The organism is Methylobacterium sp. WL64, assembly GCF_008039945.1.
Classification (GTDB): Bacteria; Pseudomonadota; Alphaproteobacteria; order Rhizobiales; family Beijerinckiaceae; genus Methylobacterium.
This window is the reverse complement of sequence record NZ_VRVA01000003.1, coordinates 57482-115152: the sequence shown is the minus strand read 5'-3', so window position 1 is coordinate 115152 and position 57671 is coordinate 57482. Positions and strand designations below refer to the sequence as shown.

At 69.4% G+C, this 57671-nt stretch carries 50 protein-coding genes (1 of these 50 cut by a window edge); 27 read left to right on the top strand and 23 right to left on the bottom strand.

Annotated elements, in window-relative coordinates:
* The 8 genes from FV242_RS02740 to FV242_RS02705 form a co-directional block, all read left to right on the top strand.
* Window positions 1–865: the 3' portion of a beta-ribofuranosylaminobenzene 5'-phosphate synthase family protein gene (locus FV242_RS02740; RefSeq protein ID WP_187278318.1), read on the top strand. It extends 122 nt beyond the left edge of the window; the window shows 865 of its 987 coding nt (coding positions 123–987); its start codon lies beyond the left edge, outside the window; the stop codon is at window positions 863–865.
* A gap of 91 nt (window positions 866–956) precedes the next feature.
* Entirely contained in the window at window positions 957–1850 is an 894-nt protein-coding gene (locus FV242_RS02735; RefSeq protein ID WP_147937861.1) for an NAD(P)-dependent methylenetetrahydromethanopterin dehydrogenase, read from the top strand.
* Window positions 1851–1872: 22 nt separating this feature from the next.
* Window positions 1873–3027, top strand: coding sequence for an ATP-grasp domain-containing protein (locus tag FV242_RS02730; protein ID WP_147937860.1), 1155 nt, complete (start codon window positions 1873–1875; stop codon window positions 3025–3027).
* Window positions 3024–3998, top strand: a complete 975-nt coding sequence (gene mch, locus FV242_RS02725) for a methenyltetrahydromethanopterin cyclohydrolase (RefSeq protein WP_147906616.1) — start codon at window positions 3024–3026, stop codon at window positions 3996–3998. Before FV242_RS02730 ends, mch begins: the two co-directional genes overlap by 4 nt.
* 200 nt (window positions 3999–4198) lie before the next feature.
* On the top strand, window positions 4199–5107 hold the full coding sequence (locus tag FV242_RS02720; RefSeq protein ID WP_147906617.1) for a RimK family alpha-L-glutamate ligase: 909 nt from the start codon (window positions 4199–4201) through the stop codon (window positions 5105–5107).
* The gene (locus FV242_RS02715; protein ID WP_147937859.1) at window positions 5104–5937 is read left to right on the top strand and encodes a triphosphoribosyl-dephospho-CoA synthase; all 834 of its coding nucleotides are present in this window, start codon (window positions 5104–5106) and stop codon (window positions 5935–5937) included. Before FV242_RS02720 ends, FV242_RS02715 begins: the two co-directional genes overlap by 4 nt.
* Before the next feature lie 239 nt (window positions 5938–6176).
* Window positions 6177–6686 (top strand): 5,6,7,8-tetrahydromethanopterin hydro-lyase, encoded by a 510-nt coding sequence (gene fae / locus FV242_RS02710; RefSeq protein ID WP_007568574.1) that lies wholly within the window; start codon window positions 6177–6179, stop codon window positions 6684–6686.
* A 426-nt stretch (window positions 6687–7112) separates the two neighbouring features.
* Complete coding sequence (locus tag FV242_RS02705) at window positions 7113–7934, top strand: prephenate dehydrogenase (RefSeq protein ID WP_147937858.1); 822 nt, start codon at window positions 7113–7115, stop codon at window positions 7932–7934.
* Between the two features lie 77 nt (window positions 7935–8011).
* On the opposite strand, the gene groL is transcribed toward FV242_RS02705, so the two are convergent.
* Both groL and groES read right to left on the bottom strand, forming a co-directional pair.
* Complete coding sequence (gene groL / locus FV242_RS02700; RefSeq protein WP_147906620.1) at window positions 8012–9655, bottom strand: chaperonin GroEL; 1644 nt, start codon at window positions 9653–9655, stop codon at window positions 8012–8014.
* 72 nt (window positions 9656–9727) lie between these two features.
* Entirely contained in the window at window positions 9728–10018 is a 291-nt protein-coding gene (gene groES, locus FV242_RS02695; protein WP_147906621.1) for a co-chaperone GroES, read from the bottom strand.
* A gap of 210 nt (window positions 10019–10228) precedes the next feature.
* On the opposite strand from groES, the gene FV242_RS02690 reads away from it, so the two are divergent.
* The 3 genes from FV242_RS02690 (at window position 10229) to FV242_RS02680 (ending at window position 13478) form a co-directional block, all read left to right on the top strand.
* Window positions 10229–11215, top strand: coding sequence for a CorA family divalent cation transporter (locus FV242_RS02690; protein WP_147937857.1), 987 nt, complete (start codon window positions 10229–10231; stop codon window positions 11213–11215).
* Window positions 11216–11411: 196 nt separating this feature from the next.
* Complete coding sequence (locus FV242_RS02685; RefSeq protein WP_147937914.1) at window positions 11412–12872, top strand: PAS domain-containing methyl-accepting chemotaxis protein; 1461 nt, start codon at window positions 11412–11414, stop codon at window positions 12870–12872.
* A 177-nt stretch (window positions 12873–13049) separates the two neighbouring features.
* Window positions 13050–13478, top strand: a complete 429-nt coding sequence (locus FV242_RS02680) for a DUF3455 domain-containing protein (protein ID WP_187278313.1) — start codon at window positions 13050–13052, stop codon at window positions 13476–13478.
* A 72-nt stretch (window positions 13479–13550) separates the two neighbouring features.
* On the opposite strand, the gene pdeM is transcribed toward FV242_RS02680, so the two are convergent.
* The 3 genes from pdeM to FV242_RS02665 are packed head-to-tail and all read right to left on the bottom strand — an operon-like array spanning window position 13551 to window position 17940.
* Window positions 13551–14264 (bottom strand): ligase-associated DNA damage response endonuclease PdeM, encoded by a 714-nt coding sequence (gene pdeM, locus FV242_RS02675; protein ID WP_147937855.1) that lies wholly within the window; start codon window positions 14262–14264, stop codon window positions 13551–13553.
* A 41-nt stretch (window positions 14265–14305) separates the two neighbouring features.
* Complete coding sequence (locus tag FV242_RS02670; RefSeq protein ID WP_246692579.1) at window positions 14306–16987, bottom strand: ligase-associated DNA damage response DEXH box helicase; 2682 nt, start codon at window positions 16985–16987, stop codon at window positions 14306–14308.
* A complete protein-coding gene (locus FV242_RS02665; protein ID WP_147906625.1) occupies window positions 16984–17940 on the bottom strand; it encodes an alpha/beta hydrolase in 957 nt (318 codons plus the stop codon). Before FV242_RS02665 ends, FV242_RS02670 begins: the two co-directional genes overlap by 4 nt.
* Before the next feature lie 201 nt (window positions 17941–18141).
* Between FV242_RS02665 and FV242_RS02660 the strand changes: the two genes are divergently transcribed.
* Complete coding sequence (locus FV242_RS02660) at window positions 18142–18486, top strand: DUF6460 domain-containing protein (protein ID WP_147937854.1); 345 nt, start codon at window positions 18142–18144, stop codon at window positions 18484–18486.
* Window positions 18487–18524: 38 nt separating this feature from the next.
* The gene (locus tag FV242_RS02655) at window positions 18525–19901 is read left to right on the top strand and encodes an MATE family efflux transporter (RefSeq protein ID WP_147937853.1); all 1377 of its coding nucleotides are present in this window, start codon (window positions 18525–18527) and stop codon (window positions 19899–19901) included.
* Between the two features lie 76 nt (window positions 19902–19977).
* Here FV242_RS02655 and FV242_RS02650 read toward each other — a convergent pair whose 3' ends face one another.
* On the bottom strand, window positions 19978–20316 hold the full coding sequence (locus FV242_RS02650; protein ID WP_147906628.1) for a YMGG-like glycine zipper-containing protein: 339 nt from the start codon (window positions 20314–20316) through the stop codon (window positions 19978–19980).
* A gap of 216 nt (window positions 20317–20532) precedes the next feature.
* On the opposite strand from FV242_RS02650, the gene FV242_RS02645 reads away from it, so the two are divergent.
* From FV242_RS02645 to FV242_RS02620, 6 genes are all read left to right on the top strand, one after another.
* Entirely contained in the window at window positions 20533–21426 is an 894-nt protein-coding gene (locus FV242_RS02645; RefSeq protein WP_147906629.1) for a CoA ester lyase, read from the top strand.
* A 398-nt stretch (window positions 21427–21824) separates the two neighbouring features.
* A complete protein-coding gene (locus FV242_RS02640) occupies window positions 21825–22682 on the top strand; it encodes a MipA/OmpV family protein (RefSeq protein WP_187193667.1) in 858 nt (285 codons plus the stop codon).
* Window positions 22683–22885: 203 nt separating this feature from the next.
* Window positions 22886–24055 carry an SDR family oxidoreductase gene (locus FV242_RS02635; protein ID WP_246692577.1) on the top strand — a complete coding sequence of 390 codons (1170 nt, stop codon included), beginning with the start codon at window positions 22886–22888 and terminating at the stop codon, window positions 24053–24055.
* Between the two features lie 752 nt (window positions 24056–24807).
* Window positions 24808–25221, top strand: a complete 414-nt coding sequence (locus FV242_RS02630) for a glyoxalase/bleomycin resistance/extradiol dioxygenase family protein (protein WP_147937852.1) — start codon at window positions 24808–24810, stop codon at window positions 25219–25221.
* 32 nt (window positions 25222–25253) lie between these two features.
* The gene (locus FV242_RS02625; protein WP_147937851.1) at window positions 25254–25547 is read left to right on the top strand and encodes an SRPBCC domain-containing protein; all 294 of its coding nucleotides are present in this window, start codon (window positions 25254–25256) and stop codon (window positions 25545–25547) included.
* 41 nt (window positions 25548–25588) lie between these two features.
* On the top strand, window positions 25589–26068 hold the full coding sequence (locus tag FV242_RS02620; RefSeq protein WP_147937850.1) for a VOC family protein: 480 nt from the start codon (window positions 25589–25591) through the stop codon (window positions 26066–26068).
* A 10-nt stretch (window positions 26069–26078) separates the two neighbouring features.
* On the opposite strand, the gene FV242_RS02615 is transcribed toward FV242_RS02620, so the two are convergent.
* From FV242_RS02615 to FV242_RS02600, 4 genes are all read right to left on the bottom strand, one after another.
* A complete protein-coding gene (locus FV242_RS02615; RefSeq protein WP_147937849.1) occupies window positions 26079–26357 on the bottom strand; it encodes a hypothetical protein in 279 nt (92 codons plus the stop codon).
* Window positions 26354–28651 carry an FdhF/YdeP family oxidoreductase gene (locus tag FV242_RS02610; RefSeq protein WP_147937848.1) on the bottom strand — a complete coding sequence of 766 codons (2298 nt, stop codon included), beginning with the start codon at window positions 28649–28651 and terminating at the stop codon, window positions 26354–26356. The genes FV242_RS02615 and FV242_RS02610 overlap by 4 nt, the downstream gene beginning before the upstream one ends.
* 282 nt (window positions 28652–28933) lie before the next feature.
* Window positions 28934–30010 (bottom strand): quinone-dependent dihydroorotate dehydrogenase, encoded by a 1077-nt coding sequence (locus tag FV242_RS02605; protein ID WP_147937847.1) that lies wholly within the window; start codon window positions 30008–30010, stop codon window positions 28934–28936.
* A complete protein-coding gene (locus tag FV242_RS02600) occupies window positions 30007–30357 on the bottom strand; it encodes a DUF952 domain-containing protein (RefSeq protein WP_147937846.1) in 351 nt (116 codons plus the stop codon). Before FV242_RS02600 ends, FV242_RS02605 begins: the two co-directional genes overlap by 4 nt.
* A gap of 618 nt (window positions 30358–30975) precedes the next feature.
* Here FV242_RS02600 and FV242_RS02595 point away from each other — a divergent pair.
* From FV242_RS02595 to FV242_RS02585, 3 genes are all read left to right on the top strand, one after another.
* On the top strand, window positions 30976–31608 hold the full coding sequence (locus FV242_RS02595; RefSeq protein ID WP_147856975.1) for a helix-turn-helix transcriptional regulator: 633 nt from the start codon (window positions 30976–30978) through the stop codon (window positions 31606–31608).
* A 108-nt stretch (window positions 31609–31716) separates the two neighbouring features.
* Entirely contained in the window at window positions 31717–32811 is a 1095-nt protein-coding gene (locus tag FV242_RS02590; RefSeq protein ID WP_147937845.1) for a nitrogen regulation protein NR(II), read from the top strand.
* A gap of 124 nt (window positions 32812–32935) precedes the next feature.
* The gene (locus tag FV242_RS02585) at window positions 32936–33913 is read left to right on the top strand and encodes a TIM44-like domain-containing protein (protein ID WP_147937844.1); all 978 of its coding nucleotides are present in this window, start codon (window positions 32936–32938) and stop codon (window positions 33911–33913) included.
* A 218-nt stretch (window positions 33914–34131) separates the two neighbouring features.
* Here the strand turns inward: FV242_RS02585 and rsmA are convergent, their stop codons facing one another.
* The 5 genes from rsmA to lptF form a co-directional block, all read right to left on the bottom strand.
* Window positions 34132–34986: a 16S rRNA (adenine(1518)-N(6)/adenine(1519)-N(6))-dimethyltransferase RsmA gene (gene rsmA / locus FV242_RS02580; protein WP_147937843.1), complete on the bottom strand. Its 855-nt coding sequence runs from the start codon at window positions 34984–34986 to the stop codon at window positions 34132–34134.
* Window positions 34983–36101, bottom strand: a complete 1119-nt coding sequence (gene pdxA, locus FV242_RS02575; RefSeq protein WP_147906640.1) for a 4-hydroxythreonine-4-phosphate dehydrogenase PdxA — start codon at window positions 36099–36101, stop codon at window positions 34983–34985. The genes rsmA and pdxA overlap by 4 nt, the downstream gene beginning before the upstream one ends.
* Before the next feature lie 507 nt (window positions 36102–36608).
* Window positions 36609–39203, bottom strand: a complete 2595-nt coding sequence (locus FV242_RS02570; RefSeq protein WP_147937842.1) for an LPS-assembly protein LptD — start codon at window positions 39201–39203, stop codon at window positions 36609–36611.
* A gap of 78 nt (window positions 39204–39281) precedes the next feature.
* Window positions 39282–40370, bottom strand: a complete 1089-nt coding sequence (gene lptG / locus FV242_RS02565) for an LPS export ABC transporter permease LptG (protein ID WP_147906642.1) — start codon at window positions 40368–40370, stop codon at window positions 39282–39284.
* Window positions 40371–40377: 7 nt separating this feature from the next.
* Entirely contained in the window at window positions 40378–41538 is a 1161-nt protein-coding gene (gene lptF / locus FV242_RS02560) for an LPS export ABC transporter permease LptF (protein ID WP_147906643.1), read from the bottom strand.
* Between the two features lie 183 nt (window positions 41539–41721).
* Here lptF and FV242_RS02555 point away from each other — a divergent pair, with 183 nt between their 5' ends.
* From FV242_RS02555 to msrP, 4 genes are all read left to right on the top strand, one after another.
* Window positions 41722–43233: a leucyl aminopeptidase gene (locus FV242_RS02555; protein WP_147906644.1), complete on the top strand. Its 1512-nt coding sequence runs from the start codon at window positions 41722–41724 to the stop codon at window positions 43231–43233.
* A 318-nt stretch (window positions 43234–43551) separates the two neighbouring features.
* Window positions 43552–44208, top strand: coding sequence for a hypothetical protein (locus FV242_RS02550; RefSeq protein WP_246692576.1), 657 nt, complete (start codon window positions 43552–43554; stop codon window positions 44206–44208).
* 102 nt (window positions 44209–44310) lie between these two features.
* Window positions 44311–46065, top strand: coding sequence for an AMP-binding protein (locus FV242_RS02545; protein WP_246692575.1), 1755 nt, complete (start codon window positions 44311–44313; stop codon window positions 46063–46065).
* A 139-nt stretch (window positions 46066–46204) separates the two neighbouring features.
* A complete protein-coding gene (gene msrP / locus FV242_RS02540) occupies window positions 46205–47158 on the top strand; it encodes a protein-methionine-sulfoxide reductase catalytic subunit MsrP (protein WP_147937840.1) in 954 nt (317 codons plus the stop codon).
* A 145-nt stretch (window positions 47159–47303) separates the two neighbouring features.
* On the opposite strand, the gene FV242_RS02535 is transcribed toward msrP, so the two are convergent.
* The 6 genes from FV242_RS02535 to carB all read right to left on the bottom strand — a co-directional run bounded on the left by FV242_RS02535 (window position 47304) and on the right by carB (window position 55085).
* Window positions 47304–48194 (bottom strand): LysR family transcriptional regulator, encoded by an 891-nt coding sequence (locus tag FV242_RS02535; protein ID WP_147854249.1) that lies wholly within the window; start codon window positions 48192–48194, stop codon window positions 47304–47306.
* A gap of 263 nt (window positions 48195–48457) precedes the next feature.
* Window positions 48458–49438, bottom strand: coding sequence for a thioredoxin-disulfide reductase (gene trxB / locus FV242_RS02530; RefSeq protein ID WP_147937839.1), 981 nt, complete (start codon window positions 49436–49438; stop codon window positions 48458–48460).
* Window positions 49439–49452: 14 nt separating this feature from the next.
* Window positions 49453–50502, bottom strand: coding sequence for a mitochondrial fission ELM1 family protein (locus FV242_RS02525; RefSeq protein ID WP_147937838.1), 1050 nt, complete (start codon window positions 50500–50502; stop codon window positions 49453–49455).
* Between the two features lie 33 nt (window positions 50503–50535).
* On the bottom strand, window positions 50536–51039 hold the full coding sequence (locus tag FV242_RS02520; RefSeq protein WP_147937837.1) for a hypothetical protein: 504 nt from the start codon (window positions 51037–51039) through the stop codon (window positions 50536–50538).
* 5 nt (window positions 51040–51044) lie between these two features.
* Window positions 51045–51521: a transcription elongation factor GreA gene (gene greA / locus FV242_RS02515; protein WP_187278316.1), complete on the bottom strand. Its 477-nt coding sequence runs from the start codon at window positions 51519–51521 to the stop codon at window positions 51045–51047.
* Between the two features lie 90 nt (window positions 51522–51611).
* On the bottom strand, window positions 51612–55085 hold the full coding sequence (gene carB, locus FV242_RS02510) for a carbamoyl-phosphate synthase large subunit (protein ID WP_147937835.1): 3474 nt from the start codon (window positions 55083–55085) through the stop codon (window positions 51612–51614).
* 305 nt (window positions 55086–55390) lie between these two features.
* Here carB and FV242_RS02505 point away from each other — a divergent pair, with 305 nt between their 5' ends.
* The gene (locus tag FV242_RS02505; protein WP_147937834.1) at window positions 55391–55825 is read left to right on the top strand and encodes a pseudoazurin; all 435 of its coding nucleotides are present in this window, start codon (window positions 55391–55393) and stop codon (window positions 55823–55825) included.
* A gap of 31 nt (window positions 55826–55856) precedes the next feature.
* On the opposite strand, the gene FV242_RS02500 is transcribed toward FV242_RS02505, so the two are convergent.
* Both FV242_RS02500 and carA read right to left on the bottom strand, forming a co-directional pair.
* The gene (locus FV242_RS02500) at window positions 55857–56234 is read right to left on the bottom strand and encodes a hypothetical protein (RefSeq protein ID WP_147937833.1); all 378 of its coding nucleotides are present in this window, start codon (window positions 56232–56234) and stop codon (window positions 55857–55859) included.
* Between the two features lie 122 nt (window positions 56235–56356).
* The gene (gene carA, locus FV242_RS02495) at window positions 56357–57604 is read right to left on the bottom strand and encodes a glutamine-hydrolyzing carbamoyl-phosphate synthase small subunit (protein ID WP_147937832.1); all 1248 of its coding nucleotides are present in this window, start codon (window positions 57602–57604) and stop codon (window positions 56357–56359) included.
* Window positions 57605–57671: the final 67 nt, after the last annotated feature.

The window sequence follows — 57671 nt, the reverse complement described above, 5'->3', positions numbered from 1 at the left end:
CTTCGGCAGCATCGGGCTGGCCATCGACACGCCCTCCCTGGCGCTCACCGCCCGCCGGTCCGCACTCCTGTCCGTCACCGGCGAGGAGGTCGAGCGCGTCCAGGGCTACGCCCGTGCGGCGGCGAGCCATCTCGGCGGGTCCGACGCGGTGGCGATCGCGGTCGAGCGGACGATCCCGGCGCACGCTGGATTCGGATCGGGCACGCAGCTCGCGCTGGCCGTGGCGGCCGCGATGGCGCGACTGAGCGGGGCTTCCTTCTCGGCGGCCGCGTTCTCCTCCAGCCTCGATCGCGGCAATCGGTCGGGGGTCGGGCTCAGTGCGTTTACCGAGGGCGGCTTGATCGTCGATGGCGGCCGCGGCCCCGATGGCGCAGCACCGCCGGTCACCGCGCGCCTCTCCTATCCCGAAGCCTGGCGGATCGTGCTCATCCTCGATCGGAGCATGGCCGGCGTGCACGGGACGCGGGAGGTAGAGGCGTTTCGCGACCTCCCGCGCTTCCCCGAGGCACAGGCGGCCGAGATCTGCCGGATCGTGCTGATGCAGGTCCTGCCGGCGGTCGCGCTCGCCGAGCCGCACGGCTTCGGCGCGGGAATCACCCGGATCCAGGATCTCATCGGCGATCATTTCGCCCCGCACCAGGGCGGCCGCTACGCCAGCGCCGCCGTCGCACAGGCCCTCGACCAAGCCGCCGCGCAGGGCGTGCCCGGCTACGGCCAATCGTCCTGGGGACCGACCGGATTCGCGCTGATGCCGTCTGAGGCCGACGCCCGGTCCCTGGTGGCAAGTCTCGACCGCGGCGGGCCGCTTCGCTTCCTGATTGCCCGCGGCCGCAACAGCGGCGCATCGATAACCACGGGGGACTGAACCGGCGGGTCCGGACTTGACCGCGGCACCCGCAGCGGGTTTGGACGGTCTGCAGGCGCAGGTTGATGCGCGCCAAACGGGATAGAACGTCATGGCCCGCTCGATCCTCCACATGCTGACGCCGCTCCGGCACATGAGCCCGTTCGACGTGAACATGGCCGTCGACGCCGGCTTCGAGACGGTGGTGACCTACACCGAGGTCAGCCTCGCCGACGTCGTGTCGCTGACCCAGGATTCGATCTTCTCGCGCTCTCCGGCGGACGGCACGCGGACCGGCATCTTCATCGGCGGCAAGAACGCCGAGGACGCCCTCGACATGGTCGACCGCGCCAAGAAGGCGTTCGTGCCGCCGTTCGTGAACCACGTCTTCGCCGATCCCGCCGGCTCGTTCACCACCGGCGCCGCCATGTTGGCGCAGGTCTCCCGGGCCCTCCGGCAGAAATTCGGCACCGATCTGACCGGCAAGCGCATCGTGATCTTCGGCGGCGCCGGCGTGGTCGCCTACGTGGCCGCGGTGATCGGCGCGCTTCAGGGCGCGCAGACCGTCCTGGTCGGCCATGACGGCGAGGAGCGGGTCTCCAAGATCGCCTTCACGATGAAGTGGCGCTTCGGCATCGAGGTCGGCGCCGTCGACGGGACGACACCGGAGGACCGCCGCGTCGCCATCCGGGACGCCGACGTGATCCTGTCGGCCGGGCCGGCCGGCATCCCGATCCTCTCGGCCGAGGATCTGAAATCCGCTCCGAAGCTTCTCGTCGCGTCCGACGTGAACGCGGTGCCGCCCGCCGGGATCGCCGGAATCGACGTCAACGCCGTCGACGTGCCGCTGCCGACCGGCAAGGGCGTGGGCATCGGCGCCCTCGCGGTGGGTAATGTGAAGTACCAGACCCAGCGCCGCCTGTTCGATCGGATGCTCGCCTCCGATACGCCGCTCTGCCTCGACTTCCGCGACGCCTACACGCTGGCCGTCGAGATCGCGGGCTGAGCCGGCTCCGGCGCATCCCGGCGTGGCAGAGGCGATCCTGATCGCCGCTCAATCCGGGCGCGCCCTCGCGGAGGCGGCTCGGCGGGCGGGAATGCGCCCCTTCGTGGCCGACCTGTTCGGCGATTCCGATACGCTGGCGCTCAGCGAAGCCTACCGGCCGCTCCCGAGTCGCTTCGGCAGCCCGATGGCTTTCGAAGCGACCCTGGCGGCAATCGACGCCTTGGCCGAAACCGCAGGCTCGGTCGTCGGCCTCGTCCTCGGCAGCGGCTTCGAGGACGCGCCCGGCCTGATCGCCCGGGCCGCCGAACGGCACCGTCTGGTCGGCGCCGATGCGCCCGCGGTCGCCGCACTCAAGGATCCGTTCGCGCTCGCCGCGCTCTGCGTCCGGCTCGACATCCCGCATCCCAAGATCGCGACCGATGCACGTCCCGACCCGTCCGGCTGGTTGCTGAAGCGGACCGGCGGCAGCGGCGGCAGCCACATCCGTCCGGCGGGTCGCGGCCCCGCGCCGGACGCGCATTATTTCCAGGCCCGGGTCCCGGGCCGACCCCACGCGCTGAACTTCCTCGCCGACGGACGCGCGATCCAAATGCTGGCGGTGACGGAGCAATGGTGCGCGCCGTCGCCGATCCGGCCCTACCGGTTCGGCGGTGCCGCAACCGGCGCTGCGACGGAAGCTCGGCTTCTCCCCGACGCGCTGATCGCTACGGTCGCGGAGGCCGTTGAGAGCATCGTTGCGGCGACCGGCCTGCGCGGCCTCGGCAGCGCCGATTTCCTGGTCGACGGGTCCGGCTGCTGGTGGCTCACCGAGATCAACCCGCGGCCCGGCGCGACCCTCGACATCCTCGATCGCCGGAGCACGCCGCTCCTGGCGGCCCACATCGCGGCCAGCCTCGGCGCTATGCCGGCGCTCGGTGCGCAACCGGCGGATGCGGCCGCCGCCCAGATCTGTTACGCGGGTCGGGAGCATGCGCCCGTGCCGGATTTCGCCTGGCCGGATCATGTGCGCGACCGCCCGCGCCCCGGCACGGTGGTCCGCCGCGACGCGCCTCTCTGCACGGTGCTTGCCCATGGGGCCGACCGGCAGATGGCGCTCGACAGTTTGAACACGCGGACGGCGCGGCTCCAAGCCGACCTCACCGCTGAGAAAATGCACCCCGAGGAAACCCTGAGATGAGTGCCAGCCAATCCTATCCCAGCGTCAACGCGCTGACGGCGCCGCTGATCGAGCGGTTCGTGGCCGACGCCGCGACGCTGCGCCTGTCCGTGTCGCAGACGGCCGGCGGAGCCCGGATGGTCGATGCCGGCGCCCAGGCGCGCGGCTCCATCGAGGCTGGACGACGCATCGCCGAGATCTGCCTCGGCGGCCTCGGCACCGTGAGCATCGCCCCGAGCGGCCCGATCGCCTCCTGGCCGTATTCCGTGATCGTCCATGCGGCCGACCCGGTGCTCGCCTGCCTGGGCAGCCAGTATGCGGGCTGGAGCCTGGCCGATGAAGCCGGCGATTCCGGCTTCTTCGCCCTCGGCTCGGGCCCCGGCCGCGCAGTCGCTGCGGTCGAGGATCTGTATCAGGAGCTCGGCTATCGGGATTCCGCTTCGAAGACCGCTCTGGTGCTCGAAGCCGCCGGCGGTCCGCCCGACAGCGTCGTCGCCAAGGTCGCCGAAGCGGCCGGCTTGCGGCCCGAGGACCTGACCTTCATCTTCGCACCGACCCAGAGCTTGGCCGGCTCGACCCAGGTGGTCGCCCGGGTACTCGAGGTGGCCCTGCACAAGGCCCACACGGTCGGGTTCGACCTGCACGCGATCGTAGACGGCATCGGGTCGGCCCCACTTTCGCCGCCGCACCCGGACTTCATCAAGGCGATGGGCCGCACCAACGATGCGATCATCTACGGTGGCCGGGTCCAGCTCTTCGTCGATGCCGACGATGCCGACGCCAAGCAGCTCGCCGAGCAGATCCCGTCCACCACGTCGAGCGACCACGGCGCCCCGTTCGCCGAGATCTTTTCGCGGGTGAACGGCGATTTCTACAAGATCGACGGCGCGCTGTTCTCGCCGGCCGAAGCGATCGTCACGTCGGTGCGCACCGGCGCCACGTATCGCGGCGGCCGCCTGGAGCCGACGCTGGTCGAAGCGTCGTTCGCTTAAACGCGGGGCGTTCGAGCTCCGGTTCACGAGGCATCGCGGCGTAGACGACGTCGCACTGCCAATCGCATGAAGCGAGGGTTCCTCTCTCCCCAGTGGGAGAGAGGGAAGCCGGTCCCGGCCGGCCCTCGCGATCGCGCTTCGCACCCACACAGATCCGGTGCTTTCCCGTGCAGGAAAGGGCCGTCGAGAGTCTCCGATCCATGCGCATCGCCCTCGCGGCCGATAACGGCAATTGGCACAAGGCCCGGCTCCTGGCGGCCCTGCGGGCGCAGGGGGTCGAGCCGGTGCTGTTCTCCCTGGCCGACGTGATCGTGGCCACCGGCGGCGGCGAGCCGCTGCGGGTCCCGGGCTTCTCCGGCGAATTGCCCGGCGGCGTGTTGCTGCGGACCATCGCGGGGGGCACGTTCGAGGCGACCACCATGCGGCTCGGCGTGCTGCACGCCCTGGTCTCGGCGGGCGTGACGGTCTGGAACCCGCCCACGGCCATCGAGCGCTCGGTCGACAAGGCGGCGACCTCGCTGCTGATCGCCCGTGCCGGCCTTCCGACCCCGGAGACCTGGGTCGTCTCGAAACGCGAGGCCGCCGCGGAGATCGTGGAGCGGGAAGCCCGCCCCGGCGCACCTCTGGTCCTCAAGCCGCTGTTCGGCTCGCAAGGGGAGGGGCTCGCGCTGATCGAGACACCCGGGGACCTACCGGACGAGGAGGCTGTAGCCCGTGTCTACTATCTTCAGCGCTACGTGCCGCGGCGGGACGGGCTGTGGCGCGACTATCGCGTGTTCGTCTGCGACGGACGCGCGATCGCCGGCATGATCCGGGAGGGCGACGGCTGGATCACCAACGTCCACCGCGGGGGCCGGCCGCTGCCCTGGGCCATGCCCCGGGACGCCGCCGAGATGGCCGAGGCCGCCGCCGCCGCGGTCGGGGTCGACTATTCCGGGGTGGACCTGGTGGAGGACGGGGAGGGCGGCTTCTCGATCCTCGAAGTCAATTCGATGCCGGCCTGGTCCGGCCTGCAGACCGTGTGCGACACCGATATCGCCGGCGCTGTCGTGCGCGGTTTCCTGTCCGCCGTCCGGGGCGCCAGCATTCCGCGGCTCGTGGTGGCATGACCGGTCTCGCGCCGGGGCTGATCGGCACGCTCTACCGCGCCGCCTGCCTGGCGGAACTCGACGCGCTGAAACCCGGCAACGTCCACGCCTACGCAGCCGGCCATCGCATGGTCATGGCGGATTTCGTCACCAGCGCCGACGTCTCGGCACCGGAGCTGGCGCGGGCGGGATCAGGCGTCGGTGCGCGGGTCCGCGCCGGGGTCGCGGCCACCCTGGCGGCCGTCGCCCAGAACACCAATCTCGGCATCCTGCTCCTGTGTGCGCCGCTTGCCGTCGCAGCGGAAGGGGGCCGATCGGTCGAAGCGGTGCTGGACACCCTGCAGGCTGACGATTCCGAAGCGGTCTTCGCAGCGATCCGGCTCGCGAACCCGGGAGGCCTCGGCCGGGCCGACCAGCACGACGTATCGGCCGCCGCCCCGGCCTCCCTGCGCGCGGCCATGGCGGAAGCGGCAGATCGCGACCGCATCGCTCGGGCCTACGGCACGGGCTTCGCGGACATCGCAGAGATCGGGCTGCCGGCCCTCGCCGGCGCGCGCGCCGCAGGCCTCGATCCGACCTGGTGCACCACCGCGATCCACCTCGCCTATCTCCGGACCGTTCCGGACAGCCACATCGCCCGCAAGGCCGGCGCACCAGTGGCGGAGTCTGTTCGCCTGGAGGCCGCAGGCTTACTCGACGGTCTCGATCTCGCCACACGTCCGGTCGAGCCGCTGCTGCTCTTCGACGCGTCGTTGAAGGCGCGCGGGCTCAACCCTGGCACCAGCGCGGATTTCACGGTGGCGACCGTGTTCTGGGACGCCCTGACTACGGCAGGCGCCGCCCTGGCGTGATACGCGGATAAGTTCCAGCTTTTCACGGCCTGCGGTCAAAGAAATTCCTCAGATCCAGGGCCTTGCGCGGGTTGTGAGCCGCTGGGCCGCACTGTAGGGTCCGGCGCGCTGTCCGGCCCAACCGGCTCGGCCCAACCGGCTCGTCCGGAGGTTCGGGCGCCGATAACAAGGATGGCTTCCCGGCCGCTGGCATTGTCCGGCGCCGCGGCCCTATTTCGGAATCCAGGGAGAGACACCGAATGGCGAAGATCACCAAGGTTCAGGTTGGCGAAGCCCTCGTCGGCGACGGCAACGAAGTCGCTCACATCGACCTGATCATCGGACCGCGCGGCTCGCCCGCCGAGACGGCTTTCTGCAACGGCCTCGTGAACAACAAGCACGGCTTCACCAGCCTGCTCGCGGTCATCGCGCCGAACCTGCCGTGCAAGCCGAACACCCTGATGTTCAACAAGGTCACCATCAACGACGCCCGTCAGGCCGTCCAGATGTTCGGCCCGGCCCAGCACGGCGTTGCCAAGGCCGTCCAGGATGCCGTCGCCGAAGGCATCATCCCGGCCGATGAGGCCGACGACCTGTTCATCCTGGTCGGCGTGTTCATCCACTGGGAAGCGGCCGACGACGCCAAGATCCAGAAGTACAACTACGAGGCCACCAAGCTCTCGATCCAGCGCGCCGTGAACGGCGAGCCGAAGGCTTCGACCGTCACCGAGCAGCGCAACTCGGCTCAGCACCCCTTCGCCGCCAATTAGATTGGGGACGGTCCTGGACAGAGTGAGCCTCCGCCCGCACCGCGGGGCCTGCTCCAGCGACTGGCTTCTATCTTCTTAAGCCGATAGGCACGACGACAGACGGGACGGCGCAAGCCGTCCCGTTTTTTTTGGTTCCGCAATCACGCGGTGTGGAAGAGCGCGCTCGGGGCAGTGAAACCTGGGCCCTTCAATCGAGCAGCGTTCAAGCATTCCGTACGATCAGGCCGAGTCCTGGCATCGAGGCGGCCTTGTTGACGAGCGTGGCAGCACCGCATAGGCGACCGTCCTCATGACAAGCTTGCCGTTCACCGCATCCTATCGCCCGCCCTTTTCATAGCGGCGGCTTGCTTATCTTGCCCAACCGCTGCGTCGTCGGCGGTTGCACTTCATCATGATCCGTCGACCTCGCGTCTGCCCGAGGTCACCGTGTCAGTCTCCCAAGCCACTCAATTCTACCCCGCCGTCGGGGTCATCGGTTTCGGCGCCTTCGGTCGCCTGATCGTCCGGCATCTCGGGCCGCACATGGCGCTGCGCGTCTACGATCCACGCCCGGCCGAGGCCGATTCCCAGACCTACGGCGCCGTGCGGACGGACTTGATCGCGGCGGCACGCTGCTCCGTCGTCATCCTGGCCGTTCCGGTATCCCGCCTGTCCGATGTCGTGGCCGACATTGCCCCTCATCTCCGATCGGGAACGCTGGTGGTCGATGTCGGCTCGGTGAAGATGATCCCCGTCGAGATCATGCGGGCGGGATTACCGGCCGGCGTCGAGATCCTGGGAACCCATCCCCTGTTCGGCCCGCAGAGTGCCGTCGGCGGGATCGCGGGACTGAAGATCGCGGTGTGCCCTGACACCACGGGACGGCACGGGCGTCGTGCTGCGGCTTTCCTCCGGACGGTGCTGAAGCTCAAGGTGATCGTCACGACGCCCGAGGCCCACGACCGCGAGGCCGCGGCCGTGCAAGGCCTGACGCATCTGATCGCGCGGGTGCTCGTCGCCATGGAGCCGCTTCCCACTCACATGACCACGCGAAGCTTCTCACTGCTCATGCAAGCGGTCGACATGGTCCGGCACGACGCCCCCGAAGTGTTCGAGGCGATCGAGCGATCCAATCCGTTTGCCGCTGATGTCCGCCAGCGCTTCTTCAAGCTCGCTGCCCAAGTCGAGGCCGATCTCGCACGCAGAAATCTTTCTGCAGCCGTCGAACAGCCGCCCCTCATGACGGCTCGGACTTCCGCGGGACCGTGAGACGGCCGTGTCATACCAACGAAAAAAGGGGCCGCCTTTCGGCGACCCCCTTCGTCAGATCGATGGTTGGCGTGGACTTAGAAATCCATGCCGCCCATGCCGCCGCCGCCCGGCATCGCGGGGGCGCCGCCATCCTTCTTCGGCGCGTCGGCCACCATCGCCTCGGTGGTGACCAGCAGGCCGGCCACGGAAGCGGCGTCCTGCAGGGCGGTACGGACGACCTTGGCCGGATCGACGATACCGGCCTGGATCATGTCGACATACTCTTCGGTCTGGGCGTTGAAGCCGTAGGTCTCCGAGGAGGTGTTGTCGGTGATCTTGCCGACGACGATCGAGCCTTCCACGCCTGCGTTCTGGGCGATCTGACGGATCGGGGCCTCAAGCGCCTTCAGCACGATCTTGATGCCGGCCTGGACGTCCGGAACATCGCTCTTCAGCGCGGCGACCGCCTTCTTGGCACGCAGCAGTGCAGTGCCGCCGCCCGGGACGATGCCTTCCTCGACAGCCGCGCGGGTGGCGTTGAGGGCGTCGTCGACGCGGTCCTTCTTCTCCTTGACCTCGACCTCGGTCGCGCCGCCGACGCGGATCACCGCGACGCCGCCCGCGAGCTTGGCCAGGCGCTCCTGCAGCTTCTCGCGATCGTAGTCCGAGGTGGTCTCCTCGATCTGCGCCTTGATCTGCGAGATTCGGCCCTCGATGTCGGTCTTCTCGCCGACGCCGTCGATGATCGTGGTGTTCTCCTTCTCGATGCGCACCCGCTTGGCGCGGCCGAGCATGTCGAGCGTCACGTTCTCGAGCTTGATGCCGAGGTCCTCGGCGATCATCTGGCCCTTGGTCAGGATCGCGATGTCTTCGAGCATCGCCTTGCGGCGGTCACCGAAGCCCGGCGCCTTCACGGCCGCAACCTTCAGGCCGCCGCGCAGCTTGTTCACCACGAGGGTGGCCAGCGCCTCGCCCTCGATGTCCTCGGCGATGATCAGCAGCGGCTTGCCGGTCTGCACCACGGCCTCGAGCACCGGCAGCATCGCCTGCAACGACGACAGCTTCTTCTCGTGGATCAGGATGTAGGGATCCTCGAGCTCGGCGACCATCTTCTCCGCGTTCGTGATGAAGTACGGGGACAGGTAGCCGCGGTCGAACTGCATGCCCTCGACGACGTCGAGCTCGGTCTCGGCCGTCTTGGCCTCCTCGACCGTGATCACGCCCTCGTTGCCCACCTTCTGCATGGCGTGGGCGATCATCTCGCCGATCTCCTTGTCGCCGTTGGCGGAGATCGTGCCGACCTGGGCGACCTCGTCGGAGGTCGAGACCTTCTTGGCGCGCGCGATGATGTCCTTCACCGCAGCGGCGGTGGCGAGGTCGATGCCGCGCTTCAGGTCCATCGGGTTGATGCCGGCGGCGACGTACTTGGCGCCTTCACGGACGATGGCCTGGGCCAGCACGGTGGCGGTGGTGGTGCCGTCACCCGCGATGTCGTTGGTCTTCGAGGCCACTTCGCGCACCATCTGGGCGCCCATGTTCTCGAACTTGTCGGCGAGCTCGATCTCCTTGGCGACGGTGACGCCGTCCTTGGTGATGCGCGGGGCGCCGAAGCTCTTCTCGATCACGACGTTGCGGCCCTTCGGGCCCAGCGTCACCTTCACCGCGTCGGCAAGGATATCGACGCCGCGCAGCATCTTATCGCGGGCGTCGGCGGAGAAACGAACGTCTTTCGCTGCCATGGTTTGCCTCTTGTGGTTGGGTTGGACCCCAAGGCCTCAGGTGGCCTCAAAGGGTTGGAACGGGCGATCCGATCAGGCGGCGACGACGCCCATGATGTCGGATTCTTTCATGATCAGGAGGTCCTGACCGTCGATCTTGACCTCGGTGCCGGACCACTTGCCGAACAGGACGCGGTCCCCCGCCTTCACGTCGAGCGCGTTGACGCGGCCCTGCTCGTCGCGAGCGCCGGGACCGACGGCGACGATCTCGCCTTCCTGCGGCTTCTCCTTGGCGGTGTCCGGAATGATGATGCCGCCCTTGGTCTTCTCCTCGCCCTCGATGCGACGGACGACCACGCGGTCGTGCAGCGGACGGAACTTCATGAGCTGCCCTCTTGCTTCAGGTCTGCAGTTGGCGTTGATGCGGCGTGCGCGGCCGCTCCCAAGCCCGACTGTTAGCACTCTGTCTTGGCGAGTGCCAATGACGGCGGCGAGTTAGCTCTCGTGCGGCTTGAAGTCAAGACTGTCGCACCCGCGCGCGACGGCGCGATGACCCGGCATCGGCCCTGATTTCCCCTAGGATAACGCGCCCTCATGCTGAGCCTCCACGGACCCGAAGGCGCGGTGACGCCTGAACGCGGCGGCCCAATTCCCGGCAATGCCGTCTGGCTCGATCTGAACGACCCGAGTTCCGAGGAGGCCGCCGCCGTGGAAGCGGCCACCGGCCTGCGCGTACCGTCCCGGGCCGCACTGTCGGAGGTGGAATCCTCCAGCCGGCTGCGGCGCGTGAAGGGCGGGCTGTCGCTCTCGACGCCGATGATCACCTTCGAGCGCAGTGATTCCCAGTTGAAACCGCTGGGGTTCCTCCTGTCGAAAGATCACCTCGTCACGATCCGGTTCCACGACATGCGCGCGATCGACTCGTCGGAGAAGCGCATCGCCGACGGCGACGGCAGCGTGACGCCGAGCGAGATCTTCCTCGTGATCCTGGAGGAGTTGGTCGACAGCCTCGCGGACGCCCTGGAGGACATGGCCTCCGAACTCGACACGCTGTCCACGCGGATCTTCGACTTCGATGTCCGCGGCGCCGACCGCCGTCGGCTCGAAAGCCCGCCGCCCCGCCGCCGCGACCTGGCGCTGCGGCGGATCCTGCGCGGCATCAGCAACCGTGGGAAGGTTCTCGGGAAGATCCGCGCGAGCCTGCTCGGCCTGGAGCGGATCGTGCCGTTCGTGTCGGCCGCTTGCGAAGGGCTCGGCCTGCCCGGCGACGGTCGCTTCGAGACGATCCGGCGCGACATCGACTCCCTGGACGAGTTCGAGACGCGGCTTGCCGAGAACGTTCAGTTCCTCCTCGACGCCACATTGGGGCTCATCAACATCGAGCAGAACAACGTCTTCCGGGTACTGACGGTGGTGTCTGTGGTTGGTGTGCCGCCGACGCTGATCGCCTCGATGTACGGCATGAACTTCAAGCACATGCCGGAGCTGGACTGGACCTACGGATATCCCTACGCCCTCGCGCTTATTTTGATCAGCGCTCTTGCTCCAATTGTATATTTCCGAAGCCGCGGGTGGTTCTGATATTCGTCAGCTTAAAAGGCAAAAGCTGTCTTTAATACAAATCTAAGCCTCTGCCAATCAACTATTACAACTTACTTTGATTGAATATTTCATTTGACGCGCTCTCAATGCAGGCTTCGGTTTCAAAGACTGTCGAATTATATAAAATTTAACCCAATCTCGGCCATATGCTCGCAGGAGCAGCGTGGGCACCGATATGTTCAAGAGAACCGTCTATAACGAGGCGCAGGCCAAGCTTGACGCCCTGGACCGGTCGTTGGCGATCATCGAATTCTCGATGGACGGGCAAGTCCTGAGTGCCAACCACAACTTTTTGCACCTGATGAAGTACACCCTTGCGGATGTACAAGGCAAACATCATCGCATCTTTGTCGAACCGATGGCTGCCAAGTCGCCAGAGTACACGGAGTTCTGGTCGAAGCTGAAGGACGGTCAGTACGTCACCGGCGAATTCCTGCGGATCGACAAGAACGGCACGGAGGTCTGGCTGGAGGCGACCTACAACCCCGTCCTCGACGCGCGCGGCAAGCCGGTGAAGGTGGTCAAGTTCGCGGCCGACATCTCGGCCAAGAAGAACGATATCGATCGGCTGATGTCGATGATCGACAACATGCCGGTCGCGGTGATGACCGCCGATCCCCGCAACGAGTTCAAGATCAACTACCTGAACGCGACCTCGCGCCGGACCCTCGGGCCGCTGGAGCAATGGCTGCCGATCAAGGTCGACGAGATGCTCGACCACTCCTTCGACGTGTTCCACAAGAACCCGCGTCACCAGCGTAACATGCTGGCGGATGCGAGCCGGCTGCCGCACCGGACCAAGATCAAGGTCGGGCCGGAGACCCTCGATCTGCAGGTCACCGCCGTCAACGACCGGAAGGGCAATTACATCGGACCGATGCTGACCTGGGCCGTCGTATCCGCGCAGGTGAATATGTCCACCGACGTCAGCCGTGTCGTCGATGCCGTGGGTTCGGCGATCCGCGAGATGCAGCATTCGGCCGAGGGGCTGACGCAGTCGGCCGATTCCGCTCGGCAGAAGGCCTCGTCCGTGGCGGCGAACTCCGAGCAGATGAACGGCGCGATCCAGGAGATCTCGGGTCAGGTCGGACGGGTCTCCGAGCGCGCCCGCCAGATCGCGGTGCAGGCCGAGACCACGGACGCGACGATGCGGCAGCTCGCCGAGAACGCCCGGGAGGTCGACGCGGTGGTCGGCATGATCAAGTCGATCGCCGGGCAGACCAACCTCCTGGCGCTGAATGCCACGATCGAGGCCGCGCGGGCGGGCGCCGCCGGCCGGGGCTTCGCGGTGGTGGCGAGCGAGGTCAAGGCTCTGGCCGAGCAGACCGCGAAGGCCACCGGCGAGATCACCCAGCAGGTTGCAGCGATCCAGAGCGCAACCGGCGAGGCGGTCGGAGCGATCGAGATGATCACCGCCGCCGTCGCCGAGCTCTCGACGCTGACCCTGGCGATGGCGAGCGCCGTCGAGGAGCAGGCGGTCTCGACACACGAGATGTCCGGCAATATCGGCGGCGTTTCGCAAGCCGCCAATGCCACCGGTCAACTGGCGGAAGCTGTCCTGGGAGTCGCCGAGAGCCTCGCCGGACACTCAGCGGATCTCTCGGAGAGTGTCACGCGGTTCATGAAATCCGCCTGACCTGGAACACGCGCGAGCCGCGGCGTGAAACGCGCACGCGGTTTGCAACGTATCGGCGGTTCGGACTGTCCGGATGGAGCTGAACCGATTCCCCACGCCGTCATCACGCTCCGCTGCCTCACAAGGTCTTGGCGGACAACCCTCATCGCCGTGGCGTCCTGCGCTCCGGCTTTCGCATTGGCCGAACCGGCGGGCCTGGAACCGCCGCCCGGCAGCGTGGCGATCGCGCGGCTCGCCGCCCGGGGCGTGCAGGTCTATGCCTGCATCGCTGCCGAGAAGGGCCCGGCCTGGGGCCCCGCCAAGCCCGAGGCCGAACTCGTCCAGCCGGATGGAAGCACGGTCGGGCGTCACTTCGAGGGACCGGTCTGGGAGGCGCAGGACGGATCCCGGGTGCTCGGTACCGTCATCGCTCAGGTGCCCGCACCGCGACCCCAGGCGGTCGCGTGGCTGCTACTCTCGGGCCGGACGTCCGGAACCGGGTTGCTCGCCGGAACGCAGTATGTCCTGCGCAGCGACACGGTCGGCGGTGAGAAACCGCAGGGCGTCTGCATGCCGGGCCAGACGGCGCGGGTGCCCTACAGCGCGACCTACACCTTCTATCGCTGACGTCTCACGGCGCTCGTTCACACGGCCCCACCCGCGGCGAGGCGATATTTCGAACTGTCACGCGCGCTCCCGTCAATCCCGCGCCAGCTGCGCTCGGCCGATGGTGAAGACCCGTCCATCCCCGAGCAGATGGGCCGTGAACCCATTGGGGAATAGGCCGTCGATGGCCCGGTCGCGGACGTTCAGCCCGCCCGCGTAGGCACCGAAGGCGGGCATCACCAGGCGGGTGCCGTCGGTGACGAAGCAGCGGCGGCGGACCGCCCGGCCGCGCATGGCGACCTTTCCGCAGGGATGGAGATGGCCGGCGATCTCACCGGGGACCGGTTCGCCGCTCGGCTCGTGACGCAGGATCAGGCCGCCCAGGGTTAGCGCGTCGGCGTAGCGGCCGCCGACGCCCTCGCTGACCGCCGCGTCGTGATTGCCCGCGATCCAGACCCAGTCCCGGCCCTCCTGCAAAGCCGACACCATGGCCCGGTCGCCGGGCTCCATCCGCTCCGGGCCGCGGACATCGTGGAAGGAATCCCCGAGCGCGACCACGCGCGCCGGATCGTGGCGCACCACCGCCTCGTGGAGGCAGGCGAGGGTCTCGCGGGTGTCGTAAGGCGGCAGGAACTGGCCGGTGCGGGCGGCGTAGGACGACCCCTTCTCCAGATGGAGATCGGAGACGATCAGCGTGCGGTGCTCGGGCAGCCACACACCGCCACACAGATCGAGCACCAGGGTCTCGCCCGCCAGCAGCAGGGTCGGGTGCTTGTGAGTCTTCTCGAGTCTCAGGCCGGCCGCCAAGATCGCATCCTCGGTCGCGATGGGGGAGGGCGGATCGACGGTCAGGACAGGGCTTCCTGAAGAAGCTCCGCCTCGGCCTCGGCCAGGATCTCGTCGGCCCCCTCACCGTAGACCCGTTCGCGCCCGATCTCGAGCATCACGGATACGGAGAGCGGCGAGACTCGATCGAGAGCCTTGTGGATGATTCGCCCCTGAATGCGCTCTAGCATCATGCCGAGTCGCCTCACGTCGAGGAGTCCGGTTGCCGCATCCTGTCGCGCGGCGCGCAGCAGGAGATGGTCGGGCTGGTGCTTGCGCAGCACGTCGTAGATCAGGTCCGTGGAGATCGTGACCTGGCGACCGGACTTCTTCAAGCCGGGATGATGGCGCTCGATCAGGCCGGCGATCACCGCGCATTGCCGGAACGTGCGCTTCATCATCGCCGATTCATCGAGCCACGCCTCGAGGTCGTCGCCCAGCATGTCGACCGCGAACAGGTCGCCGATGAAGTCGGGGTCCAGCGCGGCCCGCTCCGAAACATCGCGGGTCGTCCAGATCGCGATGCCGTAATCGTTGGCTGCGAACCCGAGCGGGCGCAGGCCATCACGCTCCATCCGCCGTGTCAGCAGCATGCCGAGCGTCTGATGCGCCAGCCGTCCCTCGAACGGGAAGGCCGTGAGGTAGTGCCGCTTGCCCCGAGGGAAGGTCTCTACCAGCAAGTCGCGTTCGCCCGGCAGCACGGAGCGGCGGCGCTGCTGCAGCAGGTACTCGCCGATCTGCTTCGGCAAGCGATCCCAGGCGAACGGGTCGGCGATGATCGCCCGGACCCGCTCGGCCAGGAAGGTCGAGAGCGGGAATTTCGCACCGGCATAAGAGGGAATCGCAGGATCGGTCCCCAGTGGCGCGCGGGTCACCAGGGCCTCGTCCTCGGCCAGGCCCTCGAAGCGCAGAGTCTCGCCCGCAAACAGGAACGTGTCGCCGATCGTCAACGTATCGGCGAACTCGTCCTCGATCTCGCCGAGCACCCGGCCGCCCTTCGGCAGGACTGTGCCGGGCTTGCCGCGCAAGGTCCGTCCGAGCCTCACCCGGACCCGCGCCGCCTCGACGATCGTGCCGACATTCATGCGGTAGGCTTGCGCCGTCCGGGCATCGCGCACGCGCCACAAGCCGTCGGGCCCACGCAGGATCTTGGCGAAACGCTCGTAGGCACGCAGGGCGTAGCCGCCGGTCGCGACGTAATCGACGACCTGCTCGAACGATTCCCAAGTCAGGCCGGCATAGGGTGCTGCGGAGACGATTTCGTCGTAGAGGCCGACCGGATCGAAGGCGTCGGCGCAGGCCATACCGAGCACGTGCTGGGCGAGCACGTCGAGGGCGCCGAGCCGCGCGTCCGGGGTGTCCTGCGCGGCCGCCTCGACGGCATCGAGGGCCGCCTGGCACTCCAGCATCTCGAAGCGGTTGCCGGGTACGAGATAGGCCTTCGACGGCTCGTCCATCCGGTGGTTGGCCCGTCCGATCCGCTGCATGATCCGGCTCGCGCCCTTGGGAGCCCCCACGTTGACCACGAGATCGACGTCGCCCCAATCGATCCCGAGGTCGAGGGTCGCGGTGCAGACGATCGCCCGCAAACGTCCCTCCGCCATGGCGGCCTCGACCCGTCGCCGCTGCTGCGCGTCGAGGGAGCCGTGATGGATCGCGATCGGTAGCGCGTCCTCGTTGAGACGCCACAGTTCCTGGAACGTGTACTCGGCCTGGAGCCGGGTGTTGACGAAGACCAGGGTCGTCCGGTGCTCTTTGATCAATGCGTAGATCGCCGGCATCGAGTGCCAGGCGGTGTGCCCCGAAATCGGCAGCGACCGTCCGAGATCGAGCAGGCGCAAGTCGGCCTTGGCGCCGCCTTGGACGGTCACGAGGTCAGCCATGCAGGGTTCTGCGCTGCCTTCCTCCCCTAAGGAGGCGGGTAGACCGGCCGTAAGACGGGTTCGGGAAAGCGAAGCGCCGCCGGAGACGTCCCGACCGGCTTCCTCTTCTGAGCTGTCGCTCGGCTGCTTTTTCCGATTGCTGCGCAGGGTACCTTTCCCCGCACAGGGAAGAGGAGGCTTCTGCACCTGCGGCACCAGATACTTCCGCAGCTCATCCGGCTCGCGCACGGTGGCGGACAATCCGATCGCCGCCAGATCCGGGGCGAGGCGGTGCAGCCGGGCGAGCGCCAGGGAAAGCAGATCCCCGCGTTTCGAGGTCACGAGGGCGTGCAGCTCGTCGAGGATGACGCAGCGCAATCCCGCGAAGAATTCGGCGGCGTCGCGATGGGCGATCAGAAGCGCCAGTTGCTCAGGCGTCGTCAGCAGGATGTCGGGCGGGCGGCTGATCTGGCGAGTCCGCTTGTGCGCCGGGGTATCGCCGGTGCGGGTCTCGACGCGCACCGGGAGGCTCATCTGGGCGATCGGCGCGTCCAGGTTGCGGGCGATGTCGACCGCCAGGGCCTTGAGCGGCGAGACGTAGAGGGTATGCAGGCCTCTTGAAGCCTTGGCCTCGGCTTTGGTGGCCCCCCGTTCCGAGAGGGCAACCAGGCTCGGCAGGAATCCCGCCAGCGTCTTACCGGCCCCGGTCGGCGCCACCAGGAGCGCCGACCGGCCCGCACCGGCGATCCGAAGCAGGTCGAGCTGGTGCGGACGCGGCGTCCAGCCACGCGCCGCGAACCACGCCCGGAAGGCCTCCGGCAGGATCTCGGATCGATCGCTCAGGCCAGGGCCATCAGGAAGCGGTCGATCAGTTCCAGGGCACGCTCGCTCATCGGGCCCGGGTACCGGGCGAAGACATGGCAACCGCCGGGATAGATGGCGGTGTGGCCGCCATTGCCGGCGGCGGCCCAGCGCGCAGACATGTACAGCGTGTCGTCGAGGAGCGGATCGGCGGTCCCGATGGTGAACAGGGCCGGCGGTAGACCTTTCAGGTCGGCATAGATCGGCGACACGTCCGGACGTCGCCGGTCGATCCCCTCGCGGACGTAGCCGTCGGCGAACTTGGTGAGATCAAGGGTGTTCACGACGAGGCGCTCGTCACCCCAATTGCGCACCGACGGGGTCAGGCCGAGATCGTAAAATCCCGCGTTGAGGTTGGCGCCCCGGAACGCGCGCGGCTGGTTGTGCCGGTCCCGCAAGCGCAGCAGCACCATCACGGCGAGATGCGCGCCGACCGATTCGCCGCCGATCGTCAGCGCATGGATGCCGAATTCCGCCCGTCCGGGTCCCGCCAGCCAAAGGGCGGCGGCTTCGCAATCGAGCAGCGCGGCCGGATAAGGATGCTCGGGGGCGAGGCGGTACTCCACCGACAGCACAACGAAGCCGCAGGCGTCGGCGATGCGCTCGAGCCAGGGATCCTGTTCGTCGGCTGCGCCCCAGACCCAGCCGCCCCGGTGGATGTGGAGATAGGCGCCGCGCACCTTCGTGTCGGCCTTCGGGCGGATCACGCGGAGCTTGAGCGGCCCGCTGGGCCCCTCGATCGTCATCCATTCCGCCCGGACGCTGTGCGGCATCGCCGGGGCCGCCTTGGTCCCGGCGCGACGGCGGGCACGAACCTCCTCGATCGGAAACGACCAGGGATCGGGCAGGGCGGCGTGCGCCGCGACGATCTCGGCATTGAGCCGAAGCGTCTCGGGATCGATCGTCGCCGGGTCGAACAAGGCGTGGTCGATCATGTTGGGTCTCGTCCCGTCGGCGCTGTCCCGCGGCCATTCCCGGCATCTTGGCGGGACGGCTCTCGCTTGCCATCTCGGGTCCGTGGGTGAAACCCGCTAACGCCCGATCCGGGATCCGGTTTCGACGCGGTGTTGTGTGCCGGCCACGGTTCCGCCCGTTTCCTCGCCGATCCCGACCCTTTCTGGCTTCATGAGGACGCGATGCTCGTCGATCACGACCGGCGCCGGCAAGGCGCTCCGCCGCCGAACACCGCATACGGGGCTGAGACCTACCAGCGGCGGCCCTCGGCGCTGCACCGATTCCTGGGTGGCTCGCCGGCCGGAGTCTTCCTGCGCCTGCTGTTCCTGTCGGTCCTGGTCGGCGCCTTCATGTCGATGCTCGGCCTGACGCCTGGCCGGCTATTCTGGCACGTCTACGACTCGGCCCGGGCGCTCCTGGAGATCGGCCTCGCCTCGCTGCACGATTTCGGCGGCTGGATCGTCGCGGGCGCCGTGGTCGTCATCCCGCTCTGGCTGCTCTCGCGACTCTTCGCGACGTCGCGCTGACCGGACCGCGCATGGTCCGGCTCGGCTAAGGTCGCGGCATGACGCATCCGCCCACCGCCCCGGTCCTGCCGACGCATCGCCGCGTATTGGCACTGGCCCTGCCGATGACGCTCGCCAATGTCACGACGCCGATGCTCGGCTTCGTCGGCGCGGCGGTGATCGGCCGGCTCGGCGATGCGGCCCTGCTCGGCGCGGTTGCGCTGGGCGCCGTCATCTTCGATGCCATCTTCTGGTCGTTCGGGTCCCTACGCATGGCAACCGCGGGACTGACCGCCCAGGCGGTCGGGGCCCGGGAGGGCATCGAGGTCGACCGTATCCTGGCCCGGGCGCTGATGGCCGGCGCCGCGATCGGCCTGAGTTTGGTCGTGCTGCAATGGCCGATCGCGCAAGCCGCCTTCGCGGTCAGCGGCGCCAGCGAGGCGGTGACGTTGGGGCTCGCGACCTACTTCCATATCCGCATCCTGTCCGCGCCCTTCGTCCTGGCGAGCTACGGCGTGCTCGGCTCGGTGGTGGGGCGCGGGCGGACCGATCTCGGTCTGCTGCTGCAGGTGGCGATCAACCTGATCAATGTCGGGCTGACGCTTGCCTTCGTGCTCGGCCTCGGCCTGGGGCTCACCGGCGCAGCGCTGGCGTCGCTCTGCGCGGAGGCGGCCGGGCTGGGGCTCGGCCTGATCGTACTGGCGCGGCTCGGATCGCGACCGTTCCGGGTGCCGCTGCGTGATCTGCGGGACGCCGCCGCCCTGCGCCGGACGCTCAGCGTCAATCTCGACGTGATCCTGCGCACCCTGGCGCTGATCACCGGCATCGTGCTGTTCTCGGCGCTCGGCGCACGCCAGGGCGACGTGGTCCTGGCGGCCAATTCCGTCCTGTGGAATCTGTTCCTGATCGGCGGCTTCTTCCTCGACGGCTTCGCCACGGCGGCGGAAACCCTGTGCGGACAAGCGGTTGGCGCGGGGAATGCGGACGGGTTCCGGCGGGCCTCCGCCTTGAGCCTGCGCTGGTGCCTGGGCTTCGGGATCGGGGTCAGCCTGCTGGCGCTCGGTGGGGGGCCGGGCTTCATCGACTTCGTCACCACGAGCGCGCCGGTACGCGAGACCGCCCGGGCGTACCTGCCGTACGCCGCGCTGGCGCCGTTCGCGGCGGCGGCGCCATTCGCCTATGACGGGATCTATATCGGCGCGACCTGGACGCGGGCGATGCGCAACCTGATGGCGGGCGCGCTCGCGATCTACTGCGCGGCCCTGGTGCTGGTGCAGGTGTTTGGCCTCGGCAATGCCGGGCTGTGGCTGGCCTTCGTGGCGTTCCTGGGTGCCCGCGGCCTGTTCCAGGCGGTGGCGTTTCCCCGCCTGTCCCGCGCCACGTTTCGCGGATCGACGAATTCTGCAGATGGGAATCCGACGCCAGCCTCCGCGTAGTCTGCGAAGCGTAAGCCGCGGCCGCCGAAACCGAGGTCGTTCTTCGAAGAATTGCGGTCCGGGCGCGCGGCCCGGCTCAGCGCGGATCCTTCCAGGCCGTGGCGGCCGGCGGCGCAGCCCGGGCGACCGTCCCGGTTGTGCGCGGGATCTCTGCCTCGGCGCGGCGTTGGGGCGCCCGGCGGATGCTGCCGTACCGCCGGCCCCTACGGAGGTGGCGGCGTCCGCGCTCGCTGGAATGGCCGACGAACCCGCCGACCACGGCGCCGGCGACCGCCCCGATCGGGCCGCCCACCAGGGCGCCGGCCACCGCGCCGGAGCCGACCCCCAGGGTGGTCCGGCTCTGAGCCCGGGCCGGATCGGGCGCCCCGGCCAGGACCAGGCCGGCGAGGACGAAGACAGTCGAGAGAGCGCGCATGAGACTGGATCCCGGGATCCAAGGATTGAACCCGGGCCGCCTTTAGCCGTGAGAACATGACCAAAGCACGGCTGGATCCAGCACCGCCCCGGACCGTATCAAACCGCGCGCGGACTCACCGATGGCAGGACATCGGGCGTGGCGTATCGAACGTTCTGCTCTAGGGTGCAGTGCAACGAAGGCCGGCCGGGGAGCGGCCGCAGGAGGGAGATGCCCATGGCCACGACGACGGACCTGCGCCTGCGCCGGAGCGTGCTCTACATGCCCGGCTCGAACCAGCGGGCGCTCGACAAGGCCAAGACCCTGCCGGTGGACAGCATCATCCTCGACCTCGAGGACGCGGTCGGCCCCGAGGAGAAGGAGCTCGCCCGGGAGCAGGTCTGCGCCGCGGTCAAGAGCGGCGCTTACGGCAGCCGGGAGTTGGTGATCCGGGTCAACGCCCCGCAGACCCCCTGGGGCGAGGCCGACCTCCACGCCGCCATCGAGGCCAAGCCCGACGCGATCCTGATGCCGAAGGTGTCGTCCTCGGCGGTTCTGGAGAGCATCGCCGACCGGCTCGAATCCCTCGACGCCCCGGAGGGCATCGCCGTCTGGGCGATGATCGAGACCCCGGCCTCGATCCTCAACATCCAGGAGATCGCCCGGGCCAAGCGCGATCCGCGCATGCGCCTGACCTGCCTGGTCCTGGGCACCAACGACCTCGCCAAGGACACCTGGGCCAAGATCGTGCCGGGCCGGGTGCCGATGCTGCCCTGGATGATGATGGCGCTCGCCGCCGCCCGGGCCGAGGGCCTGGCGATCCTGGACGGCGTCTACAACGACATCGCGGACACGGAAGGCTGCCGCGACGAGTGCCGCCAAGCCCGCGACCTCGGCTTCGACGGCAAGACCCTGATCCACCCGACCCAACTGGAGCCGGCCAACGCCTCGTTCGCGCCCACCGACGAGGAGGTGCGCCGGGCCAAGCTGGTGATCGAGGCGTTCGAGCGCCCGGAATACGCCAAGCGCGGCGCGATCAAGCTCGAAGGCCGCCTCTACGAGCGCCAGCACCTCGGCGTGAACCGCCGGGCCGTGACCTGGGCCGAGGCGATCAGGGCGAAGGGGTTCTGAGATCGGGCGTCCGACGCGGGTCCCGGCCCGCGTCGAGATCGTGGTGGGCGTGTCCCGGGGCGGGCGGCGCAGCCCGCGTCGGTACGCGCTTGAACGGACGCGCGGCGCTTCCAAACGGGATACGCGGGTTGCACGGTTCCCCTCTCGAGGGCCGATCCTCCATATCTGATCACCCGCATCGTCATTCCGGGGCGCCGCTCGGCCGATCGCGGCTCGGACGACGGCAATCGACAGCGATTCGCCTGGCAGCTCGGTGCACGCCCTCCCAAAACTCATCGGCCGGCGCGGCGAGCCCCGGCGGATCCTGGGTGCGCGCGTGGACGATTGACCCATCGCCGTTAACATGGGCGTGTCATGGGAGAGGTCTTTAAGCCTAGCGTGACAGAAGGACCGTGACGGTGCCCCGCCTGCCCGTGCACGCCCGTGCACTCCCGAATCGATGGCCCCGGCGTGCCGTACGGCCCGGCCCGTACCTCTGGGCGGCCCTGGCGCTTTGCCCGGCCACGGCGCGTGCCGACGACCTCAGCGCGCTGTTCGATCACAACACCGTCGTCTCGGTCGGCGGTTTCGCCGGCGCCGGCCCGCGCTTCCAGGGAAGCCGGGCGGCCGGGCTCTGGGGTTTGCCCTACCTGTCGTTCCGCAAGGCCGACGAACCCCGCGACTGGTGGTCCCCGGACGACGGCCTCGATGCCACGCTCGTGGGCGAAGGCCCGGTCCAGCTGGGTGCCGTCCTCGATTTCCGGGAAGGCCGGTCCCGCCGCGACGACCAGCGCCTCGCCGGCCTGCCGCACTTGCCGGCCACGGTCGGGCTCGGCCTGTTCGGAGAGGTCTGGCCGGTCCCCGATACGTTCAGGCTGCGGGCCGAAGTCACGCAGGGCGTCCGCGCCCATGACGGGATCATCGCCAAGCTGGCGGCCGACTGGGTGGGCCATTTCGGACGGTTCACCCTCAGCCTGGGCCCCCGTTTCGTGGTCGGCGATGCCGCCGCCATGCATCTGGATTTCGACGTCCCGGTCGCCACGACGCTCGTGAATCCCGTCCTGGCCCCGTACCGGGCTTCGGCCGGACCGCGTTCCGCCGGAGCGACGGCGACGCTGAGCTACGATTGGTCCGACGCATGGCAGAGCCTCGGCTATGTCCGCTACGACCGGCTGATCGCCGCGGCGGCGGCGAGCCCGATCGTGCGCCGCGTCGGCACTGCGAACGAACTTACGGTTGCGGTCGGGGCGATCTACTCATTCCGCATGTTTCCTTGAACTTGGACAAAGACCAACGAGCGGTCTTCTTCTTGATCACATAGATCACGCGTTCGTGAGTATCTTCCGCCAAACGATCACGGGCCTGTGATGACTGTGGCTGATCGGGCACGGTCGAAGAAAGTTTATGTTTTAAGCTGCCGCCGCGGGATTGTTTCCGAAGTTTTGCGCTACTCACTCTCCCTATCGAGCGGAGAGCACCGTTGGCACGCATACTTCTGACGGGCGGGACCGGGTTGATCGGCGGCGCCGTGCTTCACCAGGCCCTCAGCCGCGACGACGACGCGAGCTGGGTCTGCCTGGTCCGGTGCACGAGCGTGGAGCAGGGGCGCCAGCGCATCGCCGCGCGCCTGGAGCGGTTCACCGACGCGTTCACGGCCCAGCGCCTGGTGCGCAAGATCGAGATCGTGCCCGGCGACTTCACCCGGGCGGACCTCGACATGGATCCGCGGCTCGACGCGTGCACCCACGTGCTCCACCTCGCCGCCGACACCTCGTGGTGGGGCGGCGAGCGCGTGTTCCGGACCAACCATGACGGCACCCTGGCGCTCGCCCGCCGGGCCCGGGCCATGCCGGGATTGCAGCGGTTCCTGCATGTCGGAACCGCCATGATCTGCGGTGCGGGCGCCCCCAGCCTGGTGGAGGAGGCGGCTTATCCCGATGCCGACGCCCAGCACATCGTCGGCTACACCGAATCGAAGGCGGCGACCGAGACATCGCTCGCCGCGCTATTCCCCGACCTGCCGATCGTGGTGGCGCGCCCATCGATCGTCGTCGGTCATGCGACGCTCGGCGCCGCGCCGAGTTCGAGCATCCTCTGGGTCCTGCGCGCCGCCGACGCCCTGCGCATGCTGCCCTGCAGCCCGGAGAGCTGCGTCGACATCGTTCCGGCCGACTGGGTCGCCGAGATGCTGATCGGCCTCCTCGCGAAGCGTGAGCTGAACCACACCCTCTATCACCTCTCCGCGGGCACCGCCGGGCGGACCCGCTGGGCCGACGTGATCGCCGCCTTCGAGGCGGCGGATCCGAGCGACGGGGTGCGTGCCTTCCAGCGCTTCGATCTCGAGCGCGACCACGCCCGGTTGCGCAAGCGCTTCGCAGAGGTGTTCGGCCTGAACGATGCGTCCAAGCGGGCGATGCTGCGTGCCACCCGTGCCTACTACGCCTTCTGCGCCCTCGACCTCACCTTCGCCAACGACAGGCTGCTCGAGGACGGGTTCGCGCAGGCGCCGTCGCTCGCCTCGTATCTTCCGGTGTGCCTCGCGAACTCGGGGACGATCGTCGAGCAGTTCGCCGACGACATGGAGATGTTCGCGCCGGGCCCCGGCGCGGAGGCCGTGCATCCGGACCGGCCGCTGGCGGCGATCGCGTGAATTTCGCCGGCGATCTGGACTGACGAGACGCGACGGCGCGGAGGTGCGCTCCGGCCCTCGTGACGGTCTCGTCCCAGCCCTCTCACGGTGTTGGGATCGATCTGTACCTGACGCGTTTTGCCAATGGCATAAAGCGCTTCGAACCGCACAGGCTCGATACGATGGCATTGGCCTATCACGCCCCGGCGTGACAGCCGAGAAGGCGGCGCGGAAGTATAGAGACGGGTCGCAGAGGACCATACGTTATCCACGGATCCGAAGTTTCCACAGACGCTTCAGCCTCCACCCTGTCATCCCGGGGCGCCGCAGGCGAGCCCGGGATCCAGAGCCGTCGACGGCGCAAGTCTTTGATCCGACGATGGTTCTGGATCACGGGCTCCGCTTCGCGGCCCCGGGATGACGAAGCTGCCTTCAAAGCGGCTTCTACAAAGACCAGGGGGCGCCGGACAGGCGGGACGGTTCGATGCCGACAGCTGCTGCAAACACCTTGCAAGGGCTGGGTCTCGTCCCTTTGGGAAGCCGGGTTCCCCTTTCCCGACCCGCTTTGCGGGCCATCCTCTTCCGCACCGGGGTGAGGGTGCGCGCCTGGGTCCGCCGGTTAATCTCATGCGGCCCGCGTTTCAAATATTCGATCCCCATTCGCGCGCCGCTCGACGGATCACACACGGGATGAGACACTATTCGACCGGCCGAATCGGACCGTGTCGAACGCATGGATCCTGGGCGCGCGGCCGCGATCGGAGGCTCACGCCATGAGCAGCGCGAATCCAGACATCCCGGCCCCGGTGAAGGGCGGGCTGGTGGCCTACCTGACCGTGGACGGCGCCTTGAGAGCGGCCGAGTTCTACGGGCGTGCCTTCGGGGCCGAAATCGTCACCGCGATGCCGGCGGACGACCAGGGCCGGACCATGCACGTGCACCTCCACGTCAACGGGTCGTCGCTGATGCTGAGCGACGCCTTCCCGGAGCATGGCCACCCGCTGCAGGCGCCGCAGGCGTTTTCCCTCATGCTGATGGTCGGGGATATCGACGCGCGCTACGCCGAGGCCGTCGCGGCGGGCGCGACCGCCTTGATGCCGCCGGCCGAGATGTTCTGGGGCGACCGCTACGGCCAGTTGCGCGATCCGTTCGGGATCATCTGGGCCATGAACCAGCGCAAGGGCTGACCGCCCCAAGACGGCCGCCAGCGAGCACGACCATGACCGATCCGAACGGGCGCGACCTCGTCCTCACGCGCAGCATCGCCGCATCCCCGGCTTCGCTCTACCGGGCCTGGACCGAGCCGGATCTCCTGAAGCGCTGGTTCGCACCCGCGCCCTTCACGGTCTCGGAGGCCGAGACCGACCTGCGCACCGGGGGCGCCACCCGGATCGTCATGCGGGTGTCCGACGGCTCGGAATTCCAGAGCGCGGGTGTCCATGAGGCCATGGGCTTCCACGAGGGCTGGGGCCGCTGCGCCGATCAGCTCGCCGAACTCGCGGCCGGTTTGTAGGCCGCGCGACGGGTCCAATCCCCCCGGACGGAGGTCTCGTCATGGCGACGGTCAGCACCTGCCTGTGGTTCGCGGACGACGCGGAGGCAGCCGCGCGCTTCTACGTGTCGCTGGTGCCCGGCTCCAGCCTCGGGCCGATCCTGCGGGCGCCCGGACCCTGGCCCGGCGGCGCGCCGGGCGCCGCGATCCTGGTGGCGTTCACCCTGGGCGGCCAGAGCTTCCAGGCGCTCAACGGCGGCGTCCCGGCGCAGTACGGCACCGCCGCGTCGATTGCGGTGTCCTGCGCGGATCAGGCGGACGTCGACCGGCTGTGGGACGCCCTCACCGCGGAGGGCGGGGCGGCGATCCAGTGCGGCTGGCTGCGCGACCGCTGGGGCGTGCCCTGGCAGATCGTCCCGGAGGCCCTGCCGCGGCTGCTCGCAGATTCCGATCCCGCGGTGGCGGCCCGGGTGTTCGCCGCCATGCAGACCATGGTGAAGCTCGACGTCGCGGCCCTGGAGGCGGCCGCCGCCACGCCTTGAACGGTGAAGCCTAGGCGGCCGCCCCGTAGCGCGTGCGCTGGGTGCGCGCATCCCGGGCGGTCACCGCGACGTGGCCCGCCTCCTCCAGCCCTGAGAGGGCGCGCAGCACCAGGGCGTGCTCCACCGCGAAGGTGCGGGCGAAGGCGCGGCTGTCGCCGGGCAGGCCGAGGGCCAGGGCCGCGAGCAGCCCGGCCTCCAACGGCATCATCCCGGGATGGGCCGCCGTCACGCGGTCGAGGGCGGCGACGAACGCCGCCTCGTCCAGGGGACGGTCCGCGGGCCCGCTCACGCGGCCGCGCGGGCCTGCAGGGTCACCAGCACCGATTTCGAGGTCGGCGTGTCGCTCTTCTCACCGAAGGTCGAGAGCGGCACCAGCACGTTCAGCTCCGGGTAGTAGCCGGCCACCGCGCCCCGGGGCATGTCGAACGGGACGAGGCGGAAATCCTCGGCCCGCCGGGTCACGCCGTCGGCGTGGAGGCCGACGATGTCGACCCGCTCGCCGATCCGGTCGCGGATCTCGGCGAGGTCGTCCGGGTGGGCGAACAGCACCTTCCGTTCGCCGTAGACGCCGCGATAGCGGTCATCGAGGCCGTAGATCGTGGTGTTGTACTGGTCGTGGCTGCGGAAGGTCTGGAGAACGTAGGTGTCCGCGGATTTCCGGGCGACCTGATGCTCGGTCTCGGCCGGCAGGGCGTCGGCGGAGAAGTTGGCCCGGCCCGTGGCGGTCTCGAACACCCGCTCGGCGGCGAGGTTGCGCAGCATGAAGCCGCGCGGCTTGCGCACCCGTGTATTGTACTCCGCAAAGCCCGGGATCGTCGCGGCGATCGCCTCGCGGATCCGGTCGTAATCGACCGCCAGTCCGGCCCAGTCGATCGCGGCCGAACCGACGGTGGCCTGGGCCATGCCGGCGATGATCGCGATCTCGGAGCGCAGCTCCTTCGAGGCCGGCTTGTTGATGCCGCCCGAGCCGTGGACCATGCTCATCGAATCCTCGACGGTCACGATCTGGGTCTTGCCGGCCGCGTTCCGGTCGATCTCGGTGCGGCCCATGCAGGGCAGCAGGTAGCCGATGGCGCCCGGCACAAGGTGGGCGTGGTTGAGCTTGGTCGCGATGTGGACGGTGAGGCGGCAGGCGGCGAGCGCCTGCGCCACCACGGGCGTGTCCGGCGTCGCGCGCAGGAAGTTTCCGCCGAGCCCGATGAAGGCCTTCGACGTGCCGTCGCGCATCGCCCGGATCGCCGCCAGGACGTTGTGGCCGTGCCGGCGGGGCATGGCGAGGCCGAAATGCCGCTCCAGCGATTCGAGGAAGGCCACCGGCGGGCGCTCGTTGATGCCGACCGTGCGGTCACCCTGGACGTTGGAATGGCCGCGCACCGGGCACAGGCCGGCCCCGGGCCGGCCGATATGGCCGCGCAGGAACAACAGGTTGGCGATCTCCCGCACGGTCGCCACCGAATGGCGGTGCTGGGTCACGCCCATGGCCCAGGTGGCGATCACCCGCCGCGCGCCGAGATAGACATCCGCCATGGCGGAGATGTCCTCGTAAGTCAGGCCCGACTGGTCGAGGATCGCATCCCAGGCGGTCGCCTCCACGGCGGCCCGGTAGGCGTCGAGACCCGCGGTGTGGTGCTCCAGGAAGGCCCGGTCGAGCAGCGACGGCCGCCCGGCCGCGAGGGCCTCGGCGTCGCGGGCGAACACGATCTTGGCGATGCCCCGGAAGGCCGCCATGTCGCCGCCGGAGCACGGCTGGAGGTAGTGGCTGGCGATCGGCTGGCTGGAGCCGCGCAGCATCTCGACGGTGTTCTGCGGGTCGGCGAAGCGCTCCAGCCCGCGCTCGCGCACGGGGTTCAGCACCACGACCTGGGCGCCGCGCTCGGCCGCCCGGCGCAGGTCGCCGAGCATGCGCGGATGGTTGGTGCCGGGATTCTGGCCGACGCAGAAGATCGCGTCCGCCTTCTCGAAATCCTCCAGCAGCACCGTGCCCTTGCCGATGCCGATGGCGTCGATCAGGGCGACGCCGCTGGCCTCGTGGCACATGTTCGAGCAGTCGGGAAAGTTGTTGGTCCCGTAGGAGCGGGCGAACAGCTGGTAGAGATAGGCCGCCTCGTTGGAGGCGCGGCCCGAGGTGTAGAACTCGGCCTGGTCGGGGGTGTCGAGGCCGCGCAACGTCGCGCCGATCTCGGCGAAGGCCTCGTCCCAGCTCACCGGCAGGTAGCGGTCGCTCGCCGCATCGTAGCGCATCGGGTGGGTGAGGCGGCCTTCGCCCTCCAGGGCGTAGTCGCTCCAGCCGCGCAGCTCGGTGAGCGTGTGGCGGGCGAAGAAGGCGGGCGGCGTGCGCTTGTCGGTGGCCTCCCAGGACACCGCCTTCACGCCGTTCTCGCAGAACTCGAACGACGAACCGTGCTCCGGGTCGCCCCAGGCGCAGCCCGGGCAATCGAACCCGTCGGGCTGGTTCGCCTTCAGCAGCGCACGGGCCCCCGTCAGCGGAGCACGCGAGCCGAACAAGTGCTTGCCGCAACTCTTCAGAGCACCCCAGCCGCCGGCGGCGGATGAGCGCTTGGGAGCCCCGTCAGGCTGGGCCATGAATTGTCCTGGATGTTCTCATGAAAGCGAGTTGGCTCGCCAATTCGCAACCGCGAGATAAGCGGCTTGGGATACCGCTCACAATGGCGTGCAGGCGCAGGCCCCTCATGCATGGGGCACAGACTAAGTCTCCGCTCGGCAAAGCCTTTCTAAACTGGCGGGTGCGACCGGCGGCGGTTGACCGGGTCGCCGGCAATTCGAAGCCCCGCACGCCGCCCTGGCATGCGGCGACCCGGGCGCGATGACGGAGTGCGTGTGGGACCGGCCCAGGCCGACGGCGGCTCAGGCCGCGCGGGCGAGATCCGCAGCGCCCCGGCCGACGACCTGGCTGAGCGAGGCCAGCCCGTTCGCGGCCATCCGCTGGACGAGGCCGGCCTTGATGCGATCCACCAGCCCTGGCCCGTCATAGACCAGCGCCGAATAGAGCTGGACCAAGCTCGCACCGGCCTCGATCTTGGTCCAGGCGGCCTCGGCGGAATCGACGCCGCCGACGCCGACCAGGGGAAGCGTGTCGCCGACGCGGAGGCGGGTCTGGGCCAGCATCCGGGTCGCAGGGCCGAACAGCGGCCGGCCGGAGAGCCCGCCGGTCTCCCGGGCGAGGGTCTTCTCCCGCAGGCTCTCGGGCCGGGCCACCGTGGTGTTCGAGACCACCAAAGCCTGGACCCCGCGCTTCAGCGCCGTGGCGCAGATCGCGTCGAGGGCATCCAGCGCGAGGTCGGGGGCGATCTTCAGGAGTACCGCCGCCTTGGCGCCGGCCGCGTCCCGGGCTTCGACGGTGCGGGCGAGCAGTTCGTCGAGGAAGGCCTCGCCCTGCAGGTCGCGCAGGCCCGGCGTATTGGGCGATGACACGTTGACGGTGACGAAATCGACCAGGGGCGCCAGGGTCCCGGTGCAGGCGACGTAATCGGCCAGCCGGTCGGTGGAGTCCTTGTTGGCCCCGATATTGACCCCGACGAGGCCGGGCCGGCCAGCCCGGGCCCTGAGCCGCGCCGCCACCGTCGCCAGCCCTTCGCTATTCAAGCCGTAGCGGTTGATCACCGCCCGGTCGGCCGCGAGGCGGAACGCTCGCGGCTTCGGGTTGCCGGGTTGCGGCCGCGGCACCACGCCGCCGACCTCCACGAAGCCGAAACCGAGGCCGAGCATCGCGTCCGGCACCCGGGCCCCCTTGTCGAAGCCGGCCGCGAGGCCGACCGGATTGGGGAAACGGCGCCCGAGCAGATCCACGGCGAGGCGCGGGTCGTCCGTGGCGGGCTTACCCGGGGGCAGCAGCGCGAGGGCGCGCAGGGTCAGGTCGTGGGCGCTCTCGGCATCGAGGCGAAGCAGCAGCGGGCGGACCAGCGGGAAGGCGGCGGCGATCATGCGCGCGGGAGTCCCGCCGGCAGGACATGCTGCCCATCCGGCCCGAGGGGCAGATCCTCCACCGACGCCACCGCCGTGAGAGGCAGGTCACCGTAGAGGTGCGGGAACAGAGCGCCGCCGCGCGACGGCTCGTAGACCAGGGCCGCGCCCAGGGTCTCGGCCTCCACGGCGATCAGCAGCAGGTCGGCCTGGCCGGCGAAATGGCGGTCCGCCGTCTCGGCGGTCTGCGCGGCGGTGGAGAAGTGGATGAAGCCGTCGGCCCGGTCGACGGGCGCCCCGGTGAACCGGCCCGCCGCCTCGGCCTCGCGCCAGAGCGCACGCGGACAGATCTTGTAGATGAGCGGCATCGGCATTCCCTGGAAAGCGCAGGGTCCATAGCCCATCGCTCCGGGGACCGGAACCAGGGCCGAAGGAGCGTGCGCGCCGATCAATCCCACCGGTCCTGTCGCAGGAGCCGTTTCGAGGCGGCTGCGACGGCAGACCGGAGACCAACCCCGTCATCCCGGGGCCGCGAAGCGGAGCCCGGGATCCGGAGAGACATGCCGCGCAAGGTTGAACTCTCGGCGGTTCTGGATCCCGGGCTCGCCTGCGGCGCCCCGGGATGACGGGGTGGATCCTGGATACGGCCTCGGACATGCGGAATCCGCAGCAGGCCTGTCTCCGGACGACACGCCCACCGGAGACCGCGCCATCCGCCGGCAACACACGGAAACCAGATCGATTCCAACGGCGATTGCATTCTGTAGGTTGTAGTTCTACTTTCCTACGACTAGGCTGAGCGTCACAGAACCGTGTCCGAAACGGGTCACTCGGGCCGGCTCGTGGCGGTCTTCAATATACCGCGCTCCTCGGGTGATTTCAGTCCGAATCCTCCGGGGAGACTGCCTCTGTGCCTCCGCGGCAGCCGGCAGCCGGCTGGCGAGACGGGGGTGCCGGCCCGCTCACGTTGAGCCTTCGAGCCCGACATGCTGTCTCACGAGCAGATCTGGAACGCCATCGACCGCCTGGCGGAGCGACACGGCTACTCCGCCTCCGGTCTCGCCCGCCGCGCGGGCCTCGATGCGACGAGCTTCAACCGTTCCAAGCGGATCGGCGCCGACGGGCGCAAGCGCTGGCCCTCCACGGAATCGGTCTCGAAGGTGCTGGCCGCCACCGGCGCAAGCCTCGACGAGTTCCTGCGCCTGATCGAGGCCCGGGAGATCCCGGCCCGCACCATGGTGCCGCTGATCGGCCTGACCCAGGCCGGGGCCGGACGCCTGTTCACCGATGAGGGCATGCCCACCGGCGGGGCCGGCTGGGAGGAGATCGAGTTCCCCGACCTGGGCGAGGAGCGCGCCTTCGCGCTGGAGATCCAGGGCGATTCCATGCAGCCGCTGTTCCGCGACGGGGACGTGCTGATCGTGTCGCCCACCGCCAGCGTGCGCAAGGGCGACCGTGTCGTGGTGCGCCTCCACGGTGGCGAGGTCCTCGCCAAGGAGTTGCGGCGGCGTACCGCCCGGACCGTGGAGCTGGTCTCGCTCAATCCGGAGCACGAGGACCGGGTCCTCAATATCGGCGAGGTCGCCTGGATGGCCCGGGTGATGTGGGTCCGGCAATGAGAGTCACCGCGCTCCGGGGTTGAACCCGTCCCCCTTGGCCGCGCCGCGGTTCGCCGCTATCGCGGGCCTCGCCGCGGGTTTCCCGCACCCGCTCAGCTCGGACGCAGGATGACGCAGCCCGGGACGGATCACGGCGAGGCGGGCGGCCCGCTCACGGCGCAGGCCCGCGCACTTCTCGATGCGCTGCCCACGCCCAGTCTTCTCGTCGATGCGCAGGGTCGCGTCCGGTACGCCAACCCGGCCTTCGAGCGCCTGACCGGTCATCCGGCGCAGGCGTTTGCCGAACGCGGCCTCGAGCCGATCCTGGCGAGCCGCGGGTCGGCGCCCGATCTCTCGGGCGACGCACCGCAGGAATTCCTGGCGCAGCGGTCGGACGGGACCAGCTTCTGGGCGAGCCTTACCTTGGGGCAGCTCCCCGGGAGCGATGCGACGATCGGCCAGATGCTCGACGTCACGGCACGGCGCGAGGCCGAGGGGGCGCTGGCTCTATCGCGGCAGCGCGAGGCCCTGGGCTTGCTGACCAACAGCGTCGCCCACGAATTCAACAACTTCCTGCAGATCCTGATCGGCTACATCGACGGGCTGAAGCGCCGCCTGGGCGACCGGCCCGAGCCGTTCATCCAGCGGGCGCTCGTCCGCTCGGCCGACGCCACCGAGCGGGCCGCGATCCTCACGCGCCAGCTCCTGGCCTATTCGCGCCGGATCGCCCCGGACGTGCGCGCCGTGGACCTCGATGCCATCGTTGCGGAGCTGGCGGGACGCCTCGCGCCGGACTTCCCGGCCGGGATCCGCCTCGTGGTGAACCCGACGCCGGGGCTGCCCCGGGCGATCAGCAACCCGACGCAGATCGAGTTCGCCCTGCGGCATCTGGTCGCCAATGCCTGCGAGGCCATGCCGGCGGGCGGGACGCTCACGCTCTCCACCTTCCGGGTCGATCCGAGCGACCGGGCTCTGCACCAGCCGGGGCCGGGCACCGTGGGGATCCAGGTCAGCGATACCGGGCCGGGCATGTCGCCCGAGATGCTGGCCCGGGCGCTCGCGCCGTTCCAGACCAGCCACGAGGCGGGACGGGGCGCGGGCCTCGCCATCGTGCACGGCCTGATGAAGCGCCAGAACGGCACGATCACCCTGGACAGCCAGCCCGGCGAGGGCACCCGGGTGCGCCTCGGCTTCCCGGCTGCGCCGGACCGGACGCTGCACTGACGCGACGGTCGGCGACAAACGTCATCACGACGCCGAGAGGCGCGGACTAAAACCCGCGCTGAGCCGTCACCATATAGTCGTCGGCGGTTTCCGCCACTCGGTTCTCGTCCTCAGAGGCGCGTACATGCTCACCCAATTCTCGCGTCGTCGGCGCACGGCCGCCTTCCTGGCGCTCGCTGCTGCCTTGACCGTCGCGGCGCCCGTCGCGGAAGCCCGTCCGGGCGGCGGCGGGTCCTTCGGTTCGCGCGGCTCGCGGACCTACACCGCCCCCTCCGCGACGCCCACGGCGCCGGGCGGCGGCTCGACCATGCAGCGGTCCCAGACCGCGCCGTCCCCCGGGATGTCCAATCCCGGGATGCAGGCGCCGACCGCGCCCGGTCGTCGCTTCGGCGGCGGCTTCTTTGCGGGCCTGCTCGGCGCCGGCCTGCTCGGCGCCCTGCTGGGCGGTGGCTTCTTCGGCGGCCTCGGCGGCCTCGCCTCCATGATCGGCCTGCTGTTCCAGGTCGGCCTGGTCGTGCTGGTGGTGATGCTGGCGGTGCGGTTCTTCCGCCGCCGCAGCGAGCCGGCCGGCGCCGGCGCGCCCTACGCCCGCTCGACGCTCGATGGCGGCCCCAACCAGGGCGGCCCGAATCCGGGCGGTCCGATGGGCGGCGCGGCCACCGGCGGCTCGTTCGGCGGCCAGCGTCCGGTACAGACCCGCAACGTCCAGATCGGCCCGGCCGACTACCAGGCGTTCGAGCGCCTGCTCGGCGACATCCAGGACGCCTACACCCGTGAGGATCGGGTGACGCTGGGCAACCTGGCGACGCCCGAGATGGCCGGCTACTTCGACGAGGAGCTGCGCAACAACGCGGCCCAGGGCGTGGTCAACAAGATCACGGACGTGAAGCTGCTGCAGGGCGACCTCGCGGAATCCTGGGGCGAGGACCGTACCGACTACGCCACCGTGGCGATGCGCTACGCCCTCAAGGACGTGATGGTCGACCGCGCAAGCGGCCGGGTCGTGAAGACCGAGCCCGCCCCGGAGGCCGTCGAGCTCTGGACCTTCCAGCGCCAGCCCGGCCGCGGCTGGGTGCTCTCGGCGATCCAGCAGACCCGCTGATCTGGGATTTGCCGTCCCGGCCGTTCAGGCCGGGACGCGGTTATCGAACCGGCGCCGTTTCCGCGGCGCCGGTTTTTTGTTTTTTGGGCAGATACCGGATCAAACGGCCCGGCGGCTGTAAATCCAACTCCGTCATTCCGGGGCGCCGCAGGCGAGCCCGGAAGGGCGGGGTGGTCGCTCGAGCGGCAGCGAAATGTCTGGACGCGTGGCCGGCAGCGTTACCGTCCACGCTCCGCGTCCCACAGGTTGGCCAGGGTCACGAACCCGGCCACCGGCACCTCCTCGGCCCGGGCCGTCTCCAGGATCCCGGCCGCCGCCAGCAGGGCGCCGGGCTCGGGGCTCAAGGCCTTGAGGCTCTGGCGCAGCATCTTGCGGCGCTGGCCGAACGCCGCCCGGGTCACGGCCTCCAGGGCGCCGGCCCGGCAGGGCAGGGGCTGCGCCCGGGGCAACAGCCGCACGACGCTGGACGTCACCTTCGGCGGCGGCACGAAGGCCGAGGGGCTCACGTCGAACAGGATGTCGGCCTGGGTGCGCCAGCCGCACAGCACGCCGAGACGGCCGTAATCCGCCCGGGTCTCGGGGCCGGCGACGATGCGCTCCGCGACCTCACGCTGGAACATCAAAACCGCCTGGTCCCACCAGGGCGGCCAGGCCGCGCCGTCGAGCCAGCCGGTGAGCAGCGCGGTGCCGACGTTGTAGGGCAGGTTCGCGACGATCCGGACCGGGCCGGTCCCGATCAGCGGGCGGGGATCGAACGCGAGGGCGTCGGCGTCCACGACCTCCAGCCGGCCGGGATAATGCGCCGCGATCTCGGCGAGCGCCGGCAGGGCGCGGGGATCGCGTTCGATCGCCACGACCCGGGCCGCGCCCTCGGCCAGCAGCGCGCGGGTCAGGCCGCCGGGCCCGGGGCCGACCTCGACCACGGTCACGCCGTCGAGCGGCCCCGCGGCGCGCGCGATCCGGCCGGTGAGATTGAGATCGTACAGAAAGTTCTGGCCCAGCGCCTTCCTGGGCTCCAACCCATGCCGGGCGACGACATCGCGCAGGGGCGGCAGCCCGTCTCCATCGCTCACAGCTCGTCCTCGGCGTCGAAATGCTGGGCGCCCGTGGCGCGCGGCCGCCCGGCATAGATGCTGAACGGGATGATGTCGGCGCCGCCCGGGCCGGGGCCGGTGCGGGCCGCCTCGGTGTCGGCGAGCCGCCGCGCGAGCCGCAGGGCGGCGATCAGGCTGTCGGGTCGCGCCACCCCGGTCCCGGCGATGTCGAAGGCGGTGCCGTGGTCCGGCGAGGTCCGTACGAACGGCAGCCCGAGGGTGACGTTGACGCCGTCGTCGAACGCGATGGTCTTGATCGGGATCAGCGCCTGATCGTGTGTCGGCGCGAGGGCGACGTCGTAGGTCGCCCGGGCGCGGGCGTGGAACAGGGTGTCGGCGGGCAGGGGCCCGCGGATGTCGATCCCGGCGGCCCGCAGCCGCGCCACCGCGGGTGCCAGCACGTCACGGTCCTCGTGCCCGATGGTCCCGGCCTCGCCGGCATGGGGGTTGAGCCCGGCGAGCACCAGGCGCGGCTCGGCCAAGCCGAACCGGTCGCGCAGGTCCCGGGCGACGATCCGGGCGGTCTCCTCCACCAGTTCCTGGGTAAGCAGGCCCGGCACGTCCTTGAGCGGGACGTGGATCGTCACCGGCACGACCGCGAGATCCGTACTCCAGATCATCATCACCGGACGCGGCGGCGTGCGGCCGGGGGCGACGGACAGGGCGGCCAGGAACTCGGTGTGGCCCGGATGGGCGAACCCGGCCCGGGTCAGGACGAACTTGGCGATCGGGTTGGTGACCACGGCACCGGCGCGCCCGGCCGCCACGAAAGCCACCGCGGCGGTGATCGACTCGATGACCGCGCCGGCATTGCCGGAATCCGGGACGCCGGGCTCGGCCGCCACCGTCGCGCCGCTCGGCAGCGGCACCACGGGCAGCGCCCGGGGAAACACCTCGGCAGCGGTCTCGGGATCGACCTCGGCCACCGGGACGGGCCGGTTCAGCCGGTTCGCGAGGCGCTCGATGAAGTCCGGGTCGGCCACGAGGAAGAACGGCGGCAGCGGATCCGCGCCGCCCCGTCCGAGCCAGGCGCTGAGGGCGAGTTCCGGGCCGATCCCGGCCGGGTCTCCGAGGGTGAGGGCGAGCGGCGGCATCGGGGGTCTATAGCGCCCGTGGGGCGGGGGCGCATCCTCTCGGGGCAGATCTCCGCTTCATCGCGGGAGGATGGCGGCAGACGCGTGTTTCTCTCCGCCTCAGCGGGTTACGAAATCGACCGTGCGCGAGACGCGCTTCTCTCTCCTGTCCCTTGTGGAGAGGAGGTGGAGGGCAGGGGTGGTTCCGGATGAGACGCAGCGCGGCGTCCCGGGGCCGCGCAGCGGAGCGCGGGATCCAGAGACGCCGACGTGTCGTGCTCCTGCACCGATAGCGGTTCTGGGTTCCGGGCTCGCCCGCGGCGCCCCGGAAAGACGGCGCGGGTCATCGGATCTGGGGATCACTCTGCGAGAGATAAATCGTCCACCCCGGCTAACCCGGAGCCCTTGCGGGGAGGGGACCTACGCCGTCCGCACCAACGCAAGCCAGCAACGCGTTTGTGCGGACGGCGCGTTTTCCGGTGCGGAGCCTGCCGCGACCTAGGCTCTACCCAAAAAAACCCCAGCACACTACCGCACGGTGGCGATGCCGTCCGCGGTGGTGGCGGTACCGACGTTCTGGCGCAGATCCGCTTCGCCCAGCGTCTTCAGCTCGAGGCGGAGCAGCACGGTCTGGTTGCGCTCGCGGACACCGGTCGCGGTGGCGATCGGCGAGTTGATGTAGTTGATCGAGATGGTCGTGCACTCGTCCTGGTAGCCGCCGCCGAAGCTCGCGCCGGAGAGGTAGAACCGGCCCGGGTTCTGGTAGGTGGGCACCGTGCCGATCGGGTTGGCGAGGTAGGCCGAGAGGGCATCCGTGTAGGTGTTGCGGATGTCGAGGTAGTGGGTCAGGTCCACCAGCAGCGAGCCGGAGACGAACCAGTTCGGCGTGATGTTGTAGGTGGCGCTGGCGGTCACGCCCTCGCGGTAGTGGCTGTATCCGAGCAGCGGCTGCGCCTCGTAATACGAGTAGAACGCCGAGACGGTGAGCGGCAGGAACGGCGCGAACCGCGCCGTGGCGCCGGTCTCGAGCCGGGCGACGTGGAAGTCGGACTGGTCGAACCGCGCCCGGGTGATGAACGTGATGTTCTGGTTCGGCGAGACCTGGAACCGCCCGACGAAGTCGGAGCGGCGGGTCTCCAGTCCGGAATCCAACCCGACATTGGCGATGTCGCCCCGGCGGAACGAGTTCACGCCGGCGAGCTGGATGGATTCGCCGAACATCACGTTGGTGTACCAGCCCGAGGGCGTGACCACGGAATACTGGCCGCCGAGATTGGTGCGCACGCCGCCCTCGACCCGGTCGTAGCCCGAGAACTTGTCCCATTCGAACAGGGAGGTGTCGTCGAACACCAGGCTCTGGGCGTCCTCGTTCGGCAGGCGGCCGATCCGGGTTTCGGACGGGCGTGCGATGATCTGGCCGATCGGCTCCAGGGTGTGGACGCCGAGCGCACCGAAATTGGCGACGAACGGGTAGCGGTAATCGAGCCCGACCGCCGGCATCACCCGGCCGGCGAAGCCGTCGTCGATCTTGGCGACCTGGGGGGCGAGGTCGTTCTGGTAGCCGGAGAAGCTCGGGTTGGTGAAGAACGCGTCGGTGCGCAGATACGCGAACGGCGTGAACTTCTGCCCCCAATCGTCGATGAAGCTCCGGCGCCAGGACAGTTCGGCCGAGGCGCGGGTATTGGTGCCGGCGAGCCCGTCGATGGCGCACAGGCCGCGCTGGAACACCGTGCAGGTTTGATAGAGCGGGAAGCTGACGCCGTTCACGCTCGGCGAGAACAGGTAGCTCGAGGTGCGGGGCAGACCCTGGAACTGGGTGGTCTCGCGGGTCAGGCTGGTGATGTTGGCCTGGAACCGCACTTCGCCGCCGATCTCGGCCGGGCCGTTGACGCGCTTGTCGTAGTCGATCACCGGCGCGACGATCGGCTGCTGCTTCTGCCAGTCGAAGCTCGACAGGCCCTTGAAGTAGTAGCCGCGCGCCTCGAACCACGACCGGTCGCCCTGTCCGACCAGGTAGGCCGTCGAGGTCGCCTCGCGGAAATAGTCGGTGGTGATGTTCTGGTTGCGGATTCTATAGTTGTCGAGGAACCACTTGTCGGTGACGCCGACGAGGTCCCAGCCGGTCCGCCAGCGGTCATTGATGTAGAACCGCCCCTGCGATTCCACCGAGCCGCGGAAGTCGCGCTCGCCGGCCCCCAGCGGGCTCGGGAGGAACGCCGACGGGGTCGTCTGCGAGATGCCCGACAGGCGGATGTTGTAGAAGCCGTTGTCGATCCGCTGGCGGAACTCGGCCTGGCCGAGCACGCCCTGGCGGCTCAGCAGGGTCGGGGTGATGGTCAGATCGTAGTTGGGCGCGAGGTCGACGAAGTACGGCAGCGACACACCGCGGCCGAGCGCCGTGGTCGAGATGAAGCGCGGCGTCAGGAAGCCGGTCTTGCGCTTCACGGTCGGATCCGCCGCCTCGAAATAGGGCAGGTAGGCGACCGGGATCCCGGCGATCTCCAGGGTGGAATCGTCGAAGTAGATCGTGTGAGTCTTGTTGTCGTGGATGATCTTCTTGGCGCGGATCTGCCAGAGCGGCGGCGTCTCCGGGTTGTCCTTGCACGGCTCGCAGGCGGTGTAGCTGCCGGCCTCGAAACTGGTCTGCTCGCCGTTCAGGCGCTCGGCCCTGGGCGCCGAGAACCGCGTCCGCACCGTCTCGGTCCGCCGCTCCACGGTCTGCTGGCCGCGGAACGCGTCGACGAAGCCGGTCTTGAAGTCGTCGGTCAGCTCCATGCGTGCGCCGGTCACGACGCCGCCATCGGCCTCGGTGAGGCGGACGTTGCCCTGGGCGAAGACCCGGCCGGTGCCGCGGTCGTAGCGCACGCTGTCGGCCTGGAGGGTCCGGGGACCGAAATGCAGCTCGGCGTTGCCGCGCGCGGTCACGGTGTTGTGGTCGTTGTCGTAGATCAGCTCGTTGGCCTCGACGAGCAGCTTGTCGCCCGGCAGCTTCCCGCCCGAATTGCCGAGCTTCGGCGCAGCCATCCCCTGGGCATGCGCCGAGACGCCCCCGGCCAGCGGCGCGGCGAGTGCCAGCGCGGCCAGGAGGGCCGTCTTCCGCAGGATGTGGGCAACCTTACGCAACGCGCGACCCAACCCCTGTGACGTGATCCGCCACCAACCTCACACACCCGTCTCCCGTCCCGCGATGACTCACGGGCGTCAGCCGTCTTCCTGGTACAGAAGCGTAAGCGTACCGAGAAGACTGCCTACCACGGCGGGGAACCAGGCCGCCACCGGTGCGGCGACGAGTCCGGAGGCGCCGAGCCCCTCCATGACCTGTCGGACCACGTAGAGAGCGAAGCCCGCCGCGACGCCGCCGAGGACGAGTTTACCGACCCCACCAAAGCGGAAGAACCGTAAGGAAACGGTTGCAGCCACGATCACCATGGCCAGAAACAGGACCGGCCGGGCCCACAGGACATCGTACTGCAGACGGTATCGGGTGGCGTCGAGACCGGCCCGCTCGGTCCGCGCGATGGTTGTGGGAAGTTGCCAGAAAGGCACAGATTCCGGGGGGGTGAAGCGCTGCCGGACCTGCCCGGGGTCCAAGTTCGAGGCGATCAGGTAGGTGTCGAACGACTCAGGCGGCGCGTCCGGGGCCAGCACGCGGGCGTCCGACAGCGCCCAGTAGCCGTCGTGCAGGGTGGCCTGGGCGGCCACGATCTGCTCGGCGAACTTGCCGGCCTCGTCGAAGGTGAAGACCGAAACGCCCGCCAGAGTCGTGGTGCCCTCGATGGCGGTCTCGGCCCGGATGATCGCCTCGCCGTCCAGGCCGCGCTGGCGGATCCAGAGATCCTTGCCGGACCCCGCCTTGGTCGACTTGGCGAAGATCTTGGCCTCGATCTCGGTGGAGCGCTGCTTCAGCAGGGCCGAGACCGGGTTGTATATGCCGACGGCCACGGCCCCCAGCGCCAGGGCCACGAAGAAGCCGGGCTGGAGGAACTGCCAGGCCGAGATCCCGGCCGCGCGCGCGACCACCAGTTCCAGCTTGCGCGAGAGCTGCAGCAGGGCTGCCATCGAGCCGAACAGCACCGCGAAGGGCAGCACGCCCTCGGCCACCGCCGGGGTGCGGTAGAGCGAGAGCAGCGCCATCAGCCCGGTGGAGGCGCCCTCGGCCTCGCCGGCCCGGCGCAGGAGCTCGACGAAGTCCAAGGTGTAGACCAGCGCGAACACGGTGACGAACACACCGAGCACCGTGCGGGCGAACCGGGCGGCGAAGTAGCGCCCGAGGGTCGGACCGATCAGCATCGTGGGCTCAGCGTGCCGGGGCGAGGCGCGGGGCGCGGAACAGGGCGCGCACCGCGCCCGCCACCGCGGCATTGAAGGCGCGCACCCGCGGGCCGAAGAAGATCAGCAGGCCGGACAGCGCGATCGCCAGGAGCGGGACACCGTAGATCGCCGCCACCGCCCCGGCGCTGCGCGCGGCGGCGCTCACCGCGGCGAAGCCGGCGATCCGCAGGGCGACCACGGCCAGGATCGCCCCGGCGACCGCGAGCCCGCGGCCCTGCCGGGTGGTGCGGGGATCGCCGAGCGCCGCGAAGGCGATGAACACCAGGGCCAGCGGATAGAGGCAGGCCGACAGCCTATCGTGCAGCTCGGCCCGGAACCGGCCCTTCTGCAGCTTGTAGTAGCCCTCGGTCTGGTCGGGGAACAGCAGCTGCGAGGTCGAGCGCTCGCGCGGCTTGTAGATCGTGTCGGCATCCGGGGGCGCGAAGGCCGCGAGGTCGATCGTGTAGCGCTCGAAGGTCAGGATCGAGGAATCGCGCGAATCTTTCTGCTGCTGGTGGACGCTGCCGTTCTCCAGGACAAGGAAGCTCTGCCCGTCGATGTCGACGGCGTTGCCGCGGTCGGCGAGGTAGACCTTGGTCTTCCCGGCCTCGCGCCGGTCCTGGATGAACAGGCCCTTGAGCACGCCGCCGGGCCCGCGCTCGCGGAAGTGGAAGGTGATGCCGTTGTCGAGCTGGGTGAACTGCCCCTCCTTGACGACGTTCGCGATGAAGTCGCCCCGGACCCGGGTGATCACGTCGCGCAGCTCCTGGAAGCTCGCGGGCATCACCACCACCACCAGGAACCCCACCAGGAAGCTCACGATCAGCGCGAGCGTCAGGAACGGCCGCAGCAGCGCGCGCGGCGGCATGCCGGCGGCCGACATCACGATCAGCTCGGAATCGCCGTTGAGCTTGTTCAGCGCGTACACGGTGCCGATGAACAGCGCCACGGGCGCGATCACCACCACCAGCGTCGGCAGCGACAGCCCGGTCACGAACAGGAAGACCAGGAGGGTCTGGCCCTTGGCGGTCACCAGATCGAGCTCGCGCAGGGCCTGCGTCAGCCAGATCGTGCCGGTGAGGCCGATCAGGCACGCGAGGCTCGCGCCCAGGGCGATCCGAAAGATGTAGCGCTCGATCTGCCTCATTGGCCCGGCAGTTCCGCCCGTCCTCTCGCGCCCTCATGGGCCAGGGAACCGACAAAAGGGGCGATTCCAGGGCTGCTGCGTCGCGTTGCGTTTGCCGCCTCAGCGGCTACACAAGGCGGATCACGCCTTGCGGCATGGCCCAAGCGTGGGAACGGCTGCGGAACATTGGGCAGGACGACGGGTATGGCGGACGGTATCGAGATCGGTTTCGGACCCCTGGAGCAGAGTGGCCAGGGCCCGGGGGGAACGGGCGATCTCGTGGTGTTCGTCGGCGACGACCTCGCCCTCGGCTCGGCGGCCCGGGCGGCGCTCGGCGCCGCGGGTGCCGACCTCGTGGCGAAGGCCGCGGCCTCGGAGAAATTCAAGGGCCGCTCGCTCAGCGCCATGAGCCTGCCGACGCCGGCGGGCGTCAGCGCCGACCGGCTCGTCGTGGTCGGGCTCGGCTCCGAGAAGGACCGGGCCAAGACCGACTGGCCGGCGCTCGGCGGCTTCACCGCCGGCAAGGTCGCGGGCCGGGCGGCCCGGGTGGTGCTCGACTGGCCGGGCACGAATGTCAGCGCCGCGCAGGCCGGCGAGTTCGCGCTGGGCGCGCGCCTGCGGGTCTACGCCTTCGACCGCTACAAGACCAAGAAGAAGCCCGACGCCGAGGACAAGAGCGGCACCACGCTCACCCTCCTGCTCGCCGAGCACGGCACGGCCTCCCGCGAGGGCGAGGGCGCCCGGACCCTGTCCGAGGGCGTGATCCTGGCGCGCGACCTCGTGAACGAGCCGCCGAACGTGCTCTTCCCGGAAGAGTTCGCCCGGCGCGCCTCGGAGCTGTCGAAGCTCGGCGTCGAGATCGAGGTGATCGAGCCGGCGCGTATGCGCGAACTCGGTATGGGCGCGCTGCTCGCGGTGGCGCAGGGCTCGGTCCGCGAGCCGCGCATCGTGATCATGCGCTGGAACGGCGGCCCCGCCGGCGAGGCACCGGTCGCCTTCATCGGCAAGGGCGTGGTGTTCGATTCCGGCGGCGTCTCAATCAAGCCGGGCGGCGGCATGGAGGACATGAAGGGCGACATGGGCGGCGCGGCCGCCGTGGTCGGCGCGCTCCACGCGCTTGCCAGCCGCAAGGCCCGGTGCAACGTCGTCGGCGCCATCGGCATCGTCGAGAACATGCCGGACGGCGGCGCCTACCGCCCGTCCGACATCCTGACCTCCATGTCCGGCCAGACCATCGAGGTCATCAACACCGACGCGGAGGGCCGCCTCGTGCTCGCCGACGTGATCACCCACGTGGTCCGTAGCGCCAAGCCGAAGGCGATGGTCGATCTCGCGACGCTGACCGGGGCGATCATCGTGGCGCTCGGCCAGGACATCGCCGGGATGTTCTCGAACGACGACGCGCTGGCCGCCAACATCAACGCTGCCGGCGAGGCCACGGGCGAGAAGGTCTGGCGGATGCCGCTGATCCCCGCCTACGACAAGGCGATCGATTCCAAGTTCGCCGACATGAAGAACACCGGCGGCCGCCACGGCGGCGCCGCCACCGCGGCCTCGTTCATCAAGCGCTACGTCGAAGAGGTGCCGTGGGCGCATCTCGACATCGCGGGCGTGGCGATGTCGTCGAACGCCAGCGAGATCAACCGCAGCTGGGGCGCGGGCTGGGGCGTGCGCCTCCTCGACCGGCTGGTGCGCGACCATTACGAGGCGCGGTGAGGCGGATCATCTGTCTGAGCCGCTCAGCGTCGGAGATGCCGTCGTCTGGTCTATGGACGGCAGCCTGACAGACCCATTTTGTCATTCCGGGGCGCCGCATGCGAACCCGGAACCCATAATCGCCGACGCGGCCAGGTTTCGATCGGTCGGTGGCTATGGATCCCGGGCTCCGCTGCGCGGCCCCGGGATGACAAGGTGGGTGCCCAGGTGCCAGCATGATCCGGACGCCGGCAACGGAACGATCGTTTGATAGGGGCGCGCCCTGTGCAGTCCGTTGCGCGTGACCAGACCCATGCGTCTGTGGCCGATCTGAGAAGGATGCTCCTGGCCGCAGCCCCGATCCTGGCCGCGCTCGCGGCGCTGGCGCTGGTGACCGTCACCGGCTTCAGCCAGCGCTCCGCCGTGCCGGAGGCGTTCGAGCCCTGGATCTACGGCTACTTCATCGCCCGCTATCCGCTCTTCGCCTTCGCGCTCGTCTACGGGATCGCGCAACTCGCGACGGTCGCGGCGGGGCCGGGGCCGGCCTCGGCATTCCGACGGATCCTGTTCGCGTCGCTCGGCACCGCGGCCCTCGCTGTGATCGGTCTCTACCCGACCTTCGGAGGCCTGATCCTGCGCGGCGGCTACGCCACCGGCGGGATGGCGTTCCTGACCTATCAGCCCCTATGGCTGGCCTATGGGCTCGGCGCCGGCGTCGCGGCGGCGATTTTCGGCGGCACCCTCGGCCTGTTCGCTCTGGCCGCCAACCGGCCCCTGCGCCCGCGTCTGCGGCGGATCGGGGCCGGATTGCTGGCGTACCTGGCCCTCTGGTTCGGCGCCGGCGTGATCGGGCTCGCGGTCCCGCTGGGGTTCGGATCCTGGCCGCTCCGGGGCCTGCGCCTGCCCGAGGCCGGCCTTGCCGCGCTGCTCCTTTCCGTCGCCGCCCTGCCGCACGCCGCGCTGACGACATTCAGCCGGCTACGTCGGACCGCCTGACGGCGGCGCCTTGCTAGTGGCGGTGGGTTCGCCCACAGTCGGGGGGTTCTGCGTAGGGACGAGACCCGACCGTCGAGAGTCGGGCTCGCGGGAGACGACGCGATGCGCGAGGCCAGCGTAATCGAGCACGGTGCGACGGCACGCACGCACGGGTCCGAGATGGATCCGGCGTTCGCACGGCTTTCCCCCCGTCCCTGGCTCGCCGCCTATCCGCCGGGGGTCCCGGCCGAGATCGACGTCGACAGCCTCGGTACGCTGGTCGACCTGTTCGAGACCAGCGTCTCGGCCTTCGCCGACCGCCCGGCGATGCTCTGCTTCGGCTCGACCCTGACCTATGCGGGCCTCGGCAAGCAGGCGCGCGCCCTGGCGGCCTGGCTGCGCGCCCAGGGGCTGGCGAAGGGCGACCGCGTCGCGATCATGCTGCCGAACGTGCCGGCCTACGCGGTGGCCCTGTTCGGCGTGCTCTCGGCCGGCGGGACTGTGGTCAACGTCAACCCGCTCTACACGCCCCGGGAATTTTCCCAGCAGATCAACGATTCGGGCGCTCGCTTCCTGATCGTCCTCGAGAATTTCGGCGCGACCGTCGCGGCGGCTCTGGCCGACGTGACGCTGGAGCGCGTCCTCCTGGTCGGCCCCGGCGACGGCCTCGGGCTCAAGGGTCAGGTGATCAACCTGGCTAGCCGCCACGTGCGCAAGGCCGTGCCGCCGTTCCAGCTGCCCGACGGGCTGGCGCTGCCGTTCACGACCGCCCTGCGCCGGGGCAGCGGCATGCCGCACGCCTCGGTGCCGGTCGCGCCGGAGGATCTGGCGTTCCTCCAATACACCGGCGGGACAACGGGCGTGGCCAAGGCGGCGATGCTCAGCCACCGCAACATCATGGCCAACGTCGAGCAGTCGCAGGTCTGGTTCAACTCGAAGGATCCGAGCATCCTCCGCTGCGCCGTCACGGCCTTGCCGCTCTACCATATTTTCGCGCTGACGGCCTGCTTCTTCCAGTTCATGCGCAACGGCGGGTCGTGCCTGCTGATCCCCAATCCGCGCGACTGCGACGGCATGGTGAAGACCCTCAGCCGCCACCGCTTCACGTGCCTGATGGGCGTGAACACGCTGTTCAACGTGCTGATCAACCACCCCAAGATCGGCACGGTCGACTTCTCGAACCTCGACTTCGTCGTCGGGGGCGGGACGGCGGTGCAGCGGCCCGTGGCCGAGCGCTGGAAGGCGCTCACCGGCAACACCATCCTGGAGGGCTATGGCCTGTCGGAGACCTCCCCGGTGGTGAGCGCCAACCCGCCCGGCATGACGGAGTTCTCCGGGACGATCGGGTTCCCGTTCCCGTCCACCGAACTCTCGATCCGCGACGCCGCCGGCAAGCCGGTGCCGCCGGGCCAGCCGGGCGAGATCTGCGTGCGCGGGCCCCAGGTGATGCGCGGCTACTGGAACCGGCCGGATGAGACCGCGCGCGCGATGACGCCGGACGGCTTCTTCCGCACCGGGGACGTCGCCGTGATGGAGCCGGACGGCCAGATCAAGATCGTCGACCGGATGAAGGACATGATCCTCGTCTCGGGGTTCAACGTCTATCCGAACGAGGTCGAGGAGGTGCTGGCGGCCCATCCGGCGGTTCTGGAATGCGCGGTGGTCGGCGCGCCGAGCGAGGAGACCGGCGAGATGGTGGTCGCCCACGTGGTGATGAAGGATCCGGCGGTCTCCATCGACGCCCTGCGGGCGCATGCCCGCACCCAGCTCACCGGCTACAAGGTGCCCCGCCGGGTGGTGCTGCACGATGCCTTGCCCAAGACCAATGTCGGCAAGGTGCTGCGCCGGGTCCTGCGCGACGAGACGCCGCCCGGCTGAGCGTGCCCGCGGCGGATCGTCGTCGGCCGCGCACGTAACCGCCTGCCCCGATCGCCGAATGGTGAGACTGCGGCGGTTGTACCCCTGTCGGCGCAGACCGATCTGTGGGCTGTTCGCGCGGGACAGGCGAGGAGAAGCGATGTTGATCCGGAGCAGGCGCGGGTGGGAGATCCCGGAGACCGAGGCCACGCCCGAGGCCGTCTTCCTGAATCGCCGGGCACTGATCGGAGCCGCCGCCGGGCTGGCCGCCGGATCCGTCCTGGGCGGTCGCTCCGCCTTCGCGGCCGCCGGTGATGCGGCGCTCTACCCGGCGCCGAGCAACCCGGCCTACACGCTGGACCGGCCGCTGACGCCGGAGCAGTTCAGCGGCGCATACAACAACTTCTACGAGTTCGGCACGTCCAAGACGGTGCTGCCGGCCGCCAACGCCCTCAAGACCCAGCCCTGGACGCTGAAGATCGACGGCCTTGTGGAGAAGCCGTTCGAGATCGGCGTCGAGGACCTGATCCGGAAGATCGGCCTTGAGGAGCGGCTGTACCGTCACCGCTGCGTCGAGGCCTGGTCGATGTCGGTGCCGTGGACGGGGTTTCCCCTGTCGAAGCTCGTGGCGCTCGCCAAGCCCGGCTCCGGAGCCAAGTATATCCGGTTCGAGACCTTCATGGACAAGGCGATGGCACCGGGCCAGCGCGCGTTCTACTATCCCTGGCCCTACACCGAGGGGCTGACCCTGGCCGAGGCCGGAAACGACCTCGCCTTCGTGGTCACGGGCGTCTACGGCAAGCCGCTGCCGAACCAGTTCGGCGCGCCGATCCGCATCGCGGTGCCGTGGAAATACGGGTTCAAGTCGGCGAAGTCGCTGGTCAAGATCTCGTTCACCGCCGACCGACCCAAGACGTTCTGGGAGGGCCTGCAGGCCTCGGAGTACGGCTTCTGGGCCAACGTGAACCCGGCGGTGCCGCATCCGCGCTGGAGCCAGGCCTCCGAGCGGGTCCTGGGCACCGACGAGCGGGTGCCGACGCTGATCTACAACGGCTACGGCGAGCAGGTCGCCGGGCTGTACAAGGGGCTGGAGGGCGAGCGGCTGTTCCTGTGAGGGACGACTAGATCCCATATGGCCTGGGCGCCTTGGTGGGGGTCTCAGGGGCGAAGCCCCTGAGACTTGCAGGGCGGAGCCCTGCACCCGCAAAAGATCGACGATCTTGTGAAACCGGACCTATCATCGACCGCGCAATGGCCGGTCAGTAGGTCCAGCGCTGCGCCTTCGAAACCAGGAAGTCGCGAAACGCCTGCACCCGGGCGACCGAGCGCATCTCCTCGGCGTAGACCAGGTAGCTCTCGAGGCTCGGCATCTCGGTGTCGCGCAGCACCTGGGTGAGCTGCTGGTCGCCGTCCACCGCGTAGTCGGGCAGGATGCCGATGCCGGCGCCGGCTTCCATGGCCCGTTGGAGCGCGCCGATGTTGTTCACCGTCAGGTGGACGCTGCGCCGGTCGCGGCCCTCACGCCCGGCATCGGCCAGCCAATGGGCCGCCAGCAGGTAGGAGGGCTCGTTGCCGCCGAACGAGACCAGGCGGTGATTGTCCAGTTCCTCGATGGTCTTGGGCTCGCCGAAGCGCTTGACGTAATCGACGCTGGCGAACGCGTGGTAATGCACGGTGAACAGCCGGCGCTGGATCAGGTCCGGCTGGGCCGGGCGACGCATGCGGATCGCCACGTCCGCCTCCCGCATGGCAAGGTCGAGCTCCTCGTTGGTCAGGATCAGCTCGATCCGCACATCGGGGTAGAGGTCCAGGAATTCGCCGACCCGTTGCGACAGCCACGAGGTGCCCAGCCCCACCGTGGTGGTCACCTTGAGGTCGCCGGTCGGCCGCTCGGAAGTCTCCACGAGGCGCGCCCGGGTGTTCTCCAGGCGCAGCTTCATGTCCCGGGCGGCGCGGAACAGCAGGTCGCCCTGCTCGGTCAAGATCAGGCCGCGGGCGTGGCGGTGGAACAGCGGCGCCTTCAGCTCACGTTCCAGGGCGCTGATCTGGCGACTGACCGCCGATTGGCTGAGGCCGATATCGTCGCCCGCCTTGGTGAAGCTGCCCGCCTCTGCGACGTTCAGGAAGATCCGGATCTTGTCCCAATCCAAGGCGAGAACCCCCACCACCGCGAATCCGCATTCGATGCGCGGCCCGCGCCGGGCCGGTGCTGCATCAGGCGTAGCACCGAGCGATCCGCACGCGGCCGACGCCGCGCGGACGCGGCCGGCGCTGCTGGGGCATGCAAGGTTTGCAGCCCTGCCCGGTCAGAACCCCTATGCGCCCGGCGCATGGTCCGACGCAAGGGTTCAGATCGCGAAGTTGTTGACAGGACTTTGGTCCAAGAGCGCCGAAGCCTTGGCGCTGCGTGGTCTCACTCGGCGGCAGCGGCCTGGATCGGGCTCTCGCCGATCTCCAGGTTGGCGAGGAACTTCTCGGCCTCCAGGGCAGCCATGCAGCCCATGCCGGCAGCCGTGATCGCCTGCCGGTAGACGTCGTCGGTCACGTCGCCCGCAGCGAACACGCCGGGGATCTCGGTCTCGGCGGTGCCCGGTCGCACCGATAGGTAGCCGCCGTGGCGCATGGGCAGCTGGCCCTCGAAGATCGCGGTGGCCGGCTGGTGACCGATCGCCACGAACACGCCGTCGGCGGGCACGTCGCTGATCTCGCCCGAACGCGGATCCTTGAGCCGGACATGGGTGACCGTCGGAGCCGGCTTCTGCACGCCGCAGATCTCGGCGATCTCCCGGTGCCACAGCACGGTGACGTTCGGGTGCTTGAATAGCCGCTCCTGCAGGATCCGCTCGGCCCGGAAGCTGTCCCGGCGGTGCACCACCGTGACCTTCTTGGCGATGTTGGCGAGGTACAGCGCCTCCTCGACCGCGGTGTTGCCGCCGCCGACCACCACGACTTCCTTGCCGCGGAAGAAGAAGCCGTCGCAGGTCGCGCAGGCCGAGACGCCGCCGCCCTGGAACGCCGCCTCGGAGGGCAGGCCGAGCCACTTGGCCTGGGCACCGGTGGCGATGATCAGCGCATCGCAGGAATAGGTCTCGCCCGAATCGGCCTCCAGCCGGAACGGCCGCTGCTTGAGATCCACCGACGTGATGTATTCCGAGACGATCTTGGTCCCGACATGCTCCGCCTGCAGCCGCATCTGCTCCATGAGCCACGGCCCCTGGATCGCCTCGGCGAAGCCCGGGTAGTTCTCGACGTCCGTGGTGATCATCAGCTGGCCGCCGGGTTGGAAGCCGGAGATCAGCAGCGGCTCGACCATCGCGCGGGCGGCGTAGACCGCGGCCGTGTAGCCGGCCGGGCCGGATCCGACGATCACGAGCTTGGCGTGCGTGTGGGCCATCTCTCTCGTTCCCTTCAGGTCAGTCCGGTCGCGCGGTGCGCAGCGTAAGCCTTGGCGAGCGCCTCGGCTATCACCGGGGTCGCATCGATCGGCTTGTAGGGCAGATCGACTAAGCGACCGGTGAACGGCCGCAGCGCCCCGGCGATCGCCAGGCCGGCGAACATCCGCCGATGCCGGATATAGGTACGCGGCAGGTCGAACAGCAGAACGGGTGCGCCGGTCGCCACCGCCTCGCTGACCATGTTGGCCGAATCGGAGGTGACCACGATCGCCTCGGCGAGCGCCAGCATGGCGACGTAGGGGTTGTCGCCGGTGCCGTCCCAGAGGAAGCCCCCGGTCTCGGCCGTGAGCGTCTTGACCGCGTCGCGCAGCGGGTTGGGCGTGCGCCGGGAGATCGTCACCATCAGCCGGCAGCCCTGGTCGATCAGGCTGCGCAACTCGCCCACGAGGCGCTGCATGTCGGTCTTGCGGTAGCTCAGGTGCCGGCTGTCGCCGCCCACCAGCACCGCCACGCGCGGCCCGTCGAGGTTCGCGAGCCGCGGATCCGGGTTGGCCCGGGCCGCCTCCAGCCGGGCGGCGGTGACCAGGTGCGGCGCCGTCAGGGTCGTGAAGACGTTGGGGCCGCGCAGGTCGTCGTAATCCGGCACCCAGATGAAGTCGGCGCTGTCCGCCCCGGTCCGCGGATCCTTGAGGAACGCCGTGAAGGTCCGCCCGTCGGTCGCGCGCCGCAGCGCCCGGAGATACGGCACCGCCCGGCGGCCCGAGGCGATCAGCAGGTCGGGGTAGGGCCCGGACAGGGCGCCGTTGCGGCGGCGCGGGCTCTCGCGCGGGTCGATCGGCCCCCACGGGGCGACCCATCCGAATGGGCCGGCGGCCGGGACCTGGCGGATCTCGAACGGGACCCCGAGGGTTTCGGCGATGCCGACGCACTGGTTCTCGTCGCCGGCCTTGCCGTCGGTGATGATCCAGGCCCGGGCCTGCGACAGTTCGGGAGGGGGCTCGCGCCGCACGGATGTCTGATCCAGCGAGGCGGGCGTCGCCTCCGGCACGTCGATGCTTCTCATCGGGAACGCCTTACACCGCGGGCCGGGCCGGGGCTAATTCCGCGGCAGGTCGCGGGCGAGCCACTGGGCGTAGATGTCGGCGATCGCCGCCAGCCGCCGCGCCTCGAAATCGGGGGCGTACCACGCGCCGCCGTAGCTCGACGGGGTCGCGGTCATCTGCGGGTAACGCCCGAGCACCTGCCCGTTGCGGCCGACGAGAAGCGCCTCCCCCTCCAGGTAGTCGGTCTCGAAATTGCCGCCCCGGCCGCGCATCGCGCCGCCGCCGACATAGGGGCGCAACGACAGCGCCGTCACGACCACCACCAGACGCGGTCCGGCGCCGCCGATCCGCCCCGCGAAAGTCTTGCGCAGGGCCGCGCTCAGGTCGGCCGCGAGCGCGTCGGCCTGGAGGCCGGCGCCCTTGTCCCGCAGGGGCCGCACGTCGACCCGGACGTCGGAGAAGGTCGCGGTCGGCGGAAAATCGCCGGCCGCCGAGGCCGGCACCAGCCCGCACAGCAGGAGGAGGCCGGCGAGCCAGCTCCGGGCATACGCGCGCATCGCGCTCAGCCGCCGAACTGGACGCCGACGACCTCGTACGACTTGCCGCCGCCCGGCGTCGTCACCTCGACCGTGTCGCCGACACCCTTGCCGATCAGCGCCCGCGCGATCGGGGACGTGATCGAGACCCGGCCCGCATGCACGTCGGCCTCGGGCTCGCCCACGATCTGGTAGGTCTTCTCCTCCTCCGTGTCGTCGTCGACGAGCTTCACGGTGGCGCCGAACTTGATCTTGTCGCCGGACAGCTTCGCGACGTCGATGATCTCGGCCCGCGCGATCATGCTCTCGAGTTCCATCACGCGTCCCTCGTTGTGGGACTGAGCCTCCTTGGCAGCGTGATACTCGGCGTTCTCGGACAGGTCGCCGTGCGCGCGGGCTTCGGCGATGGCCGCGACGATGCGCTGGCGCTCCACCTGCTGGCGGTGCTTCAGCTCCTTCTCGAGAGCCGCGAAACCGCGCACCGTGATCGGAACCTTGTCTATCGTCATCGTCTCGCGCCACAATGAAGAGGCCCGGCCGAGAGTGAAGCACTCTCCCCGGGCCACGAAGTTAAGTCAGCGGGACCCTGAGGCTCAGGCCGCAAAGTATTCTTGCAAGGCGCGAACCTGGAGATCGCCTTCTAGATAGGCCTTGATCCCTTCGGCCGCAGCCATCGCGCCGGCTAGAGTGGTGTAATACGGCACCTTATGCAAGAGGGCCGCGCGGCGGAGCGAGCGCGAGTCCGACAGCGCACCCGCGCCCTCCGTCGTGTTCAACACGAGCTGGATGTCACCGTTCTTGATCGAGTCGACCACGTGCGGCCGGCCCTCCAAGACCTTGTTGACGCGCTCGGCCGGCACGCTGTTCTCGACCAGGTATCTCTGCGTCCCGCCGGTGGCCAGGATCGAGAAGCCGAGTTCCGACAGCAGCTTCACGCTCGGCAGGATCCGGGCCTTGTCGGCGTCGCGCACCGAGACGAACACGGTGCCGGAGCGCGGCACCTGCGTGCCCGAGCCGAGCTGGCTCTTGGCGAAGGCCACGCCGAAGCTGGCATCGAGGCCGATCACCTCGCCGGTGGAGCGCATCTCCGGTCCGAGCAGGACGTCGACGCCGGGGAAGCGCGCGAACGGGAACACCGCCTCCTTGACGGCGATGTGGGCCAATTCCTTGCGCTTGAGGCCGAAGCTCGCGAGCTTCTCGCCGGCCATCACCCGGGCGGCGATCTTGGCGATCGGCTCGCCGATAACCTTGGCGACGAACGGCACGGTGCGGGAGGCGCGCGGGTTCACCTCCAGCACGTAGATGTCGCCGTCCTTGATCGCGTACTGCACGTTCATCAGGCCGCCGACCTTGAGCGCCAGCGCCATCGCGGTGGTCTGGCGCTCCAGCTCGGCGATGGTCTCCGGGGAGAGCGAGCGCGACGGCAGGGAGCAGGCGGAATCGCCGGAGTGGATGCCGGCCTCCTCGATGTGCTCCATGATGCCGGCGATGAACACGTCCTGCCCGTCGCAGACGGCGTCCACGTCGATCTCCACGGCGTCCGACAGGTAGCGATCGAACAGCAGCGGGTTCTTGCCCAGCACCGTGTTGATCTGCCCGGTCTTGTCGTTCGGATAGCGTGCGACGACGTCGGACGGGATCAGACTCGGCAGCGTGCCGAGCAGGTAGTCGGCGAACTGGCTCTCGTCGCGGATGATCGCCATGGCGCGGCCGCCCAGCACGTAGCTCGGGCGCACCACGAAGGGCAGGCCGAGTTCGGAGGCGATCAGCCGGCTCTGCTCCACCGAGTAGGCGATGCCGTTCTTCGGCTGCTTCATCCCGAGCTTGTCGAGGAGGCGCTTGAACTGGTCGCGGTCCTCGGCGAGGTCGATCGCGTCCGGCGAGGTGCCGAGGATCGGCACGCCGGCAGCCTCCAGGGCGCGGGCGAGCTTCAGCGGGGTCTGGCCGCCGAACTGCACGATGACGCCGTGGAGCGTGCCGGCCTGCCGCTCGGTCTCGATGATCTCCAGCACGTCCTCGGCGGTCAACGGCTCGAAGTAGAGCCGGTCCGACGTGTCGTAGTCGGTCGAGACCGTCTCCGGGTTGCAGTTGACCATGATGGTCTCGTAGCCGGCCTCCGACAGCGCGTAGCAGGCGTGGCAGCAGCAATAGTCGAACTCGATGCCCTGGCCGATCCGGTTCGGTCCGCCGCCCAGGATGATGATTTTCTTGGCATCCGTCGGTTGCGCCTCGTCGACGACCGTGCCGGCGAAGGGGGCGACGTAGGTCGAGTACATGTAGGCGGTCGGCGCCTTGAACTCGGCCGCGCAGGTGTCGATGCGTTTGAAGACCGGACGGATGTCGAGCGCCCGGCGCTTGGCCCGGACCTCGGATTCCTCCAACTTCGCCAGCACGGCGAGGCGCGAATCCGAGAAGCCGGCGGCCTTGAGCTGGCGGAACGCCCCGGGAGTGCCCGGCAGCCCGTGGGCCTTCACCCGGTTCTCCAGGTCGACGATCGCCTGGATCTGCTCCAGGAACCACGGATCGACCTTGCAGGAGGCGTGGACCTCCTCGTGGCTCACGCCGAGGCGCAGGGCCTGGGCGATCTTGAGCAGCCGGTCCGGCGTCGGCACGCCGAGCGCCGCCTTGATGGCGTTGTGGTCGTCGCCGCGGCCGAGGCCCTCGATCTCGATCTCGTCGAGACCGGTCAGCCCGGTCTCCAGCGAGCGCAGGGCCTTCTGCAGCGATTCCGCGAAGCAGCGGCCGATCGCCATCGCCTCGCCGACCGACTTCATGGCGGTGGTGAGCGTCGGCTCGGCGCCCGGAAACTTCTCGAAGGCGAAGCGCGGGATCTTGGTGACGACGTAGTCGATCGTCGGCTCGAACGAGGCCGGGGTCGCGCCGCCGGTGATGTCGTTGGCGATCTCGTCGAGGGTGTAGCCGACCGCGAGCTTGGCCGCGACCTTGGCGATCGGGAAGCCGGTGGCCTTGGAGGCCAGCGCCGAGGAGCGCGAGACGCGCGGGTTCATCTCGATCACGATCATCCGCCCGTTCTCGGGGTTGATCGCGAACTGCACGTTCGAGCCGCCGGTCTCGACGCCGATCTCGCGCAGCACCGCCAGCGATGCGTCGCGCATCACCTGGTATTCCTTGTCGGTGAGCGTCAGCGCGGGGGCGACGGTGATCGAGTCGCCGGTATGCACGCCCATCGGGTCGATGTTCTCGATGGAGCAGACGATGATGCAGTTGTCCGCCTTATCGCGGACGACCTCCATCTCGTACTCCTTCCAGCCGAGCACGCTCTCCTCGATCAGGACCTCGTTGGTCGGCGAGGCGTCGATGCCGCGCTCGACGATGTCGAGGAACTCCTCGCGGTTGTACGCGATGCCGCCGCCCGTGCCGCCCATGGTGAAGGACGGGCGGATGATCGCCGGCAGGCCGACCTCGGCCAGCGCGATCAGGGCCTGCCCGAGGGCGTGCTCGCTGTAGCGCTTGCGCCGCTCGGATTCGCCGGACTGCCACTTGCGCTCGAAGGCCGTGATCGCCCCGGCGCGCGCCTGCGGGTCGGCGTTGGCGGCCTCGATCCGGGCGATCTCGGCCAGAAACTTCTCCCGGTCGGCCTTCTTGGCCGCCGAGGCGTTGGCGAGCGCCGATTTCGGGGTGTCGAGACCGATCTTGGTCATCGCGTCCCGGAACAGGCTCCGGTCCTCGGCCTTGTCGATGGCCTCCGCGGTGGCGCCGATCATCTGCACGCCGTACTTGGCCAGCACGCCCATCTTCTGCAGCGACAGGGCGCAGTTCAACGCCGTCTGGCCGCCCATGGTCGGCAGGATCGCGTCGGGGCGCTCCTTCTCGATGATCTTGGCGACGATCTCCGGGGTGATCGGCTCGACGTAGGTCGCGTCCGCCATGTCCGGGTCGGTCATGATCGTCGCGGGGTTCGAGTTCACCAGGACGATGCGGTAGCCCTCCTCACGGAGCGCCTTGCAGGCCTGGGTCCCGGAATAGTCGAACTCGCAGGCCTGCCCGATGATGATCGGTCCCGCACCGACGATGAGGATCGAGGAGATGTCGGTGCGCTTGGGCATCTGCGGCCTTTTCAGGCCAAGCGCGCCCGATCGGGCACGGCTCGGATCGGCCCTGCTCCCGGACGCGCGTGGCGGGATTGTCGTTGAGCGCCGCGTTTACACGGCGGATCGGCGCATTGGAAGGCCGTGCGCGTTCGGCGATGGTGCGGGGCGTTGCAGGCGGGTCCGCGGGCCTCACGCCAGATTCAAATAGTTCTGAAGTCTTCGCCTGATGGCGAACGGCATTGCCGAGTCGTTTCCGGCTCCATAAAGCTCTTTCGATCGACGGGTCCGTCGATTGAAACGATAACAATTCGAGATTGACGATGATCAGGGAAACGTTCAGCGCGGCGATGCTTCTGCTCGGCGCGGCAGCCGGCGCACGGGCGACGGAAGTCTCCGTCAAGACGCTCAACAACGGCCCGGGCGGGATGATGGTCTTCGATCCGGCCTTCGTGAAGATTCAGCCCGGGGACACGGTCCGGTTCGTGCCGGCCGACAAGGGCCACAACGCCGAACTCATCAAGGGCATGGCGCCCGAGGGCGCGCCGACCTTCAAGACCGTGGTCGGCAAGGAGGAGGCTGTGACCTTCGACACGCCCGGCCTCTACGGCTTCAAGTGCTCGCCGCACTACATCATGGGCATGGTCGGCCTGATCGAGGTCGGCGACAAGCCGGAGAACCTCGAGGCCGCAAAGGCGGTCCAGCACGGCAAGCTCGCCGCCAAGCGCTTCGAGCCGCTGTTCGAGAAGGTGCAGTAGGGGTCCGGCGGGGGCGGCCCGCCGTCCCCGCTCAGAATCCGGCGTGAAGCGCGGCGAGCGCCCGGTCGATCGACAGGTAGAAGATTCCGAAGGCGACCAGGGCGGCGGCGGCGAATTCGAGCGCGACGTTCGAGAGCGTCTGCGACCGGCGCAGCATCTCGCGGCCGAAATACAGGGACACCCAGGCGAACGCGAGCACGGCCGGCATCGCGAACAGGTAGGACACCGTGCTCTCGACCCGGTCCAGGCCGGCGGCGGGATCGATCAGGGCGCGGATGTTGCGCACCCAGGGGGCGTAGACGGCGGCGTAGAGCGCGGTCGCCCAGGCGAGGCTGGCCGCGACACCGAGATGGAACGTGAAAGTCCGGTGCAGGCGGGAGAAGTCGTCGCGCGCCTCGTCGATGGTCATCCGGCAATCCCCCCGGACGGAACCACCATGTGCGGCCCGTCGATGGGTTCTATAAGCCGCCGGAATTCGCGGATTTTGTGACCCCGGCGCGGCCTGAATGGGACCGCGCCGACGCGGACCGATCAGGCGTCCTTCGCGGTCTCCGGCGCACCGGAGCGCATCAGCGCGACGAAGCGCTCGAACAGGTAGTGGCTGTCGCGCGGGCCAGGCGAAGCCTCGGGATGGTGCTGCACCGAGAAGGCCGGGCGGTCGGTGAGGGTAAGCCCGCAATTCGAGCCGTCGAACAGCGAGACATGGGTCTCGACCGCGCTGGCCGGCAGGCTCGCGGGATCCACCGCGAAGCCGTGGTTCATCGAGACGATCTCGACCCGGCCGGTGGTCTTGTCCTTGACCGGGTGATTCGCCCCGTGATGGCCCTGACCCATCTTCAGCGTCCGGCCGCCGAGCGCGAGGCCCATGAGCTGGTGCCCCAGGCAGATGCCGAAGGTCGGCACCTTCTCGTCCAGCAGCTTGCGGATCACCGGCACGGCATAGGTGCCGGTCGCCGCCGGGTCGCCGGGACCGTTGGACAGGAACACCCCGTCGGGCTTCAGCGCCAGGATCTCCTCGGCGCTGGTGGTGGCCGGTACCACGGTGACGTCGCAGCCGGCCTGGGCCAGCAGCCGCAGGATGTTGCGCTTCACGCCGTAATCGATCGCCACGACCTTCAGGCCCTCGCCGGGCGCGCGCTTGCCGTAGCCGTCGCCGAGCGCCCAGACGGTCTCGGACCATTCCGAGTTGGCGCGGCTGGTCACCGGCGGCACGAGGTCGAGGCCCTCCATCGGGGCGAGGGCCGCGGCCCGGGCCTTCAGGGCCTCCCGGTCGAACCGGCCCTCGGGATCGTTGGCGATCACGGCGTTGGGCATGCCGCCGTCGCGGATGCGGGCGGTGAGCGCCCTTGTGTCCACCCCGGTGATCCCGACGATGCCGCGGGCGTCGAGCCAGCCGTCGAGATGTGACGACGACCGCCAGCTCGACGGCTTGGTCACCGCCGAGGCGATCACGGTGCCGCGCACGCCCGAGGCCGGGGCCGCCTCGAGGCTTTCCAGATCCTCGTCGTTGGTGCCGACATTGCCGATATGCGGGAACGTGAAGGTGACGATCTGCCCGGCATAGGACGGGTCCGTCAGGATCTCCTGGTAGCCGGTCATCGCCGTGTTGAAGCAGACCTCGCCGTCGGCGACGCCGGTCCGGCCGATGCCGAAGCCCTCCAGGATGGTCCCGTCGGCCAGCACCAGCAGGGCCGTCGCGACGGGCTCCGCCCAGGGCTCGGGGGCAGCGGCTTTGGAGCCAGCGGGTTTGGAGGCCTGCGCGGCGGCGTCTTGCAGCATCGGGTCGGTCTCGCTTATGTCCGGCCGAAGGCAGGCACCGCGATGCGGTACGCTCGGCTGGCGGCAT

Excerpts from the sequence above, each read along its gene's own strand:
- FV242_RS02650 (WP_147906628.1), bottom strand. The coding sequence starts at position 20,316 with ATGCGCGCTCTCTCGACTGTCTTCGTCCTCGCCGGCCTGGTCCTGGCC.
- mch (WP_147906616.1), top strand. The coding sequence starts at position 3,024 with ATGAGTGCCAGCCAATCCTATCCCAGCGTCAACGCGCTGACGGCGCCG.
- FV242_RS02625 (WP_147937851.1), top strand. The coding sequence starts at position 25,254 with ATGACCGATCCGAACGGGCGCGACCTCGTCCTCACGCGCAGCATCGCC.
- carB (WP_147937835.1), bottom strand. The coding sequence starts at position 55,085 with ATGCCCAAGCGCACCGACATCTCCTCGATCCTCATCGTCGGTGCGGGA.
- lptG (WP_147906642.1), bottom strand. The coding sequence starts at position 40,370 with ATGCTGATCGGTCCGACCCTCGGGCGCTACTTCGCCGCCCGGTTCGCC.
- groL (WP_147906620.1), bottom strand. The coding sequence starts at position 9,655 with ATGGCAGCGAAAGACGTTCGTTTCTCCGCCGACGCCCGCGATAAGATG.
- FV242_RS02620 (WP_147937850.1), top strand. The coding sequence starts at position 25,589 with ATGGCGACGGTCAGCACCTGCCTGTGGTTCGCGGACGACGCGGAGGCA.
- FV242_RS02690 (WP_147937857.1), top strand. The coding sequence starts at position 10,229 with ATGCTGAGCCTCCACGGACCCGAAGGCGCGGTGACGCCTGAACGCGGC.
- lptF (WP_147906643.1), bottom strand. The coding sequence starts at position 41,538 with ATGAGGCAGATCGAGCGCTACATCTTTCGGATCGCCCTGGGCGCGAGC.
- FV242_RS02520 (WP_147937837.1), bottom strand. The coding sequence starts at position 51,039 with ATGCGCGCGTATGCCCGGAGCTGGCTCGCCGGCCTCCTCCTGCTGTGC.
- FV242_RS02505 (WP_147937834.1), top strand. The coding sequence starts at position 55,391 with ATGATCAGGGAAACGTTCAGCGCGGCGATGCTTCTGCTCGGCGCGGCA.
- pdxA (WP_147906640.1), bottom strand. The coding sequence starts at position 36,101 with ATGCCGCCGCTCGCCCTCACCCTCGGAGACCCGGCCGGGATCGGCCCG.
- FV242_RS02655 (WP_147937853.1), top strand. The coding sequence starts at position 18,525 with ATGACGCATCCGCCCACCGCCCCGGTCCTGCCGACGCATCGCCGCGTA.
- FV242_RS02685 (WP_147937914.1), top strand. The coding sequence starts at position 11,412 with ATGTTCAAGAGAACCGTCTATAACGAGGCGCAGGCCAAGCTTGACGCC.
- FV242_RS02645 (WP_147906629.1), top strand. The coding sequence starts at position 20,533 with ATGGCCACGACGACGGACCTGCGCCTGCGCCGGAGCGTGCTCTACATG.
- FV242_RS02630 (WP_147937852.1), top strand. The coding sequence starts at position 24,808 with ATGAGCAGCGCGAATCCAGACATCCCGGCCCCGGTGAAGGGCGGGCTG.
- FV242_RS02590 (WP_147937845.1), top strand. The coding sequence starts at position 31,717 with ATGACGCAGCCCGGGACGGATCACGGCGAGGCGGGCGGCCCGCTCACG.
- FV242_RS02525 (WP_147937838.1), bottom strand. The coding sequence starts at position 50,502 with ATGAGAAGCATCGACGTGCCGGAGGCGACGCCCGCCTCGCTGGATCAG.
- trxB (WP_147937839.1), bottom strand. The coding sequence starts at position 49,438 with ATGGCCCACACGCACGCCAAGCTCGTGATCGTCGGATCCGGCCCGGCC.
- FV242_RS02660 (WP_147937854.1), top strand. The coding sequence starts at position 18,142 with ATGCTCGTCGATCACGACCGGCGCCGGCAAGGCGCTCCGCCGCCGAAC.
- FV242_RS02720 (WP_147906617.1), top strand. The coding sequence starts at position 4,199 with ATGCGCATCGCCCTCGCGGCCGATAACGGCAATTGGCACAAGGCCCGG.
- FV242_RS02600 (WP_147937846.1), bottom strand. The coding sequence starts at position 30,357 with ATGCCGCTCATCTACAAGATCTGTCCGCGTGCGCTCTGGCGCGAGGCC.
- groES (WP_147906621.1), bottom strand. The coding sequence starts at position 10,018 with ATGAAGTTCCGTCCGCTGCACGACCGCGTGGTCGTCCGTCGCATCGAG.
- FV242_RS02555 (WP_147906644.1), top strand. The coding sequence starts at position 41,722 with ATGGCGGACGGTATCGAGATCGGTTTCGGACCCCTGGAGCAGAGTGGC.
- FV242_RS02715 (WP_147937859.1), top strand. The coding sequence starts at position 5,104 with ATGACCGGTCTCGCGCCGGGGCTGATCGGCACGCTCTACCGCGCCGCC.
- FV242_RS02595 (WP_147856975.1), top strand. The coding sequence starts at position 30,976 with ATGCTGTCTCACGAGCAGATCTGGAACGCCATCGACCGCCTGGCGGAG.
- FV242_RS02550 (WP_246692576.1), top strand. The coding sequence starts at position 43,552 with ATGCTCCTGGCCGCAGCCCCGATCCTGGCCGCGCTCGCGGCGCTGGCG.
- FV242_RS02545 (WP_246692575.1), top strand. The coding sequence starts at position 44,311 with ATGCGCGAGGCCAGCGTAATCGAGCACGGTGCGACGGCACGCACGCAC.
- carA (WP_147937832.1), bottom strand. The coding sequence starts at position 57,604 with ATGCTGCAAGACGCCGCCGCGCAGGCCTCCAAACCCGCTGGCTCCAAA.
- FV242_RS02610 (WP_147937848.1), bottom strand. The coding sequence starts at position 28,651 with ATGGCCCAGCCTGACGGGGCTCCCAAGCGCTCATCCGCCGCCGGCGGC.
- FV242_RS02735 (WP_147937861.1), top strand. The coding sequence starts at position 957 with ATGGCCCGCTCGATCCTCCACATGCTGACGCCGCTCCGGCACATGAGC.
- fae (WP_007568574.1), top strand. The coding sequence starts at position 6,177 with ATGGCGAAGATCACCAAGGTTCAGGTTGGCGAAGCCCTCGTCGGCGAC.
- msrP (WP_147937840.1), top strand. The coding sequence starts at position 46,205 with ATGTTGATCCGGAGCAGGCGCGGGTGGGAGATCCCGGAGACCGAGGCC.
- FV242_RS02500 (WP_147937833.1), bottom strand. The coding sequence starts at position 56,234 with ATGACCATCGACGAGGCGCGCGACGACTTCTCCCGCCTGCACCGGACT.
- FV242_RS02665 (WP_147906625.1), bottom strand. The coding sequence starts at position 17,940 with ATGATCGACCACGCCTTGTTCGACCCGGCGACGATCGATCCCGAGACG.
- FV242_RS02585 (WP_147937844.1), top strand. The coding sequence starts at position 32,936 with ATGCTCACCCAATTCTCGCGTCGTCGGCGCACGGCCGCCTTCCTGGCG.
- FV242_RS02605 (WP_147937847.1), bottom strand. The coding sequence starts at position 30,010 with ATGATCGCCGCCGCCTTCCCGCTGGTCCGCCCGCTGCTGCTTCGCCTC.